The following is a 55,950-nucleotide window of genomic DNA, read 5'->3' as shown; positions in this document are numbered from 1 at the left end:
TGCTCGACCACGACGAGTTCATCCGCCCGGGCACCACCGCCGACACCCTCGCCAAGCTCAAGCCGTCCTTCGCGGACATCGGCGAGCTCGGCGGCTTCGACGCCGTCGCCCTGCAGAAGTACCACTGGGTCGAGAAGATCGACCACGTCCACCACGCGGGCAACTCCTCCGGCATCGTCGACGGCGCCTCGCTCGTCGCGATCGGCTCCCGCGAGGCGGGCGAGCGCGCCGGCCTCACCCCGCGCGCCCGGATCGTCTCCGCGGCCGTCTCCGGCTCCGAGCCCACCATCATGCTCACCGGCCCGGCCCCGGCGACCCGCAAGGCCCTCGCCAAAGCCGGCCTGACCATCGACGACATCGACCTCATCGAGATCAACGAGGCCTTCGCCGGCGTCGTCCTGCGCTTCGTCAAGGACATGGGCGTCTCCCTCGACAAGGTCAACGTCAACGGCGGCGCCATCGCCCTCGGCCACCCGCTCGGTGCCACCGGCGCGATGATCCTCGGCACCGTCATCGACGAACTGGAGCGCCAGGACAAGCGCTACGGCCTCGTCACCCTCTGCGTCGGCGGCGGCATGGGCGTCGCGACCGTCGTCGAGCGCCTCTGACACCGTCCTGCACCCCCTGATCCCCTCCGACACGGCTGACACGGAAGTAGCGAACATGAGCGAGTCCACCACGATCCGCTGGGAGCAGGACGAGACCGGCGTCGTCACCCTCGTCCTCGACGACCCCGACCAGTCCGCCAACACGATGAACCAGGCCTTCAAGGACTCCATCGCGGCCATCGCGGACCGCGCCGAGGCCGAGAAGGACTCCATCCGCGGCATCATCTACACCTCCGCCAAGAAGACCTTCTTCGCCGGCGGCGACCTCAAGGACATGGTCCGGCTGCGCCCCGAGGACGCACGGCTGGCCTTCGACACCGGCACCGAGATCAAGCGCTCGCTGCGCCGCATCGAGACCCTCGGCAAGCCCGTCGTCGCCGCCATCAACGGGGCGGCCCTCGGCGGCGGTTACGAGATCTGCCTCGCCTCCCACCACCGGATCGCCCTCGACGCGCCCGGCTCGAAGATCGGCCTGCCCGAGGTCACCCTCGGCCTGCTCCCCGCCGGCGGCGGCGTCACCCGCACCGTCCGCCTCATGGGCATCACCGACGCCCTGCTGAAGGTCCTGCTCCAGGGCACCCAGTACACCCCGCAGCGCGCCCTCGACAACGGCCTCGTCCACGAACTGGCCGCCACGCCCGAGGAGATGCTCGCCAAGGCGCGCGCCTTCATCGACGCCCACCCCGAGTCGCAGCAGCCCTGGGACGTCCCCGGCTACAAGATCCCCGGCGGTACGCCGTCGAACCCGCGGTTCGCCGCCAACCTCCCGGCGTTCCCCGCGAACCTCAAGAAGCAGCTGAACGGGGCCCCGTACCCGGCCCCGCGCAACATCATGGCCTGCGCCGTCGAAGGCGCCCAGGTGGACTTCGAGACGGCGCTGACCATCGAGGCCCGCTACTTCACCGAGCTGGTGACCGGCCAGACCGCCAAGAACATGATCCAGGCGTTCTTCTTCGACCTCCAGGCCGTCAACGCGGGCCGCAGCCGCCCGCAGGGCTCCGAGCCGCGTCCGGTCCGCAAGGTCGCCGTCCTCGGCGCCGGGATGATGGGCGCGGGCATCGCGTACTCCTGCGCCCGCGCCGGCATCGAGGTGGTCCTCAAGGACGTCACCGCGGAGGCGGCGGCGAAGGGCAAGGCGTACTCCGAGAAGCTGCTCGACAAGGCGCTCGCCAAGGGCCGCACCACCGAGGCCAAGCGGGCCGAGCTGCTGGCCCGGATCACCCCGACCGCCGACACCGCCGACCTGGCGGGCTGCGACGCCGTGATCGAGGCCGTCTTCGAGGACACCGGCCTCAAGCACCGGGTGTTCCAGGAGGTACAGGACGTCGTCGCCCCCGACGCGCTGCTGTGCTCCAACACCTCCACCCTGCCCATCACCGGGCTCGCCGAGGGCGTGGACCGGCCGGGCGACTTCATCGGGCTGCACTTCTTCTCGCCCGTCGACAAGATGCCCCTCGTGGAGATCATCAAGGGGGAGCGCACCGGCGACGAGGCCATCGCCCGCGCCTTCGACCTGGTCCGGCAGATCAACAAGACCCCGATCGTGGTGAACGACTCCCGCGGCTTCTTCACCTCGCGGGTCATCGGCCAGTTCATCAACGAGGGTGTCGCGATGGTCGGCGAGGGCATCGAGCCCGCCTCCGTCGAGCAGGCCGCGGCCCAGGCCGGCTACCCGGCCAAGGTGCTCTCCCTGATGGACGAGCTCACCCTCACCCTCCCGCGCAAGATCCGCAACGAGACCCGCAAGGCCGCCGAGGCCGAGGGCCGCTCGTGGACCCCGCACCCGGCGGACGTGGTCATCGACCGGATGGTCGACGACTTCGGCCGCCCCGGCCGCAGCGGCGGCGCCGGCTTCTACGAGTACGACGAGGCGGGCAAGCGGGTCCGGATCTGGCCGGGGCTGCGCGAGCACTTCGCCAAGCCGGACGCGGAGATCCCCTTCGAGGACATGAAGGAGCGAATGCTCTTCTCGGAGGCCCTGGACACCGTGCGCTGCCTCGACGAGGGCGTGCTGACCTCGATCGCCGACGCCAACATCGGCTCCATCATGGGCATCGGCTTCCCGGCCTGGACCGGCGGCGTCATCCAGTACATCAACGGGTACGAGGGCGGTCTGCCCGGGTTCGTGGCCCGCGCCCGGGAGTTGGCGGCCCAGTACGGCGAGCGGTTCACGCCGCCCGCCTCGCTGGTCGCCAAGGCCGAGCGCGGCGAGACGTACGCCGACTGAGCAGGCGTACGGGGCCGGTCCGCCGGAACGGACCGGCCCCGCACGGACCGGCCCCGCACGGACCGGCCCCGGAGCCGCCGGGACTGGCCGGCCCGGCCCGGGACCGATCGGCCCCGGAGCGCCGGGTCAGGCCGTGGTGCCGGGCAGGGCGGCGAACACCCCGCGCTGCGCGGTTCCGTCGGGCAGGGTCCAGCCGGTGACCACGGCGGCCGCGCCGTCCGGCGGCGTACCCGGCCGCAGGACGCGCGTCACGGACAGGGTGGCGGGCAGCCCGGCCACCCGGACCTCGGTGCCCTGCGGCCCGTGCGCGGGCTCCGGGTCCGCCCGCGGGCCCGGGTCCGGCAGTGCGGTGGCCGCGTTCTCCACGGCGACCGTCGGGTCGGGGGTGTCGGAGACGCTCTGCGCCTGCGGCTCGGCCTCACCCCGCAGCAGGGCGAGCAGCCGCTCCACCGCCACCGGGTCGTGGGTGGCGTCGTACAGCCAGCGGGTGCCCAGCACGCCGTGCTCCGACGTGCCCAGCAGGCCCGCCTCGGCGCCGGCGAGCGGGGCGCCCCGGTAGGTCATCGGCACGTGGTAGGCGACCGGCGGCTCGGCGGAGGCGTCGGCCACGACCATGAATTCGATGCCCACCTCGCCCTGCGGGTCGTCGAGGCGGAACCCGCCGATCTTCACCGGCTCCGGGGCGCCCCCCGTGGCCGTGTACCAGGGCTGCTCGGGGAGCCACGAGGCGAGGAGCTCCAGCTTGGTGGGGGTCATCGTCGTTCTGTGGATCAAGGACATGCAGCCGAACCTACCCTCTCCGCAGCGAAGTTGGCCGACCCGTGCGGTGATCCGTGCGGGGCCGTGTCAGTCGCCCGTGGCGAACGCCGCCCGCAGCTCCTCCTTCAGCGACCGCTGGAACGCGGTGACCAGGGCCTGCACCACCATCGGCTGCATGTGCGCCGACAGCGCCTTCATGGACTCCACCCGCTCCGGGTCGTCCTCGCCCTCGGTGAACGGCCCCCACACGTCGTCCCGGAAGAGGCGGGTCAGCTCCTGCGCCGTCGCCCGGGCGTGCTCCAGCATCACCCGGCGCGCGGCGAGGATCGTCGCGTGGGAGATCGGCACGTCGAGCAGCGCCACCCCGAGCCGCAGCAGCGCCGGGTCCACCCGGAACCCCCCGCCACGCGCCGCGATCACGTCCATCGCCGCGAGGCGGTGCAGCTCCTCCTCCGGCAGCGGCCGCCCGGCCCGCTTCTCCAGCTCCTCCCGGGACACCTCCTCGGCCGAGTCCGGCGCCCAGGACGCCACCAGCGCCCGGTGGATGGCCAGGTCGTGCGCGTTCAGGTCGTCGGGCAGGGCGTCGAGGTAGCGCTCGATGGCGGACAGGGTCATTCCCTGGTGCTGGAGCTCCTCGATCAGCGCCAGCCGCGAGAGGTGCTCCGGCCCGTAGTGCCCCACGCGACGGGGTCCGATCACGGGAGGGGGCAAAAGGCCGCGCGTGCTGTAGAACCGTACGGTGCGGACGGTGACCCCCGCCCGGGAGGCGAGCTCGTCGACGGTGAGCGTGGGCTCGGGTGCCCGGGTGGTCATGGTCTCTCGCCCCGCTCTCTGCTCAGCACGTCCCGTTCCAGTACCGCGGTTCAACAGTATTGCTGTCGCACCAACGATGTGAAACGGCCAGGAGCTGCCCATGACCACGAAACTGCGACTGCCCGGACGTCCCGAAGAGCTCACCCTCCCCGCCCTGCTGGCCCGCAACGCCGCCGAGTACGGCGACCTCCCCGCCCTCTCGTGGCGCACCGCCCCCGGCTCCTCCGACTGGACCACCCTCGGCTGGGCCGAGGTCCGGCGCAGGGTCGCCGTCCTCGCCGCCGGGTACGCGGCCCTCGGCGTGGAGCGCGGCGACCACGTCCTGATCATGATGGGCAACCGGCCCGAGCACTGGCTCAGCGACCTCGCCCTCGTCCACCTCGGCGCCGTCCCGGTCACCGTGTACGGGACCTCCGCGCCCGGGCAGGTCGCCCACATCGCCCGCCACAGCCGGGCCCGCCTCGCCCTGGTCGAGGGCGCCCGCGAGCTCGCCCGCTGGGAGCCGCTGCTCGCCGACCCCGCGGTCCCCCTGGAGCGGCTGGTCGTCGCCGAGGCCGCGGACGCCGCCGGGCACGGCACGTACGCCTCCCTGTACGCGAGCGGGGCCCGGCTGCACCGCGCCGACGCGTTCGAGAAGGCCTGGCGGGAGGCCCGGCCCGGGGACCCGCTGACCGTCGTCTACACCTCGGGCACCACCGGGGACCCCAAGGGCGTCCGGCTGACCCACCGCAACATCCTGCTCCAGGCCGTGCGCCTGGACCGGCGCGTCGCACTGCCCGAACACGCCGAGCACATCTGCTACCTGCCCTTCGCGCACATCGCGGAGCGCATCCTCGGGATCTACCTGCCGCTGCTGCGGGCGGCGCACGTCCGGATGGTCGCCGACCCGGCGGCCGTGGCGCCGGCCGTCCGCGAGCTGCACCCGGTGCAGTTCTTCGGGGTGCCCCGGGTGTGGGAGAAGCTCGCCGCGTCCGTACGGGCGGTGCTCGCGCAGCTGCCGGCCGGGCAGCGCGAGGCCATCGAGGCCGCCAACGGCCTCGCCCGCACCCGGGCCGGGCACCGCGAGCGCGGCGAGGCGGTCCCGGCCGCGCTCGAAGCCTCGTACGCGCGGGCCAAGGAGCAGGTCCTGGACCCGCTGCTGGGGCTGGCCGGGCTGGACCGGCTGGTGTGGACGGCCAGCGCCACCGCGCCGATGCCGATCGACGTGGTCCGCTTCTGGGCCGGCTGGGGGATCACGATCATGGACGCCTGGGGCCTGACCGAGACCTCGGGCGTCTGTACCGTGAACAGCCCCGACGCCTTCCGCCTCGGCTCCGTCGGCCGCCCGATCGACGGCCTGGAGCTGCGGCTGGCCGAGGACGGGGAGGTCCTCGCCCGCGGGGAGACCGTCTTCGGCGGCTACCTGCGGCCCGACGGCTCGCTGGAGGCCGCGCACGACGCCGACGGCTGGTTCCCCACCGGGGACGTGGGCCGGCTCGACGAGGACGGCTTCCTGTGGCTGACGGACCGCAAGAAGGAACTCATCGTCACCTCGACCGGCAAGAACGTCTCGCCCGCCCTGGTGGAGAACACCGTCAAGGAGCACCCGCTGATCGGCCAGGCCATGGTGCACGGCGACGGCCGCTCCTACCTCGTCGCCCTGCTCGTGCTGGACGCGGAGCTGGCTCCGGCCTGGGCCGCGGCCCGCGGCATCGGCGCCACCTCCGGCTCCGGCACCCTGGCCGAACTCGCCCGCCACCCGGCGGTCCGCGAGGAGGTCGCCCGCGCGGTCGAGGCGGCCAACGCCCGGCTCAACCGCACCGAACAGATCAAGCGCTACCGGCTGCTGACCGCCGAATGGGGCCCGGAGTCGGGGGAGCTGACGCCCTCGCTGAAGCTGCGCCGCAGGGTGGTCCGGGAGAAGTACGCAGACCTGATCGAGGGCCTCTACGCGGAACCGTACGAAGCCCCGTAACCCGCCCCGCACCGGCCCCGGCCCCCGGCCCCCGGTCCGCGGCGGCCGGGGGCCACGCCGCCAACGCGACCGGACACACCCGGGCGGGTCCGGGGAAGCGCCGGGTCACGACGCGCTCGCCCCGGCCGCCTGCTCCAGCGCGCGCATCAGCTGCCGGATGATGCGGGCGAGGCCGCGGGCGTGGTTCCAGTTCGCGTGGGGGCCGGACCCCAGTGGGCCCACCGCCGCGAAGTACTCCCACTCGGCGAGGGCCTCGAACGCCCCGGCGGGCCGCTGCCGCGCAGGCGTCTCGCAGAGGACGCGGTGAAGCCGCTGCCCGCAGGTGATCAGGGCGTCGGTGAGCGCCGCGACGCCTTCCGGTCCAGGCCGCTCCCCGTACGGGACGAGCGCCCGGGCCACCAGGGCGGTCGCGTCCACGTGATCCTGATCCTGCGGCATGGCCATGCCGGTGCTCCCTGTCGTCGTGAAGAGGAGGAGACACCAGCGTGACGGTTGGGCGAGGGCTGAACGCTCACAGAATTGTGAGTGCTACATGCCGATCCAGCGGGCCATGCCCCCGAGACCGTCCGGGGCCCGCCGCGACATGTGCACCAGTCCGCGGATGGTGGCCCGGGTACCGGACAGATGCCGTGTCTGTTCCGGCGCCAACTTCCTGGCCTCCGTCAAGTACCGCAGCGACGTCTTGGCGGAGCCGGCCTCCATCTCGACCAGCGCCCGATCCACCAAATAGCGGGCCCGGCGCGACGTCAGCATCGACTCCGGCAGCTTCAGCGCGCGGGCCTGAGCGAGAGCATCGTCGAAGCGGTGCATCGCGATCGATGCACCGAGTTCGTGCAGTTGGACGTTGACCCGCCCGAACGAGAGCCAGTGCACCTCCGTGGCTTCGCCGCCAACGCGGTCCGCCAGGTCCCGCGCGGCGGCCAGATGCGTTGCCACCGCGGTGGCGTCCTCGTTCTTCGCGGCGACAGAGGCCGCTCCGAGGTGGAGCTGCCCGGCCACCGCGAGGGCCTCGCGGCCCGTCTCCTCGGCCAGGAGGCAGTGCCCCGACGAGATCAGCGGCAGGCTCGTCGCGCAGCGCCACAGGATCGCCCGCTTGTACCGCTGCACCGCCTCGGTACACGGGTCCGAGGCCCTCCCCGCGGCCCATCCCATCCGGTCCAGAGCGACGCGGGCGAGGTCAGGGTGGTCAAGCTTCAGCGCCACGTCGTGGGCGGTGCGGTACGCCGAGGCGAGGGCCCGCCACAGCGGCGTTGACGGGGCGGTCCACACCGTGTGGGTCAGTTCCACGATTAGGCCGGGCAGCGCATTGGCCGCCGCACGCAGGTGGGCGGCACGCACCTGTCGGCACAGTGCGTCCGCCTCGGCGATCAGCGTGTGCGCCGGCCGGACAGCAGTCAGGCCCGGGTTCGGTCCGAGGTCGAACCGGTCGAGCGCCTCCCGGATCGGGGCGAGAAGGGCGAGCAGCCGCTCGGAGGGCAGTGGTGCCACGGCTGGCGGTCCTGTCAGCTTGGACGCGTCCACCCCGAGTGCTCGCGCCACTGCCGCAACGAAACCGGGAGTTGCGGAGCGGGCACCGCACTCGACCTGGTTCAGCAGGCTGAGGCTGTACGGAATCCGGTCGGCCAACTCGCGCTGTGAGAGACGCCGTAAGCGACGCTGCTCCCTGATCCGGGAACCGGTGTGGTCGTCGTGTAGAGGCATGCTGGTCTCCGTCCAAGACTCGTCATCAAGGACGGTACCGGTGCCCACGGCGCCGGGGGCGTGGTCTCGTGGTCGCCCCGGGCGCCCTTCGGAGCTGGGGGGCGATTGCATAGGCTCGGGGGCCATGACGACGAGGACCTTGTACCTGCTCTGCTCGGCCGCCCCGCCCGTTTTCGAGATCGCCGCGGTCGTGGAGGAGGCGCAGGCTCGCGGCTGGGACGTCTGCCTGGGCCTGACCCCCACGGCCGCGGACTGGCTGGAGGACAGTATCCCGGGGCTGGCAGCCCTGACCGGGCATCCGGTGCGTACGCGGTACAAGCGTCCGGGAGAGCCGGACGTGTGGCCGTCCGCGGACGCCGTGCTGCTCGCCCCCGCGACCATGAACACCGTCAACCGGTGGGCGCTGGGGATCACCGACACGTGGGTCGTCGGGGTCGTGGCGGAGGGCATCGGCAAGGGCGTCCCGATGGCCGTCATGCCGTGCGTGAATGCCGCGTACGCGCAGCACCCCCAGTTCCCGCTGTCACTGGAAACGCTCCGGTCGGCCGGTGTCCGCGTGCTGTACGGCGAGGGCGGGTTCGTGCCGAACCAGCCGGGCGAGAAGAGGCCGTACCCGTGGGGCCAGGCCCTCGACGCCGTGGACGGCATGGCGCCAGTGCGCGGGGCCTGACCGCACGAAAGCTCCCCCTGCCACGGCTCGCGGGCGTGGCAGGGGGCGGGCCGGCGGACGGCTGGGGCGGGGGTTAGCGGCCGATCACCGGGTAGTGGTCGGAGAGGTTGGTGTACGTGTAGGACGTGCCCCAGCTGGAGACCGTCCAGGGGGCCGTCTCCTCCTTGACCACGTTGTTCTCCCAGCCGGCCGGGCGGGCGTTGCCCTTGCGGTACAGGACGTAGTCCAGGTCCTCGCGCGGGTCGGTGGGGTAGCGGTAGTTCGCGATCGAGTTCAGGGCCGTGTCGAAGGAGTACGGGTGTCCCGTGCGCGCGTCGGAGCCCGCCAGGTCGGCGTTGGCGAGCATGGACGCGTACTCGGGTGTGCGGGAGTCGACGTTCATGTCGCCGGCGACGATGACCTGCTCGTCCGCCGGGATGTTCTTGCCGTCCAGGAAGGCGTCGATCGCCTGGAACTGACGGGCGCGCATCTGCGCCGCCTCGCCCGCGCCGCAACCCGGGTCGGTGGACTGCGCGTGCGTGCCGACCACGTGCACCTTCGTGCCGCCCACGTTCAGCACGACGTAGGCGAAGCCCTTGTTGGACCACCAGTCGGCGCCGCAGGCGTCCTTGTAGACGACCTGCTCCTTGCGGACGATCGGCCACTTGCTCAGGATCGTGACGCCGCCGTCCTCCGGGGTGGTGGTGGAGTAGGCGCCGCCCGTCGCGTCCCAGCCGGTCCTGCTGCGCCCGACGACCGGGGTCTGGTACGGGTACTGCGCCGACGAGTTGGCCTTCAGCGCGTCCGAGGCGCCGTTGTCGAAGGCCTCCTGGAGCACGACCACGTCGTGGCCCTGGAAGAAGGGGGCCCGCGGTATCTGCGCGGCCCGGTGGTCCTGGCCCCAGTTCGGGTACAGGTTCTTGCTCATCAGGAACACGTTGTACGTGAGGACGCTCAGCCGGGGGGCGGCCGCGGCGTTCTCGGCGGCGCCGGCGGCCGGAGCGGTGGCGGCGGTCAGCGCGCCGGCGGCGACCGCGGCGGCAGCGGCGACGGCGGCGCGGCGGCGACGGCTGTGCTGGACGGGAGGCATGAACTCTCCAGGAATCCGTGGGGGAGAGGGACTCCGTCATCCAAGCAGCCGCGGTTACCTCGGGGTAACAGCCGTGACACGACTTTCTGACGCCGTCCTTACAGTGCGGGCTCGGCGAGCAGTTCCAGAAGCCAACGGGCGCTGTCGGAGTGGCCGTTCGCACTGTTTGTGCTGTTCGCCGTGCTCGTTCCGGCCGCCTCGGGGAAGACGCGGCCCCACGACGCGGCGCGGCCGATCGCGCCGAGCCGCCAGGCCAGGGACACCGCGCGCCGCAGTTCCCCGGCCGTGGCCCCGTCGCCCGCCCACGGCTCCAGGTAGGCGTCCCGGAGCCGGGGCAGCATCCCGGCCCCGTACCGGGCGCGGGCCGCCCGGGCCGGGACCAGCAGGCTGCAGAACGGGTGCGACACGGCCGCGTCGCCCCAGTCGAAGAAGGTGAACCGGCCCGGCCGCGGGGCGAACGGCTGACCCGCCCGCTCCGCCGGGGCCGCGGTCCAGCACGCCCCGGAACAGGGGACCGCCGTCGGGCAGCAGGACCCAGCCGCGGTCCGCGGCGACCGCGAGCGGCGCGAGCACGTGCTCGGGCACCCAGCGGGCCAGGGCGTCGGCCAGGGCTCCCCGTCCCAGGGCGTCACCGCCTCCGGATAGCCGCCCCGGTCCACCACTGCCGCCGTGTCGTCGCGCATGCGCCCCATGACACCACCGCGGACGGCCCCACCCCCACCGGGTTTCGCCGCCGGGCCGCCTACCTGGGGAAACGGATGCCCCCTTGGCCATACTGGACGTACGGAGCACCGAACCAGGGGGACGCGCATGACCGCCGCACAGCAGCCCGCCGCACCGAGCCCGCGCCCGGCCGGCACCCGCCGGCCCGACCCGCGGCCGCCGGCCCCCGGAGGGGTGCTGTGGACCATCTCCGGTGACGTCCGGGCCCTGCTGATGCTGCCCGCGGCCTTCACCATGCAGGTCGCCCACCCCGCCATCGGCGCCGGCGTCGACGAGCACTCGGTCTTCCGCACCGACCCCTGGGGGCGCGGCGAGCGCTCGCTGCGCTCCGTCCAGCTGTGGGTGTACGGCGGGGAGCAGGCCGCCGAGGAGGGCCGCCGGGTGCGCCGCCTGCACAAGGAGATCCAGGGCGTCGACACCCGGGGCCGGCGCTACCACTCCCTCGACCCCGCCTGCTACGCGTGGGTGCACGCCACCGGCTTCCCGATCTACCTGTACGCCGGGCGCTACCTGCTGCGCCGCTTCACCCCGGCGCAGGAGCGGCAGCTGTACCGCGAATGGCTCCAGGTCGGGCGGATCCTGGGCCTGCACGACCGGGACATGCCCCAGACCATCGAGGAGTACTGGCCCTACTACCGCCGGATGCTGGCGGAGGAGATCGAACCGACCAAGGTCGCCCGGGAACTCGTCGCCACCGACGTGCCCCTGCCGCGGCCCACCGGCGGCCCGCTGCCCGTGCGGCTGCTCCTGCCGCTCTTCTGGCCGGCGCTGCGGGCGGCCTTCCTGCGGTTCCGGGCCTTCGTCACCGTCGGGTACATGCCGCCCGACGCCCGCGCCGCGATCGGGCTGGAATGGACCGCCGCCCAGGAGCGCAGGCTCAGGCGGTTCAGCACGGCCGTACGGCTGCTGGTACCGCTGCTGCCGGAGCGGCTGCGGTACCTGCCCATCGCCCGCCGGGCCCGGGCGCAGTGGCGCGCCGGCGCCCGCTGAGGGACGCCGGCGCGCACAGGACCGCACGGACCCGGTTCGGGGCGGTGCGTCAGCGGCCGTGGGCGTGGCCGTGGCCGCTGCCGTGCTCGCTGCCGTGCTCGCGGTCGTGGACCGAGTCCGTCGCGGCGATCTTCTTCCAGGACTTCGGCTCCACCCGCTCCGCGGCCGGCGCCCGCAGGGCGCGGGCGTCCTTCGACGCGCCGGCCGGCGGGGCGAACTGCGGCTTGCCCGGCGTGTACAGCCAGGTCTCGAACAGCTGGGCCAGCGGCTTCTTCGACACCTTCTCGGCGTACCGGACGAAGTCGCCGACCTTCGCGTTGCCGTAGGCCCGCTCGGTCGGCCAGCCCTTCAGGATCGCGAAGAACGCCTCGTCGCCGACCTCGTTGCGCAGCGCCTGGATGGCGATCGCGCCGCGGTCGTACACGGCCCCGTGGAACTGGTTGTCCGGGCCCGGGTCGCCCGGCTTGACCTGCCAGAACGGGTCGTCCGCGGCGCGCAGCCCGTACGCCCAGTCGGCCAGCTCCTGCGCGGTGCCCTCGCCCTCCTTCTCCGACCACAGCCACTGGGCGTAGCGGGCGAAGCCCTCGTTGACCCAGATGTCCTTCCAGCCGTCCACGGACACGCTGTCGCCGTACCACTGGTGGGCCAGCTCGTGCACCACCACCGACACGTTGGAGCCGTTCGCGAACTGGCGCGGGCTGTAGAACGGGCGGGTCTGGGTCTCCAGCGCGAAGCCGCTCGGCACGTTGGGCACGTAGCCGCCCAGGGCGTTGAAGGGGTAGGTGCCGAAGACCCCCTCCAGCCACTCGGCGACCTCCGCGGTCCGCTCCACGCTGGCGCGCGCCGCGCCCGCGTTGTCGCCGAGGTCCCTGCTGTAGGCGTTGAGGACGGGCAGGCCGCTCGCCGTCTTGTCGGTGGTGACGTCGAACTTGCCGACGGCGAGGGTGGCCAGGTACGTGGCCTGCGGCTTGTTCGAGCGCCAGTTGTAGCGGGTCCAGCCGAGCCGTGAACTCTGCGACTGCAGGACGCCGTTGCTGATGGCCTGCGTGCCGTCCGGGACGTTCACCGAGATGTCGAAGGTGGCCTTGTCCAGGGGGTGGTCGTTGCTCGGGAACCACCAGGCGGCCGCGTCCGGCTCCTGCGCCGCGACCCCCCCGTCCGGGGTGCGCTGCCAGGCCGACCAGCCGTCGACCTTGAACTCCGAGGGCTTGCCCGCGTACTTGACGACGACGGTGGCAGGGCGGCCCTTCGGCAGCGCCTGGGCGGGGGTGACCTCCAGCTCGTGCGCGCCGGAGGTGGCGAACTTCGCCTTCGCACCGTTGACGCGGACCTCGCTGACCTTCAGCCCGAAGTCGAGGTTGAAGCGGGACAGGTCCTGGGTGGCGGTGGCCAGCAGCGTGGCGGTGCCCTCCAACAGGTCCGTCTTCGGCTGGTACTGCAGGCGCAGGTCGTAGTGGGACACGTCGTACCCGCCGTTGCCGCTGGCCGGGTAGTAGGGGTCGCCGATACCCGGCGCGCCCGCGGCGGAACCCGCGGCCGACGCCGGGATCACCAGCAGCAGGGACGCGGCGAGCACGCTCGGGGCGATGACTTTGCGGTGCACAGGTGCTCCAAGTGGTGAGGGGGGTGGCTTTGTCCGACCGTATTCACGCCCGGTCCGCCACGTCATGTCCATGGCCCCTGCTGTCACACGATCGCCATCCGGTCGCAAGGAAACCGCCCTTCGGACGGCGTACCCCGGCACCCGGCCCGGCCTGCGCATCCGCCGTGTCCCCGGGCCGTTCGGGCCCGTGGCGGTGCGGGCGGGTGTGCCGGGTGCGTCGTACGGGGCGGGCGGCTTGTCCCGAATCCTCCGCGGTGCATCTCCGGGCGGCTTTGGCGAAAACCCTGCGGTTCCTGTCTGACCATCAGACAATGAACTCCCGCTTCCGGGTGCGGCCCGGGAGGAGCGGCGGGCGCACGCGCCCATCACGACGAAACGTCGCGAGGAAGCCCCGTGACCTTTCCCGCGCAGTACCCCCGTGCCCACGTCCGGACCAGGTGGTGGTGGCAGCACCCCGCTCTGATCGTCGCCCTGCTGGTGCTCCTGCCGCCGATCGGTATCGCCCTCGCCTGGACGAGCCGCTGGCGGACGCCGGGCAAGGCCGTCGCCACGGTCCTCGCCGGTCTCTGGTTCCTGGTGCCGCTGCTCGGCGACCCGCCGGACGGGACCGCGGGCGACGCCCGGCCCGCGGCCGCGCCCGCCACCACCGCCCCGGGTGGGACGGCCGCAGCCCCGCCCCCCGACCAGGTGGGCCGGAGCCTGCGGCAGGCCAAGGCGGCCGCAGCGGCGCTCGGATGGCGCACCGCCTCCCACGACGCCGGCCCCGAGGACGCCGCCCAGGCGGACGAGGACGCGTGGCGCGTCTGCTTCCAGACCCCGGCGGAGCAGCCACCGGCCGGGCCCGCCACGCTCGACTTCGCCGTGGTGCGCACCGAGTGGCCCTGCCCGGCCAGGGACGGCGACCCGATCCCGTACCCGGCGATGCCCAAGGTGGTCGGCCGGACCTTCGCCGAGGCCGGCCGGACCCTGGCGCCGTTGGCCTTCCGGACCGTCGAGCCGAAGGGCGCGTACGCGGACGTCGTCCCCGCCGCCGCCGCGGCCGACGGCTGGACCGTCTGCTTCCAGGATCCGGAAGCCGGGCAGGAGGTCCGCTCCGCCCGGACCGCCACCGCCGTCCTCCACCTCGCCGCACCCGGCACCGGCTGCCCCGCCGCCCCGGGCGCCCTGCTCCACCCCAGCTCCGCACCGCCCCCGGCGGCCGCCGGCGACGACGACGGTGCCGACGAGCGCCCGGGCACCTCGGGCGGGTCAGCCCCGGCCGGTTCGTCCGGCGGTTCGTCCGGCGGTTCGACCGGGGAAGGGCCGGGCGCCGGCACCGTGACGCCCGGGGCCTTCTGCGCGCCGGCCGGGGCCACGGGCGTGAGCAGGTCCGGCGCCGTCTACACCTGCAACGGGCCCGACCGGAACCGCTGGCGCCGCTGAACCCGAGGCCCCGGCACCCGGCAGGCTGCGCCGCACCCGTCTCCTTTCGGCCGGTTCGACGTCGTTAGCGAGGCGGAACCGGTCCTGCCGGGGACCCGGCGGACCGGCATACCGAGCAGTCGGTAACCTGCTCGCATGACGCTTCCCGAGCACGCCGCACGCAGCGCCTGGCACGGCGCGATCAACCCGCTCCACGCGACCATCTACTTCTCGCCCGACCTGACCGCCGAGTTCGCCGCCCTCGGCGTCGACGACCACACCCGGGCGGCCCTGTCCTCCCGGGCCGCCGCGATGGGCGCCGTCGGCACCGGCACCGTCGCCGCCACCTTCTACAACTACCGCTACGACCACCTCGCCCGGCACCTCCCGGCCGTCTGGGACACCATCACCCCCGAGCAGGCCCTCGCCGCCCGCCTGCGCGCCGCCGACCGCACCCTGCGCCGCCTCCTCGGCGACGACACCGTCGCCTCCCCGGAGCTGGCCGAAGCCGCGGACCTGGCCATGCGCGCCACCGAGGCCTGCACCCGGCACGCCCGGCCCCTCTACGCCGCCCACGCCGACCTCCCCGTCCCCGAGGAGCCGCACCTGCGGCTGTGGCACGCCACCACCCTGCTGCGCGAGCACCGCGGCGACGGCCACGTCGCCGCCCTGCTCCTGGCCGGCCTGGACCCCCTCGAAGCCCTGGTCACCCACAGTGCGACCGGCCGCGGCATGAACGCCAAGTGGATCAAGGCGGTCCGCGGCTGGGAGCAGGAGGACATCGACGCCGCCGCGGCCCGGCTGCGCGCCCGCGGGCTCCTCGACGACGAGGGCGACCTCACCGCCGAGGGCACGGCCGTCCGCGAGCACCTGGAGGACGAGACCGACCGCCTCGACGCCGCCCCGTACCGGCACCTGGGCGCCGAAGGCCTGGCCCGCCTCGCCGAACTCGGCGGCGGCTTCGCCGCCCGGGCCGTCAGCGCGGGCGCCTTCCCCTCCAACGCCTTCGGCAAGGCGGCCTGACGCCCGGGGCGGCCCGGACGCGCCCCGGGCGCGCCGCCGGGCCGCCGGGGCGCGGGGCCGCCGGGGCGCGGGTCTCCCGGCCGTCGTCACCGCCACCTGCCACAATGGGCAGCCGTCCAACGCACAACGAAGGCAGACGGGACCGATCGTGACGACGTCCATCGAAGGCAGGATCGCCGAGGAGCTCGGCGTACGGGAACGGCAGGTCAAGGCCGCCGTCGAGCTGCTCGACGGCGGCTCCACCGTGCCGTTCATCGCGCGCTACCGCAAGGAAGCGACCGAGATGCTCGACGACGCCCAGCTGCGCACCGTCGAGGAGCGGCTGCGCTATCTGCGCGAGCTGGAGGACCGGCGCGCGGCGATCCTGGACTCCGTCCGGGAGCAGGGCAAGCTCGACGCCGAGCTGGAGGCCCGGATCAACGCGGCCGACACCAAGGCCCGACTGGAGGACATCTACCTCCCGTTCAAGCCGAAGCGGCGGACCAAGGCGCAGATCGCCCGCGAGGCCGGCCTGGAGCCGCTCGCCGACGGCCTGCTCGCCGATCCGTCGGTGGAACCGGCCGCCGCCGCGGCCGCGTTCGTCGACGCGGACAAGGGCGTCGCGGACCCCGCGGCGGCCCTCGAAGGCGCCCGCGCCATCCTCACCGAGCGGTTCGCCGAGGACGCCGACCTCATCGGAGAGCTGCGCGAGCGCATGTGGGGCCGCGGCCGGCTGGCCGCGAAGGTCCGCGAGGGCAAGGAGGAGGCGGGGGCGAAGTTCGCCGACTACTTCGACTTCGCCGAGCCGTTCACCGCGCTGCCCTCGCACCGCGTCCTCGCCATGCTGCGCGGCGAGAAGGAGGACGTCCTCGACCTCACCCTGGAGCCGGAGGACCCCGACACGGCGGCCACCCCCGGCCCGTCCGCGTACGAGGGCATGATCGCCCGCCGCTTCGGCGTGGCCGACCGCGGCCGGCCCGGCGACAAGTGGCTCGGCGACACGGTCCGCTGGGCCTGGCGCACGAAGATCCAGGTGCACCTCGGCATCGACCTCCGGATGCGGCTGCGCTCCGCCGCCGAGGACGAGGCCGTCCGGGTCTTCGCCGCCAACCTGCGCGACCTGCTCCTCGCGGCCCCCGCCGGCACCCGGGCCACGCTCGGCCTCGACCCGGGCTTCCGCACCGGTGTGAAGGTCGCCGTGGTGGACGCCACCGGCAAGGTCGTGGCCACCGACGTCATCCACCCGCACGTCCCCGCGAACCGCTGGGACGAGGCGCTGGCCAAGCTCGCCCGCCTCGCCGAGCAGCACCGGGTGGAACTCGTCGCCATCGGCAACGGCACCGCCTCCCGCGAGACGGACCGCCTGGCCGGCGAGCTGATCTCCCGCCACCCCGGGCTGAAGCTGACCAAGGTCATGGTCTCCGAGGCGGGCGCCTCCGTGTACTCGGCCTCCGCCTTCGCCTCGCAGGAGCTCCCGGACATGGACGTGTCGCTGCGCGGGGCGGTGTCCATCGCCCGCCGCCTGCAGGACCCGCTCGCCGAGCTCGTCAAGATCGACCCCAAGTCCATCGGCGTCGGCCAGTACCAGCACGACCTGTCCGAGGTGAAGCTGTCCCGCTCCCTCGACGCGGTCGTCGAGGACTGCGTGAACGGCGTCGGCGTGGACGTCAACACCGCCTCCGCGCCGCTGCTCGCCCGCGTGTCGGGCATCAGCGGCGGACTCGCCGAGAACATCGTGGCCCACCGCGACGCCAACGGCCCGTTCCGCAGCCGCAAGGCCCTCAAGGACGTGCCCCGGCTCGGCCCGAAGGCGTACGAGCAGTGCGCGGGCTTCCTGCGGATCCGCGGCGGCGACGACCCGCTGGACTTCTCCAGCGTGCACCCCGAGGCCTACCCGGTCGTCCGGGCCATGGCGAAGACCGCCGGCAGCGAGGTGGCCGCCCTGATCGGCAACGCGTCGGTGCTGCGCTCGCTGAAGCCCGAGCAGTTCGTCACCGAGGCCTTCGGTCTGCCGACCGTCACCGACATCCTCGGCGAGCTGGAGAAGCCGGGCCGCGACCCGCGGCCGGCGTTCCGGACGGCCGCGTTCAAGGAGGGCGTCGAGAAGATCGGCGACCTGGCTCCCGGCATGGTCCTGGAGGGCGTCGTCACCAACGTGGCCGCCTTCGGCGCGTTCATCGACATCGGCGTCCACCAGGACGGACTGGCCCACGTCTCGGCCCTGTCGAAGAACTTCGTCAAGGACCCGCGCGACGTGGTCAAGCCGGGCGACATCGTCCGGGTGAAGGTCCTCGACGTGGACATCCCGCGCAAGCGGATCTCGCTGACCCTCCGACTGGAGGACGAGGCCGGCTCCGCCGCGGGCGCGCCCCGCCAGCGCGAGGACCGCCAGGAGCGGCGCGGCGGCGGCCGTCCCCCGCAGCAGCGCGGCGGCCAGGACGGCCGGCGCGGTGGCGGTGGCCGGTCGGGCGGCGAGGGCCGGTCGGGCGGCGAGGGCCGGCGCCAGGGCGGCGGCGCCCCGGCCCCCGCCAACAGCGCCATGGCCGACGCGCTGCGCCGGGCCGGGCTCGCCGGCCCGGGCTCGGAGGACCGCCGCAGGCGGTAGCGTCCGGAAGCGTCGCCCGGGGGTACGGGGGGTGGCGCGCAGGTGGCCGAAACGGAACCCCGCGCAGGGACGCGCCTTGCGAACTCCCGTACGTGATCTGTAGGCATGGTGGAACGCCCGTTCGTCGTCAGGCGGACGGGCGTTCCGTTTCCCTCAGGACCCCCACCCCCCGAGGCCCCCCTTGACGGCACAGGACGCCATGCCCATGCCCGCCCATGCCTACCGACGCTGCCCGCGAAAGGGTCCGAAGAGGGATCACATGCAGCACTCTCAACTCGGCCTCCGCAAAAGGTGCGAGAAGATTCTCGGCCATCTGGAACTGCCGCACCCGTTCTCCCTGGAGGGGCTGTGCGGGCGGATAGCCGAGCAGCGGGGCCGCCCCATCCGCCTCCACCCCCTCCCCAAGGAGGCCGCGCAGACCGGCGTCTGCGGCCTGTGGGTGGGCACCGCCCGCGTCGACTACGTGTTCTACGAGGAGAACACCACCCCGCTGCACCGCGAGCACATCGTCCTGCACGAGCTCGGCCACATCCTCTTCGGCCACCACTCCCCGGAAGGCGAGGAACGCGACGGCCGGGCCCCCGTCGTCCTCGGCCGCGCCGACTACACCACCCGCCAGGAGCAGGAGGCGGAGATGCTCGCCAGCATGATCCGCATCCGCACCGCCACCCCCTGCCCGCAACCGGCGGCCGAACTCCGCGGCACCCTCGCCCGGCTGGAGTCCGCCATGGGATACGAGCGGCGCCGCCGTGGCCACTGAGCTCACCGCGCTCGGCGACTGGCTCGCCGTCCCCAGCGTGGCCTGCCTGTGGGCCGCGGTCCTGCTGCGGGCCCCCGCCGCGCTCCGCTCCCCGCAGCAGCGCGGCCTGTGGCTCGCCGTCGCTACGGCCGCCGCCGCGATGACCCTGAACCTCCCCGACGTCGTCGCCCACGCGATGCGCGACCCCGGCTACGCCCACGGCGTCGCACTCGTCCGCAACCTCACCGGCGTGCTGTCCGCGGGCGCCGTCCTCTACTTCGTGGCGTCCGCCACCCGCGGACGCACCCTGCAACGAGCTGCCTGGACGGGCACGGTGGCCTGGCTGACCCTTCTCGTCGCCCTCGACCTGGCCGCGCCCGCGCACGGCGCGCACACCATCCCGCCGCAGGGCGACCCCGTGCCCTCCCTCGGGTACTGGCTGCTCCTCATCGCCGCGCACCTGCTCGCCAACACCGCCTGCGTCGCACTGTGCTGGCGCTACAGCTGCCGCACCGAGAGCCGGGCGCTGGCGCTCGGGCTGCGCCTGTTCGGCCTGGGCACCGCCCTCGCCGGCGTGTTCTGGTTCTGCTACCTCCTCAAGGCCCTGTTCGGCAGCTCCTGGGCCATGCCCGCCCTGCCGCTGATGATGAACCTGCACGGACTGCTGCGCGCCGCCGCCATCCTGGTGCCGACCGCGTTCCTGCTGCGCCGCGCCGCCGCCGACACCGCCACCGCCTGGCTGCTGTGGCCGCTGTGGCGCGACCTGGTGCACGCCGTGCCGCACGTCGTGCTCACCAAGCCCCGGACCGGCCGGCTCCTGGAGCTGCTGTGGCCGCCGGTCCCGCGCAACATGCTCGTGTACCGCAAGGTCATCGAGACCCGCGACGCGATCCTCATCCTCGGCGAGTACGTCGCCCCCGGCATCCCCGAGCTCGCCCACAGCCACGTCACGCTCCGCGGGGTCCCCGAGCCGCGGCGCACGGCGGCCGCGCTGGCCTGCGTCCTGAAGGAGGCGCGCGCGGCGCTGCTCGCCGGACAGCCCGGCAAGCCCTGGCAGGCGGCGTACTGGGTGCTCCCGGCCGTCATGCAGAACTCCGCCGGGAGCGAGGCCGGCCTGGAGGACGAGGCCCGCTTCCTCGTCGACGTGGCCCAGGCCTACGGCTCGCCCGCCACCGCCGACTTCGCCCCCTGAACCACCCGTGCGACCGCAGGGAAGTGACGCCGTCTTGACCACCGTACTGATCACCGGGGCCAGTGCCGGCCTGGGTGCCGCCTTCGCCCGCGGCTTCGCCGCCAAGGGCTGCGGGCTCGTCCTCGTCGCCCGCGACGCGGACCGCCTGCACGCCGTCGCCCGCGAACTGCGCCGCGACTTCGGCACCACCTGCGAGGTGCTGCCCGCCGACCTGCTGGACGACGTCGGCTGCGCGGCCGTCGCCGAGCGCCTCGCCGACCCCGCCCGGCCCGTCGACGTCCTCGTCAACAACGCCGGCTTCGGGCTGGCCGCCCCCTTCCCGTACAGCCCCGTCGAGGACGAGGAGCGCATGCTCGACCTGCTGGTGAAGGTCCCGCTGCGGCTCACCCACGCCGTGCTGCCCGGGCTCCGGGAGCGCCGCCGCGGGGCCGTGCTGAACGTGTCCTCGGTGGCCGGACTGCTGCCGACCGGCACGTACGGGGCCGCCAAGGCCTGGCTGACCGCGTTCAGCGAGTCCCTGCGGGTCGACATGGAGCCGTACGGGGTGCGGGTGCTGGCCGTGGTCCCCGGGTTCACCCGCACCGAGTTCCAGGCGCGCGCCGGCATGGACGTGAGCTCCCTGCGCGAGGCGGTCTGGCTGGAACCGGAGGCCGTCGTGGCCAAGGCCCTGCGGGACCTCGCCCTGCGCCGGCCGGTCAGCGTCACCGGCCGCCGCTACCGGGTCTACGCGCTGGCCGCCCGGCACCTCCCGCGCGGTTTCGTGGCCCGGAAGATGGCCCGCACGCGCCGCCCTCCCGCCGGACGGTAGCCGGCGGGCGCGGACGGGCGGCCCCCGCGGGCCGACCGCCGGTACTACAGCTCGACGACCTTGCCGTCCGCGACCTGGAGGCGGCGGGTCACGCGCACCGCGTCCAGCATCCGCCGGTCGTGCGTCACGAGCAGCAGCGTGCCCTCGTACGCCTCCAGGGCCGACTCCAGCTGCTCGATCGCCGGCAGGTCCAGGTGGTTCGTCGGCTCGTCCAGCACCAGCAGGTTCACCCCGCGGCCCTGGAGCAGCGCCAGGGCCGCCCGGGTCCGCTCGCCGGGGGACAGCGTCGCCGCCGGCCGCAGCACGTGGGCCGCCTTCAGACCGAACTTCGCCAGCAGGGTCCGCACGTCGGCCGGCTCGGTGTCCGGGACCGCCGCGCAGAACGCCTCCAGCAGCGACTCCTCGCCGAGGAACAGACCGCGCGCCTGGTCCACCTCGCCGATCTGCACGCCCGCACCGAGCGTGGCCGCACCGGAGTCCGGGGCCAGCCGGCCCAGCAGCACGGCCAGCAGCGTCGACTTGCCCGCGCCGTTCGCGCCGGTGATCGCCACCCGGTCCGCCCAGTCGAGCTGGAGGCTGGCCGGGCCGAAGGAGAAGTCCCCGCGCTGCACGGCCGCCTCGCGCAGGGTCGCCACCACCGACCCGGAGCGCGGGGCCGCCGCGATCTCCATGCGCAGCTCCCACTCCTTGCGGGGCTCCTCGACCACCTCCAGCCGCTCGATGGCGCGCTGCGTCTGGCGGGCCTTGGCAGCCTGCTTTTCGCTCGCCTCGCTGCGCATCTTCCGGCTGATCTTGTCGTTGTCCGAGGACTTGCGGCGGGCGTTGCGGACGCCCTTGTCCATCCAGTTGCGCTGCATCAGCGCCCGGCCCTCCAGCGCGGCCCGCTTGTCGGCGTACTCCTCGTACTCCTCGCGGGCGTGCGTGCGGGCCAGGGCCCGCTCCTCCAGGTAGGCGTCGTAGCCGCCGCCGTAGAGGTTGATCTGCTGCTGGGCCAGGTCGAGCTCCAGGACCTTGGTGACGGTCCGGGTCAGGAACTCGCGGTCGTGGCTGATGACGACCGTGCCGGCGCGCAGCCCCGTGACGAACCGCTCCAGCCGCTCCAGGCCCTCCAGGTCGAGGTCGTTGGTCGGCTCGTCGAGCAGGAACACGTCGTAGCGGGACAGCAGCAGCGAGGCCAGGCCCGCACGGGCCGCCTGCCCGCCGGACAGCGCCGTCATCGGCAGGTCCAGGCCCACCGCGAGGCCGAGCTCGTCCGCGGTCTCCCGGGCCCGCTCGTCCAGGTCCGCGCCGCCGAGGTTCAGCCACCGGTCCAGGGCCACCGCGTACGCGTCGTCCGCGCCGGGCGTCCCGTCCACCAGGCCCTGCGTCGCAGCGTCGAGCTCCGCCTGGGCTGCGGCGACACCGGTGCGCCGGGTCAGGAACTCGTACACGGTCTCCCCGGGCCGGCGCTCGGGCTCCTGCGGAAGGTGGCCCACGGCGGCGGTGGGCGGGGACAGCCGCAGCTCACCGGACTCGGGGGTGTCCAGGCCGGCGAGCAGCCGCAACAGGGTCGACTTCCCGGCGCCGTTGACACCGACGAGGCCGATGACGTCGCCGGGCGCGACGACGAGGTCGAGCCCGGCGAAGAGCGTGCGTTCGCCGTGCGCGGCGCTGAGGTTCTTGGCGACGAGGGTTGCAGTCATGGTCCACCGATCCTATCCGCGCCGGGCCGGCGGCCGGCCCGGCGGCCGGGGCACGTTCAGGCGGCGCCCGGTCCGGCCGGGGCACGTTCAGGCGGCGGCCGGTCCGGCCGGGGTGGCCGGAAGGTGGGGGAGGGGCGGGTGGCCGGATAGGTGGGATGCCCGTCATTGCGGCCGTCGCCGCCGGTCTCACACCATGGGGCCATGTCGTCGCACCACGTGCTCGTCGTTCTCTACGACGGACTGCAGAGCCTGGACGTGAGCGGTCCCGTCGAGGTCTTCGCCGGGGTGGCCCGCTTCCCCGGGCAGCCCGGCTACCGGATCCGGACCGCCTCCCCGGGCGGAGCCCCGGTGCGGACCAGCAGCGGGCTGACGCTGGTGCCGGACGGCGGTCTGGAGCACGAGCGGCCGGGCCCCGGCACCACGCTGCTGGTGCCCGGCGGCCGCTACTCCGGTGACTTCGACGCCCGGCTCACCGACTGGCTGCGGTCCCACGGGGGTGGAGCGCAGCGACTGGTGTCCGTGTGCACGGGCGGGCTGCTGCTCGCGGAGGCCGGGCTGCTGGACGGCAGGCGCGCCACCACGCACTGGTCCGTGTGCGAGCAGATGGCCCGGGACTACCCGCGGGTGGCGGTCGAACCGGACCCGATCTACGTCCGCGACGGGCGGGTCGCCACCTCGGCGGGCGTCACGGCCGGGATCGACCTGGCGCTGGCCCTAGTGGAGGAGGACCACGGCCGGGACATCGCCGCGCAGATCGCCCGGCACCTGGTGGTCTTCCTGCGCCGGCCCGGCAACCAGGCACAGTTCAGCGCCCAGCTCGCGGCCCAGTCGGCCCGCCGGGAGCCGCTGCGCGAGGTCCAGCACTGGATCACCGAGCACCCGGCCGCGGACCTGAGCGTGCCGGCGCTGGCGGAGCGGGCCCGGCTCTCACCCCGGCACTTCGCCCGGGCCTTCCACGCGGAGACCGGGGTGACGCCGGGGCGGTACGTGGAGCGGGTCCGCGTCGAGCACGCCCGCCGGCTGCTGGAGGACAGCGGCGAGGGCGTCGCCCAGATCGCCCGGGCCTGCGGCTACGGCACCCCGGAGGCCCTCCGCCGCGCCTTCGTCAGAACCCTCGGCCAACCCCCGGCCGAATACCGCCGCCGCTTCGCCCACCCCTGACCTGCAGCGCAGGAACCCGCGCACTCCCCCCAGCCCGGGGCACCTGCCGGGGCGCGGGGAACTGCGCGCCCCACCACGGCCGACCCCCACCCGACGACGCCGGCACCCCCCGGGCGCCGGGAACTGCGCGCCCAACCACAAGCAACCCGCACCCGCGGCACCCGCCCACCCACCGACCCGCCCCACCATCCACCGACCCCGAAACCCCACAGGAGAAGACATGCAGACAGCCGTCCTGCTCTACCCCGGCTTCACCGCCCTCGACGCCATCGGCCCCTACGAGACCCTCGTCCAACTCCCTCACTCCGAAACCGTGTTCGTCGCGGAGCGCCCCGGCCCCGTGCGCTGCGACAGCGGCCGCCTCTCCCTCGTCGCCGAGAAGGGCCTCGACGAGGTGACCCGCCCCGACATCGTCGTCGTCCCCGGCGGCCCCCACCCGGAGACCGAGATGGACAACCCCGCGGTCCTCGACTGGCTCCGCGCGGTCGACGCGACCACCGCCTGGACCACCTCCGTCTGTTCCGGCTCGCTCGTCCTCGCGGCGGCCGGCCTGCTCGACGGCCGCCGCTCGGCCTGCCACTGGCTCTACCTCGACCGGCTGCCCGCCTTCGGCGCCGAGCCCACCGGCGAGCGCGTGGTCTTCGACGGCAAGTACGTCACCGCGGCCGGGGTGTCCTCCGGCATCGACATGGGGCTGACCCTGCTCGGCCGGATCGCGGGCGACGAGTTCGCCCGGACCGTTCAGCTGATGATCGAGTACGATCCGCAGCCGCCGTACGACGCCGGTTCCCCGGACAAGGCCCCGGCCGAGCTGGTCGCCCGGCTGCGCGCGTCCAACCCGCTCACGCGGGCCAGCTGAACTTCGGCGTACGGCGCTCCAGGAACGCGGCGACGCCCTCCGCGGGGTCGCCGCTGTCCTGCTGCTGCCGGGCCCAGTACCCGTCCCGGTCCGTGCGCCCGTCGACGAACTCCTTGGCCGCGGCCTGCGTCAGCGCGGACCGGCCCGTCAGGATGCGGGCGAACTCCGCGGTCCGTGCGTCGAGCCGGCCGGCGGGCAGCAGCTCGTCGACGAGTCCCGCGCGCAGGGCGTGCCCGGCGTCGATCAGTTCGGCGGAGTAGAGCAGGTACTTGGCGGTGGCCGGCCCGACCAGTCCGGCGAGCCGCCGGGTGGAGGAGGACGGGTAGACGAGGCCCAGCCGCGCCGGGGTCACCCCGAACGAGGCCCCCTCCTCCGCGAAGCGCAGGTCGCAGGCGGCGGCGAGCTGGCTGCCCCCGCCGACGCAGAACCCGCGGATCGCGGCGAGCGTCGGCTTGGGGAAGGCGGCCAGGGCCTCCTCGGCGGCGACGGACAGCGTCTGCGGGTCGTCGTCGCCGGTGAGGGAGGAGATGTCGGCGCCGGCGCAGAAGGTCGGCCCGGCCCCGGTCAGGACGAGCACCCGCACGGCGGGGTCGTCGGCGAGGCCCGCCAGCAGCCCGGGCAGCGCCCGCCACATCGCGGCGGTCATGGCGTTGCGCTTGGCGGGGTGCGAGATCACGACCGTGGCGACCCCGTCGGCGACGGTGTGCAGCAGGGCTGCTTCCTCGGCGGTCCCCTGGGCTGCTTCCTGGGCTGCGTCCATGCGCCGGATGCTATCCCGGGCCGCCGATCCTATGATCAAGGGAGTCCGTACGGGGGGCTGCGGAAAGGTGCGACCCCCATGGGCGCAGACCGGGCAGACCGAGGCCGGGACCGAGCAGACCGGGACCGAGCAGACCTGGGCCGAGCCGAGCGCGCCGGGCCCGAGGCCGCCCGGCGGCTGGGCCGCCGGTTCGGCTGGCTCGCCGTGCTCGGGGTGGTCCTGGTGCTGGCCGGCCTGCTGGGCCTCGTGTACGCCAACGTGGCGGCCCTCACCTCGATGTTCCTGTTCGGTTGGCTGCTGCTGGTCGGCGGGGCGGTGGGGCTGCTCCACGCCGTCCAGTCCCGCAGGAGCAACTCCTTCTGGCTCGCGGTCATCGTCGCCGCGATCAACATCGCCGCCGGCTTCGTGGTCCTGCGCCGTCCCGAGGCGAGCGCCGAGGCGCTGACCATGTTCGCCGCGCTGCTGTTCCTCACCGCCGGGGTGTTCCGGCTGGTCGGGGCGCTGGTGGTGCGCGGTACGCAGTTCGGGCTGATGCTCGTGCAGGGCGCCTTCGGGATCCTGCTGGGTCTGCTGGTCCTGGCGGACTGGCCCGGCAACAGCCTCTACGTGATCGGAACCTTCTTTTCCGTCGCCCTGTTGTTCGACGGGCTGAGCCTGCTGGCGCTGGGTCTGGGCGGCCGCCGCATCCTGGGCGTGGTCAGGGAAGACGGGGAGTCCGGGGCCGGGGGTCCCGCGGGCGGGACGGCCGGTGCGGCCGGAATGCGTCCCCCGAAAGGGCAGGAACGGTCGAACGGATGACGTCGGGATACGTTCGCGGTCAAAAGGTGTCCGATAAGCGCTGACTTGTTGTCAGCGGTCCGGTCCGGACCAGCCGGGTCCCCACCCTGGACGCGTGGAGACGATCGAGCGCGAAGGACGGGGCCGGAAGATGGATCTCAGCGGGAGTGTCCCGCCGGCCGAGGTGGGTGAGCCGGAGCCCCCGGCCGGCCCACGTGCGTACGAAGGTGTGTGGCGGTTCACCGTCCCCGCTGTTGAAGAATCCGTTCCGCAGGCCCGGCGGGCCGTCCGCGACCTGCTGGCCCGCCAGGGCGTGCCCGCCGACCGGGACCTGGTGTACACGCTGCTGCTGATCGTCTCCGAGCTGGTGACGAACTCGGTCCGGCACGCGGCCCTGCTCTCGCCGGAGGTCGCGGTCGAGGTCGCGATCGGCCGCGCCTGGGTGCGGGTGGCCGTCGAGGACAACCACCCGTACCGGCCCAAGGCGCTGGAGGCGGATTTCGGCCAGACCGGTGGCCGGGGCCTGCTCCTGGTGCGCGAGACCACCCGGGAGGCCGGCGGGGTCTGCGACGTCGAGCACACCTCGACCGGCGGCAAGGTCATCTGGGCGGCCCTGCCGATCACCGCCCCGGCCGCCGGCCCCGACCGGGGCTTCCCGCACCCGGCGCGCTGACCGGCGTACCGGACGGCCGACGTACCGGCGGGCGTGCGGTCTACCAGCCCGCAGCGTCGCCCGTCAGCTCGCGGATCGCGGGCCGGGCCGCGTCCAGCACGGTCATGAACCAGGCCGAGAACGGCACGTCCGCGTGCCGCTTGGCCAGCTCCTCGGCCGTGACGAAGGCGGTGTCGGCCACCTCCTGCGGATCCGGTCGCACCGCGGCCTGCGCAAGTCCCACGAACAGGTGGTTGAACTCCTGCTCCACCAGGCCCGACGCGGGGTCCGGGTGGTTGTAGCGCACCGTCCCCGCCTCCGCGAGCAGCGAGGGCGACAGGCCCAGCTCCTCGTGCGTCCGCCGGGCCGCCGCCGCGAACGGCGACTCCCCGGGGTACGGGTGGCCGCAGCACGTGTTCGACCAGACGCCGGGGGAGTGGTACTTCCCGAGGGCCCGCTGCTGGAGCAGCAGCCGGCCCTGCGCGTCGAAGAGGAACACGGAGAAGGCCCGGTGCAGCAGACCGGGCGCCTGGTGGGCGGAGAGCTTCTCCGCCGTGCCGATGGTGTTGCCGGACTCGTCGACCAGTTCGAGCATGATCGGTTCTTGAGTGCCGGTGCCGTGGGGTGCGCTGCTCGCGGCGGTGGCTGGTGTGGTCGGCATACCCATCCTTCGCTTCGGACTCTGGCCCTCAGTCTGCCGTACAAGGGAGTCTTGTCCCCACTTCGGCGATCCGCGCATGTCTGCCCCCCGACGCGTGATAAGCGCCGGGCGGTGGTGGTCCGCGTGCGGGGCGCACGCGGACCACCTGCGGATCAGACCCCGAAGGGGGCCGGATACGTGATCGTTCCCCGCGGAACGGAAACGGAATCGTCGAGCACCAGTGCCATCAGTGCCTCGTCCGGGACCTCGAAGGGCGCCCGGATCCCGAACCGGGAGGCCGGCACGAAGCCGAACCGCGGATAGTAGTCGGGGTGCCCGAGGACGAGGACGAGCGCCGCGCCCCGCTCCTTCGCGGCCGCCAGCAGCGCCCGGACGACGGAGCTGCCCGCGCCCGAGCGCTGGACCGCCGGGTCGGCGGCCACCGGAGCGAGCGCGAGCGCCGGCACGCCGTCGACCTCGCAGCGGGTCAGCAGGGCGTGCGCCGCGATCGAGCCGTCGGGGCCCTCGGCCACGTACGACAGTCCCGGCACCCAGGCGGGGTCGGCGCGCAGGGCGTCCACCAGGTCCGCTTCGAGGGGCGTGTCGAAGGCCGCGAGGTTGACGGCCCGTACCGCGGCCCGGTCGGCGGCCGTCTCCGGCCGGGCCGGCCAGGCGCCGCCGTCTCCGGCGGTCACCGGGCGCAGCACGTAGCCCGTGTACCCGTACTCGTGGCCGTGCCGGGCCCGTACGGCGATCTCCTCCCGGGCGCCGGCCAGCGCGGCGGCCGTCGCCGGATCCGGGTCGGACCCGGCGCCGGCCCCGACCTCGTCGGCCCGGGCCGCGAGCGGGCCGTAGTACGCGGCCCAGTCGGAGTCGGGCAGGCGGTGGACGCCCAGCACCCGGTAGCCGGCCGCCTGGGCGGCGGCGATGTTGCGGGCGGTGGAGCGCAGGCCGCCGTGCGGGGCCCAGAAGGCGCGGGCGTCGGCGGACGGCTCGTCCACCGTCCACTCGCACTCGGTGAGCACGAGGGTGCCCCCCGGCGCGATCAGGTGCTTCCACCGGGCCAGCGCGGTGTCGAAGCCGAGGACGTAGGCGGAACCCTCCGCCCAGACGAGGTCGAAGGACCCCTCGGGATGGGGGAGCGCGCCCATGTCGGCGTGGACGGGGTGGACGCGGCCGTCGAGCCCGCGGTCGGCGGCCGCGGCCCGCAGCTCGTCGAGGAAGTCCTCGTGCAGGTCGACGGCGGTCACCTCGGCGCCGTGCGCACCGGCCTCGGCGGCGAGCAGCAGGGCGCTGCGGCCGGGGCCGCAGCCGAGGTCGAGGGCGCGCGGCCGCTCGGGCAGCGGCCCGCACAGGGAGAGCAGGTGCCGGGTGGTCGCGTCGGAGCCCGGCGCCTGCCGGGGCAGGCCGCGGTGCAGGGCGAAGAACGCGGCGGAGAGGTCGGCGGGGGAAGCGGAACCGGAGGTGGAAGCTGCGGTGGAACCGGAGTGGTCGGTCACTGTGAACCCTTGGTGAGGGGGCACCGGCCGACGGACCGGATCGCGGTGATCAGGCCCGGTCGGCGGCCCGGAAGGAGATGGGGACGAACCGGAGTGCGCTGCGCTCGGCAGCGACCGCTGCGACGGTCATCAACCCACCTCCTGTCACTCAGATCACTCGTGCCGCTCATATCACACGCATTTCGCGTGAGCCGGCCCACTTTAACACCCGGAGGGTTTGTCGGACCTCGACGCGATCACCGATGATGATCCCACCGGGCCTCCGAGGCCCGGAATCTTCGGCTTGTCGGGCGGCAAACGGGTGGTGAACCCCGGCTTCCGTTCATCCGATAGCCTCTGCCGACGTGCCGCCGCCCCCGTGCGGCGCCCGCTGCCGTGTTCGCTGCAAGGAGTGAGTTCGTCTGTCGACCGTCATCCTCACCGGCCTACCGGTCCCCGGATCACCGCTTAACGACGATCTGCGCTCCCTCGGCTTCGACGTCCGCCCCGCCACCGGGCCCGATGAGGCCGCCACGGTGCTGGCGGGCGTACCCGCCGGGCAGCGGGTGGCCGTGGTGGACAGCGGCTTCGTCGGGCACGTCCACGCACTGCGGCTCGCGCTGACCGACCCCCGCTTCGACGCCTGCGCCGTGACCGGCGCCTTCACCGTCCAGCCCGCCGCCCGCGCGGCCCTCGACGAGGCCGTCGCGGTCCCGGCGGACGGCAGCGGCCCGTACGCCGACCGGCTCGCCGCCGCCGTCGAGGCCGGCGGGACCGCCGTCCAGCGGCCCGAGCTCGGCAGCCTCGTCGCCGCCGTCCCCGCCGACGGGGCCGAGCGCGAGGCGGCCACCGCCGCGGTCGCCGCCGTGGACGAGGAGGCCGTCCGGCTGCGCTCCGCAGTGAAGTCCCGCGACGGGTTCTTCACCACCTTCTTCATCAGCCCGTACTCGCGCTACATCGCCCGCTGGTGCGCGCGCCGCGGCCTGACCCCGAACCAGGTCACCACCGCCTCGCTCGTCACCGCGCTGATAGCGGCCGGCTGCGCCGCCACCGGCGAGCGCTGGGGCTACGTCACCGCGGGCGTGCTGCTGCTGGTCTCCTTCGTCCTGGACTGCACCGACGGGCAGCTCGCCCGCTACTCCCTGCAGTACTCGACGATGGGCGCCTGGCTCGACGCGACCTTCGACCGGGCGAAGGAGTACTCCTTCTACGCGGGCCTCGCCCTCGGCGCCGCCCGCACCGGGGACGACGTCTGGGGCCTCGCCCTCGGCGCGATGATCCTCATGACCTGCCGGCACGTGGTGGACTTCTCCTTCAACGAGGCCAACCACGACGCCACGGCCAACACGAGCCCCACCGCCGCCCTCTCCGACCGGCTCGACAGCGTCGGCTGGACGGTCTGGGTCCGGCGCATGATCATCCTGCCGATCGGCGAGCGCTGGGCGATGATCGCGGTGCTGACCGCGTTCACCACCCCGCGGATCGTGTTCTACGCCCTGCTCGTCGGCTGCGCCTTCGGCGCCCTCTACACCACCGCCGGCCGGGTGCTGCGCTCGCTGACCCGCAAGGCGAAGCGGACCGACCGGGCCGCGCAGGCGCTGGCCGACCTCGCCGACAGCGGGCCGCTCGCCTCCGTCCTGGCGTCGCCGCCCGACAGGGCCCTGGCCGCCAGTGCCTCGGTGGGGCTGGCCGTCGTCGGCTCCGTGCTGATCGTCGGGGGAGCGGCGAGGCAGGCCTTCGGCGATCCGTGGCTGATCGGCGCCGCCGCCGCGTACGTGATCTTCTCCGGGGCGGCCGTCTCCCGCCGGCTCAAGGGCCCCCTGGACTGGCTGGTCCCGCCGCTGTTCCGGTTCGCCGAATACACCACCGTCCTGGTGCTCGCCGCCAAGGCGGACGTCCCCGGAGCCCTTCCGGCTGCATTCGGACTGGTCGCGGCGGTCGCCTACCATCACTACGACACGGTCTACCGCATCCGCGGAGGCTCCGGCGCGCCCCCGCGGTGGCTGGTGTGGACCATCGGCGGCCATGACGGCCGGGTCCTGCTGACCGTGGTCCTGGCCGCGGTCCTCGCCCGGGACGCGTTCCCCGTCGCGCTCACGGTCCTCGCCGTGCTCGTGGCACTCGTGGTGCTCGTGGAGAGCATCCGCTTCTGGGTCTCCTCCGGGGCACCCGCCGTACATGACGAAGGAGAACCAGCATGATCGGCCTTGTCCTCGCTGCCGGTGCCGGACGCCGCCTGCGTCCCTACACCGACACCCTGCCCAAGGCCCTCGTGCCGGTCGGCCCCGAAGGCGACGAGGAGAGCCTGACGGTCCTCGACCTGACCCTCGGCAACTTCGCCGCGGTCGGCCTGACCGAGGTCGCCGTCGTCGTCGGCTACCGCAAGGAGGCCGTCTACGCGCGCCAGGCCGCGCTGGAGGCCAAGTACGGGCTGAAGATCACGCTGATCGACAACGACAAGGCCGAGGAGTGGAACAACGCCTACTCCCTGTGGTGCGCCCGTGAGGTCCTGAAGCAGGGCGTGATCCTCGCCAACGGCGACACCGTCCACCCGGTCTCCGTCGAGCAGACCCTGCTCGCCGCCCGCGGCAACGGCCAGAAGATCATCCTCGCCCTCGACACGGTCAAGCAGCTGGCCGACGAGGAGATGAAGGTCATCACGGCCGACGGCCAGGGCGTCCGGAAGATCACCAAGCTGATGGACCCGGCCACCGCGACCGGCGAGTACATCGGCGTCACCCTCATCGAGCCCGAGGCGGCCGAGGAGCTGGCCGACGCCCTCAAGGCGACCTTCGAGCGCGACCCCGACCTCTACTACGAGGACGGCTACCAGGAGCTGGTCAACCGCGGCTTCACCGTCGACGTGGCCCCCATCGGCGACGTCAGGTGGGTCGAGATCGACAACCACGACGACCTCGCCAAGGGCCGGACGATCGCATGCCAGTACTGACGAGGCTCATTCCCTCCCCGGTCGTCGTCGACATCAGCAACGGGGCGATGGACAAGCTGGACGGCATCCTCGCCGACCAGCGGATCTCCTCGTCCGGCAAGCTGGCGATCGCGATCAGCGGTGGCTCCGGCCGGGCGCTGCGCGCCCGGCTGGCGCCGGTCCTGCCGTACGCCGACTGGTTCCCGGTCGCGGACGGCACCATCGACTCGGCGGTCAAGCTCGCCGACGACATAAAGGGCCGCCGCTACGACGCCGTGGTGGGGTTGGGCGGCGGCAAGATCATCGACGTGGCGAAGTACGCCGCGGCGCGGGTCGGGCTGCCGATGGTGGCGATCGCCACCAACCTCTCGCACGACGGGATCTGCTCCCCGGTGTCCATCCTGGACAACGACAACGGGCGCGGCTCCTACGGCGTCCCCACGCCGATCGCCATGGTGATCGACCTCGACGTGATCCGGGAGGCCCCCTCCCGGTTCATCCGCGCGGGCATCGGGGACGCCATCTCCAACATCTCGGCGATCGCCGACTGGGAGCTCTCGCACAAGATCACCGGTGAGGCCGTCGACGGCCTCGCCGCCGCCATGGCGCGCAGTGCCGGCGAGTCGGTGCTGCGCCACCCCGGCGGCTGCGGGGACGACGAGTTCCTCACGGTGCTCTCCGAGGCCCTGGTCCTCTCCGGCATCGCCATGTCGATCAGCGGGGACACCCGGCCCTCGTCCGGCGCCTGCCACGAGATCAGTCACGCCTTCGACCTGCTCTACCCGGGGCGCTCCGCGCTCCACGGCGAGCAGGTGGGCCTCGGCGCGGCCTTCGCGATGCACCTGCGGGGGGCGGCCCAGCAGTCCGGGCTGTTCGTCGAGGTGCTGCGCCGCCACGGGCTGCCCGTGCTGCCCGAGGAGATCGGGTTCAGCGTGGACGAGTTCGTCGCGGCCGTCGCATACGCCCCGCAGACCCGCCCGGGACGCTTCACCGTGCTGGAGCACCTCAACCTGTCCGAAGCCGATATCAGGGACGCGTACGCCGACTATGCCAAGACCATCCGTAGCTGAACTCCGGCCCGTCGTGCACCCGGCGGGCGTCAAGGACCGGCGCAGCGGCGAGCACTGGGGCGGCCGCCTCTACATGCGCGAGGTCTCGCTGCGCATCACCCGCGTCCTGGTGGGCACCAAGGTCACGCCCAACCAGCTGACCTACCTGATGACGCTGTGCGGCGTGCTCGCCGCCCCGGCCCTGCTGGTGCCGGGCGTCTGGGGCGCCGTCCTCGGCGTGGTCATGGTCCAGCTGTACCTGCTGCTCGACTGCGTGGACGGCGAGGTCGCCCGCTGGAAGAAGCAGTACTCGCTCTCCGGGGTGTACCTGGACCGCGTCGGCGCCTACCTGTGCGACGCGGCCGTGCTCGTCGGCCTCGGCCTGCGCGCCGCGGACCTGTGGGGCGGCGGCCGGACCGACTGGCTGTGGGCCTTCCTGGGCACCCTCGCGGCGCTCGGCGCGATCCTGATCAAGGCCGAGACCGACCTGGTCGGGGTCGCCCGTCACCAGGCCGGCATGGCCCCGGTCAAGGAGGCCGCGGCCGAGCCGCGCTCCTCCGGCATGGCGCTCGCCCGGCGGGCGGCGTCCGCGCTCAAGTTCCACCGGCTGATCCTCGGCATCGAGGCCTCCCTGCTGGTGCTGGTGCTGGCCGTCGTCGACCAGATGCGCGGTGACCTGTTCTACACCCGGCTCGGGGTCGCCGTCCTCGCCGGCATCGCGCTGCTGCAGACGGTGCTGCACCTGGTCTCCGTCCTCGTCTCCAGCAGGCTGCGGTGACCGCCCCGCTGCGCGTCGGCGCGGTGATCATCACGATGGGCAACCGCCCCGACGAGCTGAAGGCGCTGATCGACTCCGTGGCCCGCCAGGAGGGCGACCCCGTCGAGGTCGTCGTCGTGGGCCAGGGCGTCGAGGTCACGGGGCTCCCCGACGACGTGCGCACCGTCACCCTGCCGGACAACCTGGGTATCCCCGGCGGCCGCAACGTCGGCATCGAGGCCTTCGGCTCCGGCGGCGGCGACGGCTATGACGTCGACGTGTTGCTCTTCCTCGACGACGACGGGCTGCTGGAGCGCACCGACACCGCCGAGCTGTGCCGGCAGGCCTTCACCGAGGACCCCGGGCTCGGGATCATCAGCTTCCGGATCGCCGACCCGGAGTCGGGTGAGACCCAGCGCCGGCACGTGCCCCGGCTGCGCGCCGCCGACCCGATGCGCTCCTCCCGCGTGACGACCTTCCTGGGCGGCGCCAACGCCGTGCGCACCTCGGTGTTCGCGCAGGTCGGGGGCCTGCCCGCGGAGTTCTTCTACGCGCACGAGGAGACCGACCTGGCCTGGCGGGCCCTTGACGCAGGGTGGTCGATCGACTACCGGGCGGACATGGTGCTGCTGCACCCGAAAACCGCCCCCTCCCGGCACGCGGTCTACCACCGTATGGTGGCCCGTAACCGCGTGTGGCTCGCCCGCCGCAACCTGCCCGCCCCGCTGGTACCGGTCTACGTGGGCGTCTGGCTCCTGCTGACGCTCCTGCGCAGGCCCTCGGTCCCGGCCCTCAAGGCCTGGTTCGGCGGTTTCAAGGAGGGCTGGACCACCCCCTGCGGTCCCCGGCGCCCCATGAGGTGGCGCACGGTCTGGCGGCTGACCCGGCTGGGGCGACCGCCTGTCATCTGACGCTCCGGCGTCTGAGAACATGGCGCGGTCACGGTCCGTACGCCCAGGTCCGATGCCACCTACTGCCGCATCTTGAAGACGGAAAGTTTCAACTTGTGAGTGACACAACCCAGGACGGCGCCCTCGCCACGAGCAAGCCGCCGTCCGAAGACGCGGGGCTGTCCCCCGCCGAGCTCGCCCGGAAGTACGGCCTGTCCGTCAGCGGCGCCCGGCCCGGCCTCGCCGGGTACGTGCGGCAGCTGTGGGACCGGCGGCACTTCATCCTGGCGTTCTCCCGGGCCAAGCTGGTCGCTCAGTACAGCCAGGCCAAGCTCGGCCAGATCTGGCAGGTGGCGACTCCGCTGCTCAACGCGCTGGTCTACTACCTGATCTTCGGCCTGATCATGGACGCGGGCCGCGGGATGGGGAAGAACGTCTACATCCCCTTCCTGGTGATCGGCATCTTCGTCTTCACCTTCACCCAGAGCTCGGTGATGGCCGGCGTGCGCGCGATCCCGTCCAACCTCGGACTGGTCCGCGCCCTGCACTTCCCGCGGGCCTCCCTGCCGATCTCCTTCTCGATGCAGCAGCTCCAGCAACTGCTGTACTCGATGATCGTGGTGTTCGTCACCGTGGTGGCGTTCGGCAACATGCCGCGGCTGTCCTGGCTGCTCGTGGTGCCGGTGCTGGTGCTGCAGTTCGTCTTCAACACCGGTCTCGCGCTGGTCTTCGCGCGCATGGGTGCCAAGACCCCGGACCTCGCGCAGCTGATGCCGTTCCTGACGCGCACCTGGATGTACGCCTCCGGGGTCATGTTCTCAATCAACGACATGCTCAAGGAGAGGTCCGCGTGGATCGCGGACGTGCTCCAGTGGAACCCGGCGGCGATCTACATGGACCTGATCCGCTTCGCCCTGATCGACGACTACGGCCGGGAGAACCTGCCGCCGCACGTCTGGGCCTTCGCCCTGGGCTGGGCCGTCGTGATCGGCGTCGGCGGATTCGTGTACTTCTGGAAGGCTGAGGAGCGTTACGGCCGTGGCTGAGAACAACGGGGGCCGCGTCCCCACCGTCATCGCCGACGACGTCCACATCGTCTACCGCGTCAACACCGGCAGCTCCGGCAAGGGCAGCGCCACCGCGGCGCTGAGCAAGATAATGCGCAGGGGCAAGGGCGACGCTCCGGGCGTCCGCCGTGTCCACGCCGTGCGCGGCGTCTCCTTCACCGCCTACCGCGGCGAGGCCATCGGCCTGATCGGCTCCAACGGCTCCGGCAAGTCCACCCTGCTGCGCGCCATCGCGGGCCTGCTGCCCTGCGAGTCCGGCAAGGTGTACACCGACGGCCAGCCCTCGCTGCTGGGTGTCAACGCGGCACTGATGAACGACCTCACGGGCGAGCGCAACGTGGTCCTCGGCGGGCTGGCCATGGGCATGAGCCGCGAGCAGATCCGCGAGCGCTACCAGGACATCGTCGACTTCTCCGGGATCAACGAGAAGGGCGACTTCATCTCCCTTCCGATGCGCACGTACTCCTCCGGCATGGCCGCGCGCCTGCGCTTCTCCATCGCCGCGGCCAAGGACCACGACGTGCTCATGATCGACGAGGCGCTGGCCACCGGTGACCGCAAGTTCCAGGTGCGCTCCGAGGACCGCATCCGCGAGCTGCGCAAGCAGGCCGGCACCGTCTTCCTGGTGAGCCACAACAACAAGTCCATCCGCGACACCTGCAGCCGCGTCCTGTGGCTGGAGAAGGGCGAGCTGCTGATGGACGGGCCCACCGAGGAGGTCGTCTCGGCCTACGAGAAGGCCACCGGGCACTGACCGCCGCCGCCGCAGGCCCCCGCCGCCCCGAGCGGTCGGGGGCCTCGGCGCGTCCCGGGCGCGGGCCGGGTGTGTCGCCGGCGTGTCCCCCAAGGCGCGTCCGGGGCAATTCGGGCCGACATTCGGTAGCGCTGCGAATACCCCGGAAGGTTCCGCGGCGTTGTACAGCGTAAGCTGGAGCGGCCCTGAACCGCGGCAAGAGGGGACGATTCCCCGCAGGTGAACGGCCTGGGACAGCCCGGGGAAAGTCCGGCGGCGTGTCCGAAATAGGATGTATTGCGTCGGCAGTGTAGAACGGGAGATGTGACGGCAATGGCTACGGGAATTCTCCGGCCCCCAGGCTTCACGGCCGTCCGCGCCGCGGGCGGCGGGCGGTGACCCCGGCGCACGGCATCCGTCCCCGGCAGACCCCGGCCCCCGACGCCCACGCGAACGCCACCCTCGGCAAGGCCCGGACGGAGAACTTCCCCGTCGCCCCCGCCTTCCTGCCCCGCGCCTGGCGCGACGGGCTGATGGCCGTGTACGGCTACGCCCGCCTCGTCGACGACATCGGCGACGGCGACCTCGCCCCCGGCGGCCGCGACGCCGTCCTCCTCGGCCTCGACGCCGCCGACGCCGACGACCGGCTCGCGATGCTCGACGCCTTCGAGGCCGACCTGGGGCGGGTCTTCGGATCCGGTGGCGGCGCCCCGCGCCACCCCCTCCTCCAGGCCCTGCAGCCCGTGGTCCGCGCCCACGGCCTCACCCCCGAGCCGTTCCTCGGGCTGATCGCCGCCAACCGCCAGGACCAGCAGGTCACCCGCTACGAGACGTACGGCGACCTGCTCGCCTACTGCGAGCTCTCCGCCAACCCCGTGGGCCGCCTCGTCCTCGCCCTCACCGGCACCGCCACGCCCGAACGGATCCGCCGCTCCGACGCGGTCTGCACCGCCCTGCAGATCGTCGAACACGTCCAGGACGTCGCCGAGGACCTCGACCGGAACCGGATCTACCTCCCCGCCGAGGACCTGCGCCGCTTCCACGTGGCCGAAACCGACCTCAAGGCCCCCACCGCCGGCGCCTCCGTCCGCTCCCTCGTCGCCTACGAGGCCGCCCGCGCCCGGGACCTGCTGGACGAGGGCACCCCGCTCGTGGGCAGCGTCCACGGCCGGCTCCGGCTGCTGCTCGCCGGGTTCGTCGGCGGCGGCCGCGCCGCCCTGCGCGCCGTCGCCGGCGCCGGCTTCGACGTACTCCCCGGCCCTCCGCGGCCCACCCGGAGCGGCCTGCTCCGCGAGGTGGCCGCCGTCCTGCGCACCGCGCCGAGAAAGGGGTGAGCCCGACCGTGGAGGGTTCCGCACACACCACCGCGCCGTCCGCGCCGGTCCTGGCGGCCTACAGCTACTGCGAGGCCGTCACCGGGGCGCAGGCGCGCAACTTCGCGTACGGCATCCGGCTGCTGCCCACCGACAAGCGCCAGGCCATGTCCGCTTTGTACGCCTTCTCCCGGCGCGTCGACGACATCGGCGACGGCACGCTCCCCGCCGGGGCCAAGCTGACCCGCCTGGAGGAGACCCGGGCCCTGCTCGGCCGGATCCGCGACGGCGAGGTCGACGAGGACGACACCGACCCCGTCGCCGTCGCCCTCACCCACGCCGCGCGCCGCTTCCCCATCCCGCTCGGCGGCCTCGACGAGCTCATCGACGGCGTACTGATGGACGTCCGCGGCGAAACGTACGCGACCTGGGAGGACCTGGAGCTCTACTGCCGCTGCGTCGCCGGGGCCATCGGACGGCTCTCCCTCGGCGTGTTCGGCACCGCCGCCGGCGCGGCCGGCGCCGAGCGCGCGAGCGAGTACGCCGACACCCTCGGCCTCGCCCTGCAGCTCACCAACATCCTGCGCGACGTCCGCGAGGACGCCGGCAACGGGCGCACCTACCTGCCCGCCGAGGACCTCGCCAAGTTCGGCTGCGACAGGGGCTTCGCCGACGGCCAGCTCCCCGCCGGAGCCGACTTCGCCGGCCTCGTCCACCACGAAGTCCGGCGCGCCCGGGCCCTGTTCGCCGAGGGCTACCGGCTGCTGCCGATGCTCGACCGGCGCAGCGGCGCCTGCGTCGCGGCCATGGCCGGCATCTACCGCCGCCTCCTCGACCGGATCGAACGCGAACCCGAGGCGGTGCTCCGCGGCCGGGTCTCCCTGCCCCCGCACGAGAAGGCGTACGTCGCCGTGCGCGGCCTGTCCGGCCTCGACGCCCGGACCGTCTCGCGCCAGCGCACCAGGAGGACCGCGTGACCGCGACCGCGCACCACGCCGTGGTCGTCGGCGGCGGCCTCGCCGGCGTCACCACCGCCCTGGAACTCGCCGACGCCGGCGTGCGCGTCACCCTCCTGGAGGGCCGCCCCCGGCTCGGCGGGCTCGCCTTCTCCTTCAAGCGCGGCGACCTCACCGTCGACAACGGCCAGCACGTCTACCTGCGCTGCTGCACCGCCTACCGGTGGTTCCTCGACCGCATCGACGGCGCCGCCCTCGCCCCGCTGCAGGACCGGCTCGACGTACCCGTCCTCGACGTCGGCCACCCGCGCGGGCCGCGCCTGGGCCGGCTGCGCCGCAGCGCCCTGCCCGTCCCGCTGCACCTGGCCGGATCGCTGGCCCGCTACCCGCACCTCTCGCTCGCCGAACGGGCCGCCGTCGGGCGCGCCGCCCTCGCCCTGCGCGGCCTGGACCCCGCCGACCCGGCCCTCGACGGACTGGACTTCGCGACCTGGCTCGGCCGCCACGGCCAGAGCCCCCGCACCGTCGAGGCCCTGTGGAACCTCATCGGCATCGCCACCCTCAACGCCACCGCCGAGCACTCCTCGCTCGCCCTGGCCGCCATGGTCTTCAAGACCGGCCTGCTCTCCGAGAACGGCGCCGCCGACATCGGCTGGGCCCGGGTCCCCCTCGGCGACCTCCACGACACCCTCGCCCGCACCGCGCTCGACGCCGCGGGCGTACGGACCGAACTGCGCACCCGGGTCACCTCCGTCTCCCGCACGCCGGACGGCAACTGGCGCGTCGCCACCGAGGCCGAGACCCTCGACGCCGACACCGTCGTCCTCGCCGTCCCGCAGCGCGAGGCCCACGGTCTGCTCCCGGCCGGCGCGCTCGCCGACCCCGACCGGCTCCTGGACATCGGCACCGCGCCCATCCTCAACGTCCACGTCGTCTACGACCGCAAGGTGCTGCGCCGGCCCTTCTTCGCCGCGCTCGGCACCCCCGTCCAGTGGGTCTTCGACCGCACCGGGTCCTCCGGCCTGTCCGACGGCGGCCAGTACCTGGCCCTGTCCCAGTCCGTCGCCCAGAACGACATCGACGAACCGGTGACCGTCCTGCGCCGCACGTACCTGCCCGAGCTGGAACGGCTGCTGCCCGCCGCGCGCGGCGCCAAGGTACGCGACTTCTTCGTCACCCGGGAGCGCACCGCCACGTTCGCCCCCACCCCCGGCGTCGGCCGGCTGCGCCCCGGGGCGTGCACCGACACGCCGGGTCTCTATCTCGCCGGTGCGTGGACCGCCACCGGCTGGCCCGCGACCATGGAGAGTGCCGTCCGGAGCGGCCTGAGCGCGGCGCACGCCGCGCTCGCCGCACTCGGCCGCCACCGGGCCCATCCCTTGCAGGAGGCGGCATGACGATCACCAACACCACCGGCACCGCACGCACGGAGAACAGAGGAGAGCCAGTGAACCCGGGGAACCCGGCCGTCGAGAACACCGAAGCCGGTAACAGAGCGGCGGAAGCGGCGCAGACGGAGGTCGCGGACACCCTCGCCCTCCTCGAACGCGGCCGCACCCTGTCCACTCCCGCACTGCGTGCCGCGGTGGAACGGCTCGCCGCGCCCATGGACACCGTCGCCGCCTACCACTTCGGCTGGATCGACGCCCAGGGCAACCCCGCGGACGGCGACGGCGGCAAGGCCGTCCGCCCCGCCCTCGCACTGCTGTCCGCCGAGGCCGCCGGGGCCCCCGCCGAGGTGGGCATCCCCGGCGCGGTCGCCGTCGAGCTCGTCCACAACTTCTCCCTCCTGCACGACGACCTGATGGACGGCGACGAGCAGCGCCGCCACCGCGACACCGTGTGGAAGGTCCACGGCCCGGCCCAGGCCATCCTCGTCGGCGACGCGCTGTTCGCCCTCGCCAACGAGGTGCTCCTGGAGCTCGGCACCGTCGAGGCCGGCCGCGCCACCCGCCGCCTGACCACCGCCAGCCGCAAGCTCATCGACGGCCAGGCCCAGGACATCTCCTACGAGCACCGCGAGAGCGTCAGTGTCGAGGAGTGCCTGGAGATGGAGGGCAACAAGACCGGCGCCCTGCTCGCCTGCGCCATCTCCATCGGCGCCGTCCTCGGCGGCGCGGACGACCGCACGGCCGACAAGCTGGAGGAGTACGGCTACCACCTCGGCCTCGCCTTCCAGGCCGTCGACGACCTCCTCGGCATCTGGGGCGACCCGGAGTCCACCGGCAAGCAGACCTGGAGCGACCTGCGCCAGCGCAAGAAGTCCCTGCCGGTCGTCGCCGCCCTCGCCGCCGGCGGCCCCGCCGCCGAGAAGCTCGGCGAGCTCCTCGCCGCCGATGCCAAGAGCAACGACTTCGAGAACTTCTCGGAGGAGGAGTTCGCCGCCCGCGCCGCCCTCATCGAGGAGGCGGGAGGCCGCGAGTGGACCGCGGAGGAGGCCCGCCGCCAGCACGCGATCGCCGTCCGCGCCCTCGACGACGTCGACATGCCCCAGCGGGTGCGCGAACAGCTCGTCGCCCTCGCCGACTTCGTCGTCGTACGCAAGAGGTGATCGCCACCCCCGTCACCCGGGTACGGATATGACGCGCGAGTCGCCGGCCGGCGCCACCAGCCCGTAGCGCCGGCCGACGGCAGACCCCAGCACAGCAGAAGCACAGGCCACTGCACGTTAAGGGGAAGCCATGACAGCGACGACCGACGGCGCCGGTCCCCGCGGCGCCGATCCGGATGACAGCACCTCCGGCAGAACGGCCGGCAGCACCATCAGCAGCACCGTCAGTGCCACGGCCGGGAGCACGGACGCGGCACCGCCCGGCGTCCGCGAGGCCGTCGAGCGCGCCACGCGGCACCTGCTGCGGCAGCAGGACCCGGCCGGCTGGTGGAAGGGCGACCTGGAGACCAACGTCACCATGGACGCCGAGGACCTGCTGCTGCGCCAGTTCCTCGGCATCCGGGACGAGGCCACCACCCGGGCCGCGGCCCGGCACATCCGCGGGGAACAGCGCTCCGACGGCACCTGGGCCACCTTCCACGGCGGCCCGCCCGAACTCTCCGCCACCATCGAGGCGTACGTCGCCCTGCGCCTGGCCGGAGACGCCCCCGACGCCCCGCACATGGCCCGCGCCTCGGCCTGGATCCGGGCCCACGGCGGGATCGCCGCCGCCCGCGTCTTCACCCGCATCTGGCTCGCGCTCTTCGGCTGGTGGAGCTGGGACCACCTCCCCGAGCTCCCGCCCGAGCTGGTCCTCCTGCCGTCCTGGGTGCCGCTCAACATCTACGACTTCGGCTGCTGGGCCCGCCAGACCGTCGTCCCGCTGACCATCGTCTCCGCGCACCGGCCGGTCCGACCCGCCCCCTTCGCCCTGGACGAGCTGCACACCGACGCCCGCCGGCCCGTCCCCGCCGTACGGCTCGCACCGCTGTCCAGCTGGGACGGGCTCTTCCAGCGCATGGACCGGGCCCTGCACGTCTACCGCCGGTTCGCCCCCCGCCCGCTGCGCAGGGCGGCCATGGCCACCGCCGCCCGTTGGATCGTCGAACGGCAGGAGAACGACGGCTGCTGGGGCGGGATCCAGCCGCCCGCCGTGTACTCCCTCATCGCCCTGCACCTGCTCGGCTACGACCTGGGGCACCCCGTGATGCGGGCCGGCCTGGACTCCCTGGACCGCTTCGCCGTCTGGCGCGAGGACACCGCCCCCGGCCCCGACGGCCGGCCCGGCGAGCCCGGGCCCGTCCGGATGGTCGAAGCCTGCCAGTCCCCGGTCTGGGACACCTGCCTCGCCGCCATCGCGCTGGCCGACGCGGGGCTGCCGCCCGACCACCCGGCCCTGGTCAAGGCGGCCGACTGGATGCTGGACGAGGAGATCACCCGCAGCGGCGACTGGGCGGTGCGCCGGCCCGGACTCGCCCCCGGCGGCTGGGCGTTCGAGTTCCACAACGACACCTACCCCGACATCGACGACACCGCCGAGGTCGTCCTCGCCCTGCGCCGGATCCGGCACTCCGACCCGGCCCGGGCCGAGGCCGCCATCGCCCGGGCCGTGTCCTGGACCCTCGGCATGCAGTCGAGGAACGGCGGCTGGGGCGCCTTCGACGCCGACAACACCAGCTCCCTGCCCAACCGGCTGCCGTTCTGCGACTTCGGCGAGGTCGTCGACCCGCCCTCGGCCGACGTCACCGCCCACGTGGTGGAGATGCTCGCCGCCGAGGGCCGCGCCGCCGACCCGCGGACCCGGCGCGGCACGGCCTGGCTCCTCGCCGAACAGGAGCCGAACGGAAGCTGGTTCGGCCGCTGGGGCACCAACTACGTCTACGGGACCGGGTCGGTGGTGCCCGCCCTGGTGGCCGCGGGCATCGCCCCCGGCCACCCCGCGGTCCGCCGGGCCGTGGCCTGGCTGGAATCCGTACAGAACGACGACGGGGGCTGGGGCGAGGACCAGCGCTCCTACCGGGACCCGACCACCTGGGCGGGACGCGGCGACTCCACCGCCTCGCAGACCGCGTGGGCGCTGATGGCCCTCCTCGCGGCGGGGGAGCGCGACGGCAAGGCCGTCGAACGGGGCGTGGCCTACCTGACCGGGACGCAACGGGCGGACGGCTCCTGGGACGAGCCGCACTTCACCGGCACCGGCTTCCCCTGGGACTTCTCCATCAACTACCACCTGTACCGGCAGGTGTTCCCGCTCACCGCCCTCGGCCGCTACCTGTACGGGGACCCCTTCGCGCCCGGGACGCCCTGATGCCCGCCGCCCGGGCCGGTGGCCCCGAGCCCCGACCGCTGCTCGTCGCCTGCGCCCTGCGCATCGAGCGGGCCGCCCTGCGCAGCGGCGGCGACCGCGGCGCCCCCCTCGGGTACACGGTCCTGCGCACCGGCATGGGGCCGCGCGCCGCCGAGCGGGCCGTCACCCGCGCCCTCGCCGCACCGGGGCTGGAGCGGGCCGCCGTCCTCGCCACCGGGTTCTGCGCGGGGCTCGTACCCGGCATGCACCCCGGCGACCTGGTCGTCGCCGAGGAGACCCGCGACCCGCGCGGCACCGTCGCCTGTGCGGGAACGTCCCTGCTGGCCGAGGCACTGGCCCGGGCCGCTCCCGGCCGGACCGTGCACACCGGCGCGCTGACCGGATCCGACCGGGTCGTACGGGGCCAGGAGCGCGCCCGGCTGCGTGCCACCGGCGCCATCGGCGTCGACATGGAATCGGCGGCCACCCTGTGGACCGCCGCCCGCGCCCCCGCGCCCGGTGAGCACCGCCCGGTTGCCGCCGTCCGGGTGGTCGTGGACGCCCCGGAGCACGAGCTCGTCCGCATCGGGACGGTCCGCGGTGGAATATCGGCCTTCCGTGTACTGCGTGCCGTACTGCCCGCGTTCTACGACTGGCACCGTTCTTTGCCGCTCCCCAGGAGGTGAGTCAGATGGCCATGCCGCTGCGACAGTCCATCAGGGTCGGGACCTACCTACTCGAACAGAAGCTCCGCAAGCGCGAGAAGTTCCCCCTGATCGTCGAGCTGGAACCGCTCTACGCCTGCAACCTCGCCTGCGAGGGCTGTGGGAAGATCCAGCACCCCGCCGGGGTGCTCAAGCAGCGCATGCCGGTGGCCCAGGCGGTCGGCGCCGTCCTGGAGTCCGGTGCCCCCATGGTGTCCATCGCGGGCGGCGAGCCCCTGATGCACCCGCAGATCGACGAGATCGTCCGCCAGCTGGTGGCGAGGCGGAAGTACGTGTTCCTGTGCACCAACGCCCTGCTGCTGCGCAAGAAGATCGGGAATTTCACCCCCTCGCCCTATTTCGCCTTCGCCGTCCACATCGACGGACTGCGTGAACGCCACGACGAATCGGTGGCCAAGGAAGGCGTGTTCGACGAGGCGGTCGCCGCCATCAAGGAGGCGAAGGAGCGCGGATTCCGCGTGACCACGAACTCCACCTTCTTCAACACCGACACCCCGCAGACCGTCATCGAGGTCCTCAACTACCTCAATGACGACCTCAAGGTCGACGAAATGATGATCTCGCCCGCCTACGCCTACGAAAAGGCACCCGACCAGGAGCACTTCCTCGGCGTCGAACAGACCCGGGAACTCTTCCGGAAGGCCTTCGCGGGCGGCAACCGGCGCCGCTGGCGGCTCAACCACTCCCCGCTGTTCCTGGACTTCCTGGAAGGAAAGGCCGACTTCCCCTGCACCGCCTGGGCCATTCCGAACTACTCCCTCTTCGGCTGGCAGCGCCCCTGCTACCTGATGAGCGACGGGTACGTGCCGACGTACCGCGAACTCATCGAGGAGACCGACTGGAGCAAGTACGGCCGCGGCAAGGACCCGCGCTGCGCGAACTGCATGGCGCACTGCGGCTACGAGCCCACCGCCGTCCTCGCCACCATGGGCTCCCTCAAGGAGTCCCTGCGCGCGGCCAGGGACACCATCGGCGGCAACCGGGGCGGATCGGCATGAACCCGGCGCCGGGGGGTTTCGACCTCAAGGCCCTGCTGGCCGAACGCGGCGCAGAGCGGTACGAGCTGCACGCCCGGCACCTGAACCCGCAGCTGCCGCGCATGCTGCACACGATCGGCTTCGACAAGGTCTACGAGCGGGCCGAGGGCGCCCACTTCTGGGACGCCGAGGGCAACGACTACCTGGACATGCTGTCCGGGTTCGGGGTGATGGGCCTGGGCCGGCACCACCCGGTCGTCCGCCGCGCCCTGCACGACGTGCTCGACGCGCAGCTCGCCGACCTCACCCGCTTCGACTGCCAGCCGCTGCCCGGGCTGCTGGCCGAGAAGCTGCTGGCGTACAGCCCGCACCTGGACCGGGTGTTCTTCGGCAACAGCGGCACCGAGGCCGTGGAGACCGCCCTGAAGTTCGCCCGGTACGCCACCGGCCGGACCAGGGTCCTCTACTGCGACCACGCCTTCCACGGGCTGACCACCGGCTCGCTGTCGGTGAACGGCGAGGCGGGCTTCCGGGACGGCTTCGCGCCCCTGCTGCCCGACACCCGGATCGCGCTCGGCGACCTGGCCGCCCTGGAGCGGGAGCTGAAGCGCGGCGACGTCGCCGCCTTCGTCGTCGAACCGATCCAGGGCAAGGGCGTGCACGCCGCCCCGCCCGGCTTCCTGCCCGCCGCACAGGAGCTGCTGCGCCGGCACAAGGCGCTGCTGATCGCCGACGAGGTGCAGACCGGCCTCGGACGGACCGGTGACTTCTACGCGTACCAGCACGAGCCGGGCGTGGAGCCGGACCTGGTGTGCGTGGCCAAGGCACTGTCGGGCGGCTACGTACCGGTCGGCGCCACCCTGGGCCGCGACTGGATCTTCAAGAAGGTCTACTCCTCCATGGACCGGGTGCTGGTGCACTCCGCCAGCTTCGGGTCCAACGCGCAGGCGATGGCGGCCGGGCTGGCAGTGCTCTCCGTCATGGAGGACGAGTCGGTCGTCGCGAACGCCCGCGCCATGGGGGACCTGCTGCGCGGGCGCCTAGCGGCGCTCGTGGACGCGTACGAGCTGCTGTACGAGGTCCGGGGCCGCGGCCTGATGATCGGCATCGAGTTCGGCCGGCCGGCCTCGCTGCGGCTGCGCAGCCGATGGACCATGCTCCAGGCGGCCCGCAAGGGGCTGTTCGCGCAGATGGTGGTGGTGCCGCTGCTCCAGCGGCACCGGATCCTGACGCAGGTGTCCGGGGACCACCTGGAGGTCATCAAGCTGATTCCGCCGCTGGTCGTGGACGAGGCGGACGTCGACCGGTTCGTCGCCGCCTTCCGCGCGGTCATGGACGAGGCGCACGCCGGCGGCGGGCTCCTGTGGGACTTCGGGCGGACCCTGGTCAAGCAGGCCGTCGCGGGCGGCTGACGTCCCCCTGCCGCCGGCCCGTCCCCGCCGGCCGGCAGCCCCGCCGGCGGTCGGGTGCAGCCGCTAGTCGAGCAGCCGCTCGCGGAGCCGACCGAGGGTCCCGGAGGTCAGTCCGAGGCCCTCGGCCAGGTAGCGGTCGACGCCGCCCCAGTGCGTGTCGATGGTGTCGAAGGCCGCGGTCAGGTACGCGGCGCGGGCGTCGAAGAGCGGGGCGAGCAGCTCCGTCACCTCGGGGGAGCGCGGCCGGGGCGCGTCGCCGCCGCGGCGGAGCCGGTAGCGGCGGTGCGGGGCGTTCGACTCCAGGTAGTCCGCGAGGATCGCCTCGCGCTCCACGCCCAGCGCGAGCAGGGTGACGGCGATCGACAGGCCGGCCCGGTCCTTGCCGGCGGCGCAGTGCATGAGCGCCGGGAGGCTGTCCTCGGCGAGGGCGTGCAGGACCCGGCCGTGCTCGGCGGTGCGGTCCACGACCATCGAGCGGTACGAGTCCACCATCCGGGCGAAGGCCTTTCCGTCGCCGAGGATCCCGCGGAGCTGCCCCAGGTCCCCGTCGCGGACCATGGTCCAGAATTCCTTGCCGGCGGCCGGATCGGACATCGGGATGTTGACGTTGCGCACCCCGGGGAGCTCGACGTCGGGACCCTCAAGGGCCTGGTCGGCCGTGTTCCGGAAGTCGAAGACGGTGTGCAGTCCGAGCGATGCGAGGAATTCTGCATCGGTTTCAGTGGCATGTGCCAGATGTCCGCTTCGGAAGAGTCGTCCCGTCTTGACCCTTCGCCCGTCCGCGGTCGGCAGCCCGCCCACATCGCGGAAGTTGCGCACACCGGACAGTTCGGGCTCGGGGAGCGGGGTGCTCGGCGGGGAGGGTGGTATCTGCTGGGTCAAGGGAAATCCTCCACATCGTCATCGAGTGTCCGAATTGCTCTGCTTGGGGCCAACTTGCCGGCGCCGGGGGAGGGATCGGGTGCAGCCCCGTGAGCCAGATCATACGGTGACGGTGCGTGCCTGATCGTCAAAAGCGAATGGCCCGGCCGGAGCGGTTGTTGGCGGTCGTGAATGGACGCAGGGTGACCGGAAATCCACCGAAGTCCCGTCCCTGTGAATGCGTCAGGAAATTCGCGGCTTGTTCCGTGCGGTCCCGCTCGATTACCTTCGCGATCGATCCGGATGGACCGCCCAATCCTGCCGCCGTCCGGAATAAGAACTCGACCGAACTCGCGCGGCAGGAGCGGGGGAACCAGGTAGGCCGCCGCGCCGGAGTTCTGCTCCGGGGCGGCTAGGGGTGAAGCCGTACGTCATCCGTTCACTTCCCGTGCACGGTTGCGTTGCACGTCCACGGACGGCCGGACATCTCCAATCCGAACCCGACAGCTCACCTCGCAGGCGCCGGAGAGGAATTCGCCATGCCGGCAAAGGGTAAGCACCGCCGACCGAAGTCCCGTGCCAGAGCCCGTGGTCTCGTCGCCGCCGTCGCGGGGACCGGCGGAGCCGCTCTGGCCCTGCCGCTGATCGGCGCCGGCGGCGCCCACGCCGCCGCCCCCGCCCCGGCGGCGGCGACCACCGCGCTCCCGGCGGCGGCCCCGCAGGCCGACGCCGCCGTCCCCGCCGTCCCCGCTTCCGCCTCTCCGGCCGTGTACACGGTCCGGACGGGCGACTGCCTCTCCGCCATCGCCGCCGACCACGACCTCCGGGGCGGCTGGCAGCGGCTCTACGCCGACAACCGCGAGGCCGTCGGCGGCGACCCCTCCCTGATCCACCCCGGCCTGCGACTGACCCTCGGCGCCCCCGGCGACCGGGCCCCCGTGCAGGCCCCGGCCGAGCGGCCCGCCCCCGCGCCGAAGCCGAAGAAGAAGGCCCCGGCCGCCGGTTCCCCGCTCGCCGCCGCCCCCGCGCCGGCCAGGAAGAGCGCGGCTGCCGCCGCGTCCACGGCGGGCGCGTCCACGGCGGGCGCCACCGCCGCCGCGGCCGCCTCCGGCGCGGTCACCGCGGCCGGCTTCACCGCACCCGTCTCCGGCGGCATCTCCACCCAGTACAGGACCGCCGGCGCCATGTGGTCCAGCGGCTACCACACCGGCGTCGACTTCATCGCGAGCTCCGGCACCACCGTCAAGGCGGTCGGCGCGGGCACCGTCGTCTCCGCCGGCTGGGCCGGCGCGTACGGCAACGAGGTCGTCATCCGGCACGCGGACGGCAGGTACTCCCAGTACGGCCACCTCTCGCAGCTCTCCGTCTCCGTCGGCCAGAGCGTGAGCGGCGGCCAGACCATCGGCCTCTCCGGCTCCACCGGCAACTCCACCGGCCCGCACCTGCACTTCGAGATCCGCACCGGTCCCTCGTACGGCTCGGACATCGACCCGATCGCCTACCTGCGCTCCAAGGGCGTGACCATCTGACGGCACGCGCCGCCGGAGGCGAAGGACACGCGTGAGGCCGGGACCCGAGGGGGTCCCGGCCTCACGCGCTGTTATTCCGCACCGACCGGGTGGTATAGATCACGGTCCGTCAACCCCTTCCTACGGTGGCGTAGGTCACGTCCCGCGGTGAAGGATATGGTCCCGTGGCAGCGACGACGATGACAGAGACGACAGAACAGACTTACCGGACCATCGGCTCGTACGCGGCACTCGGGGACAGCTTCACCGAGGGTGTGGGGGACCCGGGGCCCGACGGGCTCTTCCTCGGCTGGGCCGACCGGTTCGCCGTGCTCCTGGCCGACCAGCGGCCGGAGGGCGACTTCCGGTACGCGAACCTCGCCGTGCGCGGACGGCTGCTCGACCAGATCGTGGCCGAGCAGGTCCCCCGGGCCAAGGAACTCGCCCCCGACCTGGTGAGCTTCTGTGCCGGCGGCAACGACATCATCCGCCCCGGCAGCGACCCGGACGCCGTCGCCGAGCGGTTCGAGGCCGCCGTCGCCGACCTCACCGCCTCCGTCGGCCAGGTCATGATCACCACCGGGTTCGACACCCGCGGCGTGCCCGTCCTCAAGCACCTGCGCGGCAAGGTCGCCACGTACAGCGCGCACGTGCGCGCCATCGCCGACCGGTACGACTGCCCCGTACTCGACCTCTGGTCGCTGAAGTCCGTACAGGACCGCCGGGCTTGGGACCACGACCGGCTGCACCTCTCGCCCGAGGGGCACACCCGGGTCGCGCTGCGCGCCGCCCAGGTGCTCGGGCTCGACGTGCCGGCCGACCCCGACCAGCCGTGGCCGCCGCAGCAGCCGCGCGGCTCGGTGGACGTGACCCGCGACAACATCCAGTGGGCCCGCGAGCACCTGGTGCCGTGGATCGGCCGACGGCTGCGCGGGGAGTCCTCCGGGGACCACGTCGAGGCGAAGCGGCCGGACCTGCTGCCGCTGTAGGTCGGCGGTCGGCGGCCGACGGTCGGCTGTCGGGGCGCCCGGAGGGCGGTGGTCGGTTGCGGGACGGTCACAGGTGTGGTGCGGGCGTGCCTACCGGAATCCTCCGGGGCCGCCCTGCGTTGGTGGTGGTAGACCAGTAGGAAGCAGACCGCCGGCCATGGCCCGCGGCCGCCCGCCCCATCGCCCAGGAGGCGCTTTGACCGGCTCCCAACCCCTGCGTCCGCGGCTGCGCGCCCTGCGCCCCGAAGCCTTCGGCGCGGATCCGTCCGGCGCACGGCTGGAGCGGATCCGGCGCTCGCCGAACTTCGCCGACGGCTCCTTCCGGAACCCGGTGGGTGCCCGGACCAGGCCCTCCGCCTCGATGCTGGAGTTCGCCCAGGTCTACTTCCACAGGGAGCAGCGGATCCGGCGCAGCCCGGCCGCGGCCGTCCCCGTCCACCCGACGACCCTCGCCGACCTGGCGAAGCCGCCGGCCAGCGGGCTGCGCCTGACGTGGATGGGGCACTCGAGCGTCCTCGCCGAGATCGACGGACGCCGGGTCCTCTTCGACCCGGTGTGGGGCGAGCGCTGCTCCCCCTTCCCCTTCGCCGGGCCCAAGCGGCTCCACCCCGTGCCGGTGCCGCTGGCCGCCCTGGGCCCGGTCGACGCCATCGTGATCTCCCACGACCACTACGACCACCTCGACCTGCCGACCGTCAAGCAGCTGGCCGGCACGGACACGGTCTTCGCCGTCCCGCTCGGCGTCGGTGCCCACCTGGAGCACTGGGGCGTCCCGGCCGACCGGATCCGCGAGCTCGACTGGAACGAGACCACCCGGATCGCCGGGCTGTCGCTGACCGCCACCCCGGCCCGGCACTTCTGCGGGCGCGGGCTGCGCAACGAGCAGCACACCCTGTGGGCCTCGTGGGTCGTCGCCGGCGGCGAGCACCGGGTCTTCCACAGCGGTGACACGGGCTACTTCCCCGGCTTCAAGGACATCGGCGCCGAACACGGCCCCTTCGACGCCACGATGATCCAGATCGGCGCCTACTCCGAGTACTGGCCGGACATCCACATGACCCCCGAGGAGGGCGTCCGCGCCCACCTGGACCTCCAGGGCTCCACCCCGCACGGCGTGCTCCTGCCGATCCACTGGGGCACCTTCAACCTCGCCTTCCACCCGTGGGCGGAGCCGGGCGAGTGGACCCTCGACGCCGGGACCGAAGCGGAGCAGCCCGTGGCCGTCCCCCGGCCGGGCGAGCCGTTCGAGCCGGCCGGCGTCCTCCCCACCGAACCCTGGTGGCGCCCGGTGTCCCGGCCCCTCGACCACCCGTGGCGGCGTCCCGCGGCGGCTTCCGGGGCGACTGCCGACGCGGCCCCGCCGGCCGACCGCGACCTGGACCTCGCCGGCGAGCGGTGACCCCGGACACGGAGCTCACGCAGGCGGCCCGTCCAGGGGGCCGATCGACGCCCGAGGCAGCGCGAGCGGGCGGTCCTGGACCTTGACGGGCCCGCTCGCGCGGAACAGCCGGAAGGAGGCGTGGAGTCGGGGAGCGGCTGAGTACGCGTACTCATGCGCCACCGGTGAGCGCCCCGTCAGGCTGGGGCCATGACCAAAGCACCCCCTGCACCGCCCGTACCGCCACGGCTCCCCTGGCGGCCGTGGTCCCGGCGGACGGCCACGGGCGCGGACGTCGCTTCCGGCGTGCTCCTCCTTCTCGTCGAGGTCGCCGTGGCCGTCCTGCACGGCTTCGGGACCGGCATGGAGGTCTGGGCCGCACAGGGGCGGGTCGAGCGGATCGAGGCGGCAGAGCTCGCGGAGCTCACCTGGCTGTCGTACTACCTGGTCGTCGTCCTCGGCCTCGCCGCGGTCGCGGCACTGTTCCGCGCACGCTGGTCGGTGGTGCTCCAGTTGCTCGCCGCGCTGGGCGTGGCCGCGCTCCTCGTGCTCGCGCAGCACGACTGGGACCGCGCCCACCCGAAACCGCCGCCGCGGCCGGGCCCCGAGTACGTGCCCTGCTACAGCGGCAGCGGCAAGTGCAACTGACCCGGCTGCCACCCGGGACCCGTGCGGTGGGCGGGGAGCCGACGGCCCGCCCCGCGGGGTGAGGGTCCGGCGGGCGCGCACCTGGCCCGCACGTCCGGCCCGGGTCCGGCCCGAACAACCGCTCCCGGCGGATTCGGGCTGCCGTACGAGCGCCCCCTCGGGAGCGGGAAGCACCCCGGTGAAGTTCCCCAACTGGCTGTCAGCGGCGGGATCCTGCGGTCTAGCGTGGGTATCCGGTGATCAACGCCGGCCCCGGAACCCCTGGGGGCCGGGCCCACGTAAGAGGACGCCTGAGGACGCCGATGTCCGGACCCCGCGCCGCCCGCCACACCCCGTCGAGACACGCCGCCACCGGTCCGGAGCGGCAGATACGGCCCCAGATGGTGCGCGCCGCCGTACTGCCCACCCTCGCCGCCGGTCTCAGCGGAACCGCCGCGGTGATCTTCACCCTCCAGCTCGGCGGCGGCTACGGCCACCGGGACGTCCGGCTGTGGCCCGTCCTCTTCGGCTGCGCCCTGCTCGTCGTCGGCGCGCTCGCCGCGGCCCTGCTCGGCGCCCAGCGCAGCGCCAAGGCCGTCCGGGACCGCTGCGAGGCCCTGCGCCGTTCCAGCGTGAGGGGCCGCCAGGAGCTGCGGACCGCCGCCGAGCGGTTGGAACGCGGCGAGCAGCCGGCCCGGCCGGTCCGCGGCGGCCCGACCGAGCCGCCGCCCGGCGCCGACCCCGGCCGGGTCGACGAGTTCTGGCTGCTCGCGCAGGAGCTGCGCGGCGCCCGCGAGCAGGCGCACACCGCCCTCGTGCGGGTCGCCGGGCCCGCCGCGCCCTCCGACAGCGACCGGAAGGTCGAGGTCTTCGCCAACCTCGCCCGTCGTCTCCAGTCCCTCGTGCACCGCGAGATCTCGCTGCTCGACGGGCTGGAGGACACCGTCGAGGACCCCGACCTGCTGAAGGAGCTCTTCCACGTCGACCACCTGGCCACCCGGATCCGCCGGCACGCCGAGAACCTCGCCGTGCTCGGCGGGGCCGGCTCCCGCCGCCAGTGGACCCGCCCCATCGACCTCAGCGAGGTGCTGAGGTCGTCCGTCGCGGAGGTCGAGCAGTACACGCGGGTCAAGGTGGTGCCGCCGGCCGGGGGCACCGTACGCGGGCACGCCGTCGCCGACGTGGTGCACCTGCTCGCCGAACTGATCGAGAACGCCACGGTGTTCTCCGCCCCGGACACCGACGTGGTGGTGCGCGCCGAGCGGGTCACCGCGGGCATCGCAGTGGAGGTCGAGGACCGCGGGCTCGGCCTGCCGGCAGCGGAGCAGCACCGGATGAACGCCCTCCTCGTCGACCCCGACCAGGTCAGCGTGCGGCACCTGCTGGCGGACGGTCGGATCGGCCTGTACGTGGTCTCTGCGCTGGCCCGGCGGCACGGCATCGCCGTCGAGCTCAAGTCCAACATCTACGGCGGGGTGCTCGCCGTGCTCGTGCTGCCCCAGGACCTGCTCGGTGCGCAGGCCCCCGGCGAGGCGGACGCCCTCAGCGGCTCCCGGCCCACCTCGTGGGGGAGCGGGCAGGGGCCCGCAACCGGGCCGGCGGCCGCTGTCGGTCACGGCTCCGGTTCCGGTTACGGCTCCGGAGCCGGGGCGGCGGGGTCGGGGTCCGAGCACGTGCCGGGGCCCTGGGGGCCGCCGCTGGAGCCCGCCCGGGTGTCCGTGCCCCGGCCGGAGCCGGCCGGGGCACGGCCGACGGCGCCGGCCTGGGCGGCGCCCGCCCCCGGCCCGCGGGCCGGCCGTTCGGGGCCGACGGGACCGGTGGCCCCGCCTCCGGCACCGGCCCCCGCACCGGCTGCTGTTCCGGCGCCGGCTCCGGTCCGGGCCCGGCATGCGGCGACGGGGGAGCCGTCGCAGCCGCGGGTACCGTACGCGGCCGGGTCCCGGGCGGTGCCGGCCGCGGGGACGACCGCCGAGGGCCTGGCGACCCCCGCCCCCGGGCGCGGTCCGGATCCGCGGCTCGGCACGCACCCGGCGGACCCCTGGCCCGTGGCCGGGGCACGGCCGCCGGGTGCCCTGCCCGGGGTCCCGGCACCGTCGGGGGCGGGGCCGGCTGCCGCGTCCGTACCCGCCGCCCGGACCGCCCCCGACCGCCCGCCCCTGCCCCGGCGGCGGGCGCAGGCCCACCTGGCCCCCGAACTGCGGGACGCCCCCGCGCCGCGGCGGGCCCACGCCTGCGACCCGCCCGTTCACGACCCGGGCCTGATGGCGGCCTTCCGGCGCGGCTTCGGTCTCGCCCAGTCGGAGGACGACGCATGACCCCGAACCCCCACCCCGGCAAGGAGCGCACCACCATGGGCGGCGAATCGTCCACCACGACGGCCCCGACAGCGACAGCGACAGCGACCACGACAGCGGCGGCGACCACGACGGCGACGACGCCGCCGGAACCGGCACCGGCAGTCGGCCGGCTCTCCGATCTGGACTGGCTGCTCAGCGGCCTCGTCCAGCGGGTCCCGTACACCCGCAGCGCGGTGCTCCTGACCGCCGACGGCCTCGTCACCTGCCTGCACGGCCTCGACGCCGACAGCGCCGACCACCTGGCGGCGCTGGCGTCCGGCCTGTACTCCCTCGGCCGCAGCGCCGGATCCCGCTTCGGCGAGGGCGCGGAGGTCCGGCAGGTGGTCGTCGAGCTCGACAGCGCGCTGGTCTTCGTCTCGGCCGCCGGATCCGGCACCTGCCTGGCCGTCCTCGCCGACCGGGAGGCCGACGCGGGCGTCCTCGGCTACGAGATGGCCATGCTGGTCAAGAGCGTCCGCCCGTACCTGACGGCCCCGCCCCGCCGACCGGCCCCGGGCCGGGAGTGATGCGGGCCCGGGCCGTGCACGGCAGGGGAGCCCCGCCCGAGCCGGCGCCCTGGCTCGACGACTCGGCCGGGCGGGTGATGCGCCCGTACACGGCCAGCGGCGGGCGGACCCGGGCGGCCGTCGCCCTCGACCTGCTGTCCCTGGTCACCGCGACCGGGGTGCGGCCGCGTACCGCACTCGGCGCCGAGCACGTCCTCGCGCTGCGCCTGTGCGCGGGCGCCGCGGCCGTCACCGTCGCCGAGGTGGCCGGGCAGCTGCGGCTCCCGGTGGTGGTGGTGAAGGTGCTGCTGTCCGACCTGATGGAATCCGGGGCCGTCACGGCGCAGGCGCCACGGTTCCCGGGCGGCGGACCGTTCGCCGCAGCCGACGACCAGACCCTGCTCCGGGCGGTGCTCGATGGCCTACGCCGACGACTGTGACACCCGTACCGACCCCCGCGCGGCCGCCACCGCCGCGCTGCCCGCAACGCTGAAGGTCCTCGTCGCGGGCGGGTTCGGGGCGGGCAAGACGACATTCGTCGGCGCGGTCAGCGAGATCGAGCCGCTCTGCACGGAGGAACTGCTCAGCGGCATCGGCGGGGCCACCGACCCGCTGGACGGCGTCGAGACGAAGACGACCACGACCGTCGCCCTCGACTTCGGCCGGATCACCCTGGACGAGCGCCACGTCCTCTACCTCTTCGGCACGCCCGGCCAGCAGCGGTTCTGGTTCCTGTGGGAGGAACTGTGCATCGGCGCGCTCGGCGCGGTCGTGCTCGCCGACACGCGCCGCCTCGCCGACTGCTTCCCGGCCGTGGACTTCTTCGAGCGGCGCGGCATCGGCTTCGTCGTCGCCGTCAACGAGTTCGACGACGGACACCGCTACACCGCGCAGGAGGTCCGCGAGGCGGTGGGCCTCGCGCCCGACGTGCCCGTCGTACGGTGCGACGCGCGGCTGCCGGGCTCCGGGACGGGGGTGCTGGCGGTCCTCGTGCACCATCTGCTGTCCCTGGCCGCACCACAGCGGCCGGATCGGTATCCGTCTAGGGGGGAACCGTCATGACGTACTACGAGTCGACCGGACACCTGCTGCTCACGCCGGTGGACCGGGAGGCACCCGCGCGTGCCGTCCGGCTGCGCGAACTGGGCCTGGGGCAGCGGGAGGACACCGAGCTGGACGCCTTCGCGCGACGCGTCGCCGAGGTGCTGCAGGCGCCGTACGCGGGGGTCAACTTCGTCGGCGAGGAGAGGCAGTTCTTCGCCGGCCTGCACCACGCGCCGGACGCGCCGGCCAGCGGCTATCCGGCGCGGGTGCTGCCGCGGGACCACGGGTACTGCCCGCACGTG

The 55,950-nt window shown here is 73.8% G+C and carries 51 protein-coding genes and 1 riboswitch (2 of these 52 only partly in view); of the genes, 39 read left to right on the top strand and 12 right to left on the bottom strand.

Translation table 11 applies throughout. From position 1 onward, the window contains the following. Window positions 1-608 carry the 3' portion of an acetyl-CoA C-acetyltransferase gene (locus tag ACSHWO_RS06540; protein ID WP_361092234.1) on the top strand. Its footprint begins 607 nt before the window's first position, so only the last 608 of its 1,215 coding nucleotides appear in the window; the start codon falls outside the window, past its left edge; the stop codon is at window positions 606-608. 55 nt (window positions 609-663) lie between these two features. Then, on the top strand, window positions 664-2,835 hold the full coding sequence (locus ACSHWO_RS06535; RefSeq protein WP_438310397.1) for a 3-hydroxyacyl-CoA dehydrogenase NAD-binding domain-containing protein: 2,172 nt from the start codon (window positions 664-666) through the stop codon (window positions 2,833-2,835). A 126-nt stretch (window positions 2,836-2,961) separates the two neighbouring features. On the opposite strand, the gene ACSHWO_RS06530 is transcribed toward ACSHWO_RS06535, so the two are convergent. Together ACSHWO_RS06530 and ACSHWO_RS06525 are read right to left on the bottom strand one after the other, a co-directional pair. After that, entirely contained in the window at window positions 2,962-3,615 is a 654-nt protein-coding gene (locus tag ACSHWO_RS06530; RefSeq protein ID WP_438310395.1) for a maltokinase N-terminal cap-like domain-containing protein, read from the bottom strand. A 66-nt stretch (window positions 3,616-3,681) separates the two neighbouring features. Then, the gene (locus ACSHWO_RS06525) at window positions 3,682-4,407 is read right to left on the bottom strand and encodes a MerR family transcriptional regulator (protein WP_361092243.1); all 726 of its coding nucleotides are present in this window, start codon (window positions 4,405-4,407) and stop codon (window positions 3,682-3,684) included. A 100-nt stretch (window positions 4,408-4,507) separates the two neighbouring features. Between ACSHWO_RS06525 and ACSHWO_RS06520 the strand changes: the two genes are divergently transcribed. Next, window positions 4,508-6,361 carry an AMP-dependent synthetase/ligase gene (locus ACSHWO_RS06520; RefSeq protein ID WP_438310394.1) on the top strand — a complete coding sequence of 618 codons (1,854 nt, stop codon included), beginning with the start codon at window positions 4,508-4,510 and terminating at the stop codon, window positions 6,359-6,361. A 105-nt stretch (window positions 6,362-6,466) separates the two neighbouring features. Here the strand turns inward: ACSHWO_RS06520 and ACSHWO_RS06515 are convergent, their stop codons facing one another. Together ACSHWO_RS06515 and ACSHWO_RS06510 are read right to left on the bottom strand one after the other, a co-directional pair. Next, window positions 6,467-6,805, bottom strand: a complete 339-nt coding sequence (locus ACSHWO_RS06515; RefSeq protein ID WP_385804856.1) for a DUF6415 family natural product biosynthesis protein — start codon at window positions 6,803-6,805, stop codon at window positions 6,467-6,469. 84 nt (window positions 6,806-6,889) lie between these two features. Beyond that, a complete protein-coding gene (locus tag ACSHWO_RS06510) occupies window positions 6,890-8,062 on the bottom strand; it encodes a helix-turn-helix domain-containing protein (RefSeq protein WP_438310393.1) in 1,173 nt (390 codons plus the stop codon). 124 nt (window positions 8,063-8,186) lie between these two features. Here ACSHWO_RS06510 and ACSHWO_RS06505 point away from each other — a divergent pair, with 124 nt between their 5' ends. Further along, window positions 8,187-8,732: a flavoprotein gene (locus ACSHWO_RS06505; RefSeq protein WP_385804855.1), complete on the top strand. Its 546-nt coding sequence runs from the start codon at window positions 8,187-8,189 to the stop codon at window positions 8,730-8,732. A 73-nt stretch (window positions 8,733-8,805) separates the two neighbouring features. On the opposite strand, the gene sph is transcribed toward ACSHWO_RS06505, so the two are convergent. Then, window positions 8,806-9,801, bottom strand: coding sequence for a sphingomyelin phosphodiesterase (gene sph / locus ACSHWO_RS06500; protein WP_438310391.1), 996 nt, complete (start codon window positions 9,799-9,801; stop codon window positions 8,806-8,808). Between the two features lie 98 nt (window positions 9,802-9,899). Further along, complete coding sequence (locus ACSHWO_RS06495; RefSeq protein ID WP_438310389.1) at window positions 9,900-10,484, bottom strand: hypothetical protein; 585 nt, start codon at window positions 10,482-10,484, stop codon at window positions 9,900-9,902. A gap of 127 nt (window positions 10,485-10,611) precedes the next feature. On the opposite strand from ACSHWO_RS06495, the gene ACSHWO_RS06490 reads away from it, so the two are divergent. Then, the gene (locus ACSHWO_RS06490; protein ID WP_438310387.1) at window positions 10,612-11,514 is read left to right on the top strand and encodes an oxygenase MpaB family protein; all 903 of its coding nucleotides are present in this window, start codon (window positions 10,612-10,614) and stop codon (window positions 11,512-11,514) included. A 49-nt stretch (window positions 11,515-11,563) separates the two neighbouring features. Here the strand turns inward: ACSHWO_RS06490 and ACSHWO_RS06485 are convergent, their stop codons facing one another. Next, window positions 11,564-13,117 carry a M1 family metallopeptidase gene (locus ACSHWO_RS06485; protein ID WP_385804851.1) on the bottom strand — a complete coding sequence of 518 codons (1,554 nt, stop codon included), beginning with the start codon at window positions 13,115-13,117 and terminating at the stop codon, window positions 11,564-11,566. Between the two features lie 393 nt (window positions 13,118-13,510). On the opposite strand from ACSHWO_RS06485, the gene ACSHWO_RS06480 reads away from it, so the two are divergent. The 6 genes from ACSHWO_RS06480 to ACSHWO_RS06455 all read left to right on the top strand — a co-directional run bounded on the left by ACSHWO_RS06480 (window position 13,511) and on the right by ACSHWO_RS06455 (window position 20,864). After that, a complete protein-coding gene (locus ACSHWO_RS06480) occupies window positions 13,511-14,539 on the top strand; it encodes a hypothetical protein (protein ID WP_438310386.1) in 1,029 nt (342 codons plus the stop codon). Between the two features lie 135 nt (window positions 14,540-14,674). Beyond that, window positions 14,675-15,541: an SCO6745 family protein gene (locus ACSHWO_RS06475; protein ID WP_361092275.1), complete on the top strand. Its 867-nt coding sequence runs from the start codon at window positions 14,675-14,677 to the stop codon at window positions 15,539-15,541. Window positions 15,542-15,689: 148 nt separating this feature from the next. Next, a complete protein-coding gene (locus ACSHWO_RS06470; protein WP_438310385.1) occupies window positions 15,690-18,125 on the top strand; it encodes a Tex family protein in 2,436 nt (811 codons plus the stop codon). 259 nt (window positions 18,126-18,384) lie between these two features. Beyond that, complete coding sequence (locus ACSHWO_RS06465) at window positions 18,385-18,885, top strand: ImmA/IrrE family metallo-endopeptidase (RefSeq protein WP_361092281.1); 501 nt, start codon at window positions 18,385-18,387, stop codon at window positions 18,883-18,885. Beyond that, window positions 18,875-20,056, top strand: a complete 1,182-nt coding sequence (locus ACSHWO_RS06460) for an MAB_1171c family putative transporter (RefSeq protein WP_438310384.1) — start codon at window positions 18,875-18,877, stop codon at window positions 20,054-20,056. The genes ACSHWO_RS06465 and ACSHWO_RS06460 overlap by 11 nt, the downstream gene beginning before the upstream one ends. A gap of 34 nt (window positions 20,057-20,090) precedes the next feature. Then, window positions 20,091-20,864 (top strand): SDR family NAD(P)-dependent oxidoreductase, encoded by a 774-nt coding sequence (locus tag ACSHWO_RS06455; protein ID WP_438310383.1) that lies wholly within the window; start codon window positions 20,091-20,093, stop codon window positions 20,862-20,864. 44 nt (window positions 20,865-20,908) lie between these two features. On the opposite strand, the gene ACSHWO_RS06450 is transcribed toward ACSHWO_RS06455, so the two are convergent. Continuing rightward, window positions 20,909-22,546: an ABC-F family ATP-binding cassette domain-containing protein gene (locus ACSHWO_RS06450; RefSeq protein ID WP_361092290.1), complete on the bottom strand. Its 1,638-nt coding sequence runs from the start codon at window positions 22,544-22,546 to the stop codon at window positions 20,909-20,911. A gap of 201 nt (window positions 22,547-22,747) precedes the next feature. Here ACSHWO_RS06450 and ACSHWO_RS06445 point away from each other — a divergent pair, with 201 nt between their 5' ends. Continuing rightward, a complete protein-coding gene (locus ACSHWO_RS06445) occupies window positions 22,748-23,707 on the top strand; it encodes a GlxA family transcriptional regulator (protein ID WP_361092293.1) in 960 nt (319 codons plus the stop codon). 220 nt (window positions 23,708-23,927) lie between these two features. Next, complete coding sequence (locus tag ACSHWO_RS06440) at window positions 23,928-24,566, top strand: DJ-1/PfpI family protein (protein WP_361092297.1); 639 nt, start codon at window positions 23,928-23,930, stop codon at window positions 24,564-24,566. Here ACSHWO_RS06440 and ACSHWO_RS06435 read toward each other — a convergent pair. Next, the gene (locus ACSHWO_RS06435) at window positions 24,550-25,326 is read right to left on the bottom strand and encodes an enoyl-CoA hydratase/isomerase family protein (RefSeq protein ID WP_438310382.1); all 777 of its coding nucleotides are present in this window, start codon (window positions 25,324-25,326) and stop codon (window positions 24,550-24,552) included. The genes ACSHWO_RS06440 and ACSHWO_RS06435 overlap by 17 nt on opposite strands. Window positions 25,327-25,404: 78 nt before the next feature. On the opposite strand from ACSHWO_RS06435, the gene ACSHWO_RS06430 reads away from it, so the two are divergent. Together ACSHWO_RS06430 and ACSHWO_RS06425 are read left to right on the top strand one after the other, a co-directional pair. Continuing rightward, window positions 25,405-26,124, top strand: a complete 720-nt coding sequence (locus tag ACSHWO_RS06430) for an HdeD family acid-resistance protein (RefSeq protein ID WP_385804842.1) — start codon at window positions 25,405-25,407, stop codon at window positions 26,122-26,124. A 130-nt stretch (window positions 26,125-26,254) separates the two neighbouring features. After that, a complete protein-coding gene (locus ACSHWO_RS06425) occupies window positions 26,255-26,776 on the top strand; it encodes an ATP-binding protein (RefSeq protein WP_385805017.1) in 522 nt (173 codons plus the stop codon). A 40-nt stretch (window positions 26,777-26,816) separates the two neighbouring features. Here the strand turns inward: ACSHWO_RS06425 and idi are convergent, their stop codons facing one another. Both idi and ACSHWO_RS06415 read right to left on the bottom strand, forming a co-directional pair. Beyond that, window positions 26,817-27,416 carry an isopentenyl-diphosphate Delta-isomerase gene (gene idi, locus ACSHWO_RS06420; RefSeq protein ID WP_385804841.1) on the bottom strand — a complete coding sequence of 200 codons (600 nt, stop codon included), beginning with the start codon at window positions 27,414-27,416 and terminating at the stop codon, window positions 26,817-26,819. 152 nt (window positions 27,417-27,568) lie between these two features. Beyond that, a complete protein-coding gene (locus tag ACSHWO_RS06415; protein ID WP_438318956.1) occupies window positions 27,569-28,813 on the bottom strand; it encodes a GNAT family N-acetyltransferase in 1,245 nt (414 codons plus the stop codon). A gap of 482 nt (window positions 28,814-29,295) precedes the next feature. On the opposite strand from ACSHWO_RS06415, the gene ACSHWO_RS06410 reads away from it, so the two are divergent. The 15 genes from ACSHWO_RS06410 (at window position 29,296) to ACSHWO_RS06340 (ending at window position 46,399) form a co-directional block, all read left to right on the top strand. Further along, a complete protein-coding gene (locus ACSHWO_RS06410; protein ID WP_385805015.1) occupies window positions 29,296-31,074 on the top strand; it encodes a DUF5941 domain-containing protein in 1,779 nt (592 codons plus the stop codon). Further along, window positions 31,071-31,823, top strand: coding sequence for a phosphocholine cytidylyltransferase family protein (locus tag ACSHWO_RS06405; protein WP_361092346.1), 753 nt, complete (start codon window positions 31,071-31,073; stop codon window positions 31,821-31,823). Before ACSHWO_RS06410 ends, ACSHWO_RS06405 begins: the two co-directional genes overlap by 4 nt. Then, window positions 31,811-32,872, top strand: coding sequence for an iron-containing alcohol dehydrogenase family protein (locus ACSHWO_RS06400; RefSeq protein WP_361092349.1), 1,062 nt, complete (start codon window positions 31,811-31,813; stop codon window positions 32,870-32,872). The genes ACSHWO_RS06405 and ACSHWO_RS06400 overlap by 13 nt, the downstream gene beginning before the upstream one ends. Beyond that, a complete protein-coding gene (locus tag ACSHWO_RS06395; RefSeq protein ID WP_361092352.1) occupies window positions 32,850-33,629 on the top strand; it encodes a CDP-alcohol phosphatidyltransferase family protein in 780 nt (259 codons plus the stop codon). The genes ACSHWO_RS06400 and ACSHWO_RS06395 overlap by 23 nt, the downstream gene beginning before the upstream one ends. Window positions 33,630-33,664: 35 nt before the next feature. Further along, window positions 33,665-34,519, top strand: a complete 855-nt coding sequence (locus tag ACSHWO_RS06390) for a glycosyltransferase family 2 protein (protein ID WP_385805014.1) — start codon at window positions 33,665-33,667, stop codon at window positions 34,517-34,519. A 95-nt stretch (window positions 34,520-34,614) separates the two neighbouring features. Continuing rightward, on the top strand, window positions 34,615-35,544 hold the full coding sequence (locus ACSHWO_RS06385) for an ABC transporter permease (protein WP_361092358.1): 930 nt from the start codon (window positions 34,615-34,617) through the stop codon (window positions 35,542-35,544). Beyond that, the gene (locus ACSHWO_RS06380; RefSeq protein WP_438310380.1) at window positions 35,537-36,319 is read left to right on the top strand and encodes an ABC transporter ATP-binding protein; all 783 of its coding nucleotides are present in this window, start codon (window positions 35,537-35,539) and stop codon (window positions 36,317-36,319) included. Before ACSHWO_RS06385 ends, ACSHWO_RS06380 begins: the two co-directional genes overlap by 8 nt. 374 nt (window positions 36,320-36,693) lie before the next feature. Beyond that, window positions 36,694-37,632 carry a squalene synthase HpnC gene (gene hpnC, locus ACSHWO_RS06375; RefSeq protein WP_438310379.1) on the top strand — a complete coding sequence of 313 codons (939 nt, stop codon included), beginning with the start codon at window positions 36,694-36,696 and terminating at the stop codon, window positions 37,630-37,632. Then, window positions 37,629-38,588, top strand: a complete 960-nt coding sequence (gene hpnD / locus ACSHWO_RS06370; protein WP_438310378.1) for a presqualene diphosphate synthase HpnD — start codon at window positions 37,629-37,631, stop codon at window positions 38,586-38,588. Before hpnC ends, hpnD begins: the two co-directional genes overlap by 4 nt. Further along, window positions 38,585-39,964, top strand: a complete 1,380-nt coding sequence (gene hpnE / locus ACSHWO_RS06365) for a hydroxysqualene dehydroxylase HpnE (RefSeq protein WP_385804836.1) — start codon at window positions 38,585-38,587, stop codon at window positions 39,962-39,964. The genes hpnD and hpnE overlap by 4 nt, the downstream gene beginning before the upstream one ends. Window positions 39,965-40,014: 50 nt before the next feature. Beyond that, window positions 40,015-41,118 carry a polyprenyl synthetase family protein gene (locus tag ACSHWO_RS06360; protein WP_385805013.1) on the top strand — a complete coding sequence of 368 codons (1,104 nt, stop codon included), beginning with the start codon at window positions 40,015-40,017 and terminating at the stop codon, window positions 41,116-41,118. Between the two features lie 130 nt (window positions 41,119-41,248). Next, window positions 41,249-43,306 (top strand): squalene--hopene cyclase, encoded by a 2,058-nt coding sequence (shc, locus tag ACSHWO_RS06355; protein WP_438310376.1) that lies wholly within the window; start codon window positions 41,249-41,251, stop codon window positions 43,304-43,306. Next, complete coding sequence (locus ACSHWO_RS06350; protein WP_404235053.1) at window positions 43,306-43,971, top strand: 5'-methylthioadenosine/S-adenosylhomocysteine nucleosidase family protein; 666 nt, start codon at window positions 43,306-43,308, stop codon at window positions 43,969-43,971. Before shc ends, ACSHWO_RS06350 begins: the two co-directional genes overlap by 1 nt. 5 nt (window positions 43,972-43,976) lie before the next feature. Beyond that, window positions 43,977-45,008, top strand: a complete 1,032-nt coding sequence (gene hpnH, locus ACSHWO_RS06345; protein WP_385804833.1) for an adenosyl-hopene transferase HpnH — start codon at window positions 43,977-43,979, stop codon at window positions 45,006-45,008. Then, window positions 45,005-46,399 carry an aspartate aminotransferase family protein gene (locus ACSHWO_RS06340; RefSeq protein ID WP_361092381.1) on the top strand — a complete coding sequence of 465 codons (1,395 nt, stop codon included), beginning with the start codon at window positions 45,005-45,007 and terminating at the stop codon, window positions 46,397-46,399. Before hpnH ends, ACSHWO_RS06340 begins: the two co-directional genes overlap by 4 nt. 63 nt (window positions 46,400-46,462) lie before the next feature. On the opposite strand, the gene ACSHWO_RS06335 is transcribed toward ACSHWO_RS06340, so the two are convergent. After that, window positions 46,463-47,281: a tyrosine-protein phosphatase gene (locus tag ACSHWO_RS06335; RefSeq protein ID WP_438310374.1), complete on the bottom strand. Its 819-nt coding sequence runs from the start codon at window positions 47,279-47,281 to the stop codon at window positions 46,463-46,465. Between the two features lie 311 nt (window positions 47,282-47,592). Beyond that, window positions 47,593-47,797: riboswitch (cyclic di-AMP (ydaO/yuaA leader) on the top strand. 2 nt (window positions 47,798-47,799) lie between these two features. Here ACSHWO_RS06335 and ACSHWO_RS06330 point away from each other — a divergent pair. The 9 genes from ACSHWO_RS06330 to ACSHWO_RS06290 all read left to right on the top strand — a co-directional run. Then, window positions 47,800-48,789, top strand: coding sequence for a M23 family metallopeptidase (locus ACSHWO_RS06330; RefSeq protein WP_438310373.1), 990 nt, complete (start codon window positions 47,800-47,802; stop codon window positions 48,787-48,789). Between the two features lie 179 nt (window positions 48,790-48,968). Further along, a complete protein-coding gene (locus ACSHWO_RS06325) occupies window positions 48,969-49,757 on the top strand; it encodes an SGNH/GDSL hydrolase family protein (protein WP_361092391.1) in 789 nt (262 codons plus the stop codon). Window positions 49,758-49,953: 196 nt separating this feature from the next. Beyond that, window positions 49,954-51,156: an MBL fold metallo-hydrolase gene (locus ACSHWO_RS06320; protein ID WP_385804829.1), complete on the top strand. Its 1,203-nt coding sequence runs from the start codon at window positions 49,954-49,956 to the stop codon at window positions 51,154-51,156. Window positions 51,157-51,345: 189 nt separating this feature from the next. Further along, the gene (locus tag ACSHWO_RS06315; RefSeq protein ID WP_361092397.1) at window positions 51,346-51,783 is read left to right on the top strand and encodes a DUF6234 family protein; all 438 of its coding nucleotides are present in this window, start codon (window positions 51,346-51,348) and stop codon (window positions 51,781-51,783) included. A gap of 302 nt (window positions 51,784-52,085) precedes the next feature. Continuing rightward, window positions 52,086-54,077 carry an ATP-binding protein gene (locus ACSHWO_RS06310; protein ID WP_438310372.1) on the top strand — a complete coding sequence of 664 codons (1,992 nt, stop codon included), beginning with the start codon at window positions 52,086-52,088 and terminating at the stop codon, window positions 54,075-54,077. A gap of 161 nt (window positions 54,078-54,238) precedes the next feature. Beyond that, entirely contained in the window at window positions 54,239-54,625 is a 387-nt protein-coding gene (locus tag ACSHWO_RS06305; protein WP_361092785.1) for a roadblock/LC7 domain-containing protein, read from the top strand. Beyond that, window positions 54,625-55,044, top strand: coding sequence for a DUF742 domain-containing protein (locus tag ACSHWO_RS06300; RefSeq protein ID WP_438310371.1), 420 nt, complete (start codon window positions 54,625-54,627; stop codon window positions 55,042-55,044). The genes ACSHWO_RS06305 and ACSHWO_RS06300 overlap by 1 nt, the downstream gene beginning before the upstream one ends. Then, a complete protein-coding gene (locus ACSHWO_RS06295) occupies window positions 55,022-55,666 on the top strand; it encodes a GTP-binding protein (protein WP_438310370.1) in 645 nt (214 codons plus the stop codon). Before ACSHWO_RS06300 ends, ACSHWO_RS06295 begins: the two co-directional genes overlap by 23 nt. Continuing rightward, window positions 55,663-55,950, top strand: the 5' portion of a protein-coding gene (locus tag ACSHWO_RS06290; RefSeq protein ID WP_438310369.1) for a GAF domain-containing protein. 264 nt of this gene lie beyond the right edge of the window; only the first 288 of its 552 coding nucleotides appear in the window; its start codon is at window positions 55,663-55,665; its stop codon lies off the right edge, out of view. The genes ACSHWO_RS06295 and ACSHWO_RS06290 overlap by 4 nt, the downstream gene beginning before the upstream one ends.

Source organism: Streptomyces pallidus (ex Mingjun et al. 2026) (assembly GCF_051550185.1).
Lineage (GTDB): Bacteria > Actinomycetota > Actinomycetes > Streptomycetales > Streptomycetaceae > Streptomyces.
This window is presented reverse-complemented; position numbering and strand designations above follow the sequence as displayed.

What these genes read in the sequence shown, in the direction of transcription:
- ACSHWO_RS06535 (WP_438310397.1), top strand. Translation starts at nt 664, where the DNA reads ATGAGCGAGTCCACCACGATCCGCTGGGAGCAGGACGAGACCGGCGTC.
- ACSHWO_RS06530 (WP_438310395.1), bottom strand. Translation starts at nt 3,615, where the DNA reads ATGTCCTTGATCCACAGAACGACGATGACCCCCACCAAGCTGGAGCTC.
- ACSHWO_RS06525 (WP_361092243.1), bottom strand. Translation starts at nt 4,407, where the DNA reads ATGACCACCCGGGCACCCGAGCCCACGCTCACCGTCGACGAGCTCGCC.
- ACSHWO_RS06520 (WP_438310394.1), top strand. Translation starts at nt 4,508, where the DNA reads ATGACCACGAAACTGCGACTGCCCGGACGTCCCGAAGAGCTCACCCTC.
- ACSHWO_RS06515 (WP_385804856.1), bottom strand. Translation starts at nt 6,805, where the DNA reads ATGGCCATGCCGCAGGATCAGGATCACGTGGACGCGACCGCCCTGGTG.
- ACSHWO_RS06510 (WP_438310393.1), bottom strand. Translation starts at nt 8,062, where the DNA reads ATGCCTCTACACGACGACCACACCGGTTCCCGGATCAGGGAGCAGCGT.
- ACSHWO_RS06505 (WP_385804855.1), top strand. Translation starts at nt 8,187, where the DNA reads ATGACGACGAGGACCTTGTACCTGCTCTGCTCGGCCGCCCCGCCCGTT.
- sph (WP_438310391.1), bottom strand. Translation starts at nt 9,801, where the DNA reads ATGCCTCCCGTCCAGCACAGCCGTCGCCGCCGCGCCGCCGTCGCCGCT.
- ACSHWO_RS06495 (WP_438310389.1), bottom strand. Translation starts at nt 10,484, where the DNA reads ATGCGCGACGACACGGCGGCAGTGGTGGACCGGGGCGGCTATCCGGAG.
- ACSHWO_RS06490 (WP_438310387.1), top strand. Translation starts at nt 10,612, where the DNA reads ATGACCGCCGCACAGCAGCCCGCCGCACCGAGCCCGCGCCCGGCCGGC.
- ACSHWO_RS06475 (WP_361092275.1), top strand. Translation starts at nt 14,675, where the DNA reads ATGACGCTTCCCGAGCACGCCGCACGCAGCGCCTGGCACGGCGCGATC.
- ACSHWO_RS06465 (WP_361092281.1), top strand. Translation starts at nt 18,385, where the DNA reads ATGCAGCACTCTCAACTCGGCCTCCGCAAAAGGTGCGAGAAGATTCTC.
- ACSHWO_RS06450 (WP_361092290.1), bottom strand. Translation starts at nt 22,546, where the DNA reads ATGACTGCAACCCTCGTCGCCAAGAACCTCAGCGCCGCGCACGGCGAA.
- ACSHWO_RS06445 (WP_361092293.1), top strand. Translation starts at nt 22,748, where the DNA reads ATGTCGTCGCACCACGTGCTCGTCGTTCTCTACGACGGACTGCAGAGC.
- ACSHWO_RS06440 (WP_361092297.1), top strand. Translation starts at nt 23,928, where the DNA reads ATGCAGACAGCCGTCCTGCTCTACCCCGGCTTCACCGCCCTCGACGCC.
- ACSHWO_RS06435 (WP_438310382.1), bottom strand. Translation starts at nt 25,326, where the DNA reads ATGGACGCAGCCCAGGAAGCAGCCCAGGGGACCGCCGAGGAAGCAGCC.
- ACSHWO_RS06430 (WP_385804842.1), top strand. Translation starts at nt 25,405, where the DNA reads ATGGGCGCAGACCGGGCAGACCGAGGCCGGGACCGAGCAGACCGGGAC.
- ACSHWO_RS06425 (WP_385805017.1), top strand. Translation starts at nt 26,255, where the DNA reads ATGGATCTCAGCGGGAGTGTCCCGCCGGCCGAGGTGGGTGAGCCGGAG.
- idi (WP_385804841.1), bottom strand. Translation starts at nt 27,416, where the DNA reads ATGCCGACCACACCAGCCACCGCCGCGAGCAGCGCACCCCACGGCACC.
- ACSHWO_RS06405 (WP_361092346.1), top strand. Translation starts at nt 31,071, where the DNA reads ATGATCGGCCTTGTCCTCGCTGCCGGTGCCGGACGCCGCCTGCGTCCC.
- ACSHWO_RS06400 (WP_361092349.1), top strand. Translation starts at nt 31,811, where the DNA reads ATGCCAGTACTGACGAGGCTCATTCCCTCCCCGGTCGTCGTCGACATC.
- ACSHWO_RS06395 (WP_361092352.1), top strand. Translation starts at nt 32,850, where the DNA reads ATGCCAAGACCATCCGTAGCTGAACTCCGGCCCGTCGTGCACCCGGCG.
- ACSHWO_RS06390 (WP_385805014.1), top strand. Translation starts at nt 33,665, where the DNA reads ATGGGCAACCGCCCCGACGAGCTGAAGGCGCTGATCGACTCCGTGGCC.
- shc (WP_438310376.1), top strand. Translation starts at nt 41,249, where the DNA reads ATGACAGCGACGACCGACGGCGCCGGTCCCCGCGGCGCCGATCCGGAT.
- ACSHWO_RS06350 (WP_404235053.1), top strand. Translation starts at nt 43,306, where the DNA reads ATGCCCGCCGCCCGGGCCGGTGGCCCCGAGCCCCGACCGCTGCTCGTC.
- hpnH (WP_385804833.1), top strand. Translation starts at nt 43,977, where the DNA reads ATGGCCATGCCGCTGCGACAGTCCATCAGGGTCGGGACCTACCTACTC.
- ACSHWO_RS06340 (WP_361092381.1), top strand. Translation starts at nt 45,005, where the DNA reads ATGAACCCGGCGCCGGGGGGTTTCGACCTCAAGGCCCTGCTGGCCGAA.
- ACSHWO_RS06330 (WP_438310373.1), top strand. Translation starts at nt 47,800, where the DNA reads ATGCCGGCAAAGGGTAAGCACCGCCGACCGAAGTCCCGTGCCAGAGCC.
- ACSHWO_RS06325 (WP_361092391.1), top strand. Translation starts at nt 48,969, where the DNA reads ATGACAGAGACGACAGAACAGACTTACCGGACCATCGGCTCGTACGCG.
- ACSHWO_RS06315 (WP_361092397.1), top strand. Translation starts at nt 51,346, where the DNA reads ATGACCAAAGCACCCCCTGCACCGCCCGTACCGCCACGGCTCCCCTGG.
- ACSHWO_RS06310 (WP_438310372.1), top strand. Translation starts at nt 52,086, where the DNA reads ATGTCCGGACCCCGCGCCGCCCGCCACACCCCGTCGAGACACGCCGCC.
- ACSHWO_RS06300 (WP_438310371.1), top strand. Translation starts at nt 54,625, where the DNA reads ATGCGGGCCCGGGCCGTGCACGGCAGGGGAGCCCCGCCCGAGCCGGCG.
- ACSHWO_RS06295 (WP_438310370.1), top strand. Translation starts at nt 55,022, where the DNA reads ATGGCCTACGCCGACGACTGTGACACCCGTACCGACCCCCGCGCGGCC.